General features: G+C 65.0%; 51 protein-coding genes. 28 read left to right on the forward strand and 23 right to left on the reverse strand.

Translation table 11 applies throughout. The annotated features are described in order from the left end of the window. The first annotated feature begins 78 nt into the window (after nt 1-78). Nucleotides 79-2,856 carry a hybrid sensor histidine kinase/response regulator gene (locus ACODSK_RS20180; RefSeq protein WP_489018581.1) on the forward strand — a complete coding sequence of 926 codons (2,778 nt, stop codon included), beginning with the start codon at nt 79-81 and terminating at the stop codon, nt 2,854-2,856. 39 nt (nt 2,857-2,895) lie between these two features. Further along, nucleotides 2,896-3,492, forward strand: coding sequence for a MarC family protein (locus ACODSK_RS20185; RefSeq protein ID WP_489018583.1), 597 nt, complete (start codon nt 2,896-2,898; stop codon nt 3,490-3,492). On the opposite strand, the gene ACODSK_RS20190 is transcribed toward ACODSK_RS20185, so the two are convergent. From ACODSK_RS20190 to cobG, 7 genes are all read right to left on the reverse strand, one after another. Continuing rightward, complete coding sequence (locus ACODSK_RS20190) at nt 3,493-4,113, reverse strand: hypothetical protein (protein WP_489018585.1); 621 nt, start codon at nt 4,111-4,113, stop codon at nt 3,493-3,495. Between the two features lie 14 nt (nt 4,114-4,127). Continuing rightward, the gene (locus ACODSK_RS20195) at nt 4,128-4,781 is read right to left on the reverse strand and encodes a hypothetical protein (protein WP_489018586.1); all 654 of its coding nucleotides are present in this window, start codon (nt 4,779-4,781) and stop codon (nt 4,128-4,130) included. 42 nt (nt 4,782-4,823) lie between these two features. Further along, entirely contained in the window at nt 4,824-5,519 is a 696-nt protein-coding gene (locus ACODSK_RS20200) for a hypothetical protein (protein ID WP_489018588.1), read from the reverse strand. 90 nt (nt 5,520-5,609) lie between these two features. Beyond that, nucleotides 5,610-7,307, reverse strand: coding sequence for a precorrin-3B C(17)-methyltransferase (cobJ, locus tag ACODSK_RS20205; protein WP_489018590.1), 1,698 nt, complete (start codon nt 7,305-7,307; stop codon nt 5,610-5,612). Beyond that, nucleotides 7,307-8,041, reverse strand: coding sequence for a precorrin-2 C(20)-methyltransferase (locus ACODSK_RS20210; RefSeq protein WP_489018591.1), 735 nt, complete (start codon nt 8,039-8,041; stop codon nt 7,307-7,309). Before ACODSK_RS20210 ends, cobJ begins: the two co-directional genes overlap by 1 nt. Further along, entirely contained in the window at nt 8,038-8,664 is a 627-nt protein-coding gene (locus ACODSK_RS20215; RefSeq protein ID WP_489018593.1) for a precorrin-8X methylmutase, read from the reverse strand. The genes ACODSK_RS20210 and ACODSK_RS20215 overlap by 4 nt, the downstream gene beginning before the upstream one ends. After that, nucleotides 8,657-9,985, reverse strand: a complete 1,329-nt coding sequence (gene cobG, locus ACODSK_RS20220; RefSeq protein WP_489018595.1) for a precorrin-3B synthase — start codon at nt 9,983-9,985, stop codon at nt 8,657-8,659. Before cobG ends, ACODSK_RS20215 begins: the two co-directional genes overlap by 8 nt. Before the next feature lie 117 nt (nt 9,986-10,102). On the opposite strand from cobG, the gene cbiE reads away from it, so the two are divergent. The 17 genes from cbiE to ACODSK_RS20305 all read left to right on the forward strand — a co-directional run bounded on the left by cbiE (nt 10,103) and on the right by ACODSK_RS20305 (nt 27,913). After that, a complete protein-coding gene (cbiE, locus tag ACODSK_RS20225; RefSeq protein ID WP_489018597.1) occupies nt 10,103-11,308 on the forward strand; it encodes a precorrin-6y C5,15-methyltransferase (decarboxylating) subunit CbiE in 1,206 nt (401 codons plus the stop codon). Further along, nucleotides 11,301-12,395, forward strand: a complete 1,095-nt coding sequence (locus ACODSK_RS20230) for a cobalt-precorrin-5B (C(1))-methyltransferase (RefSeq protein WP_489018598.1) — start codon at nt 11,301-11,303, stop codon at nt 12,393-12,395. The genes cbiE and ACODSK_RS20230 overlap by 8 nt, the downstream gene beginning before the upstream one ends. Beyond that, entirely contained in the window at nt 12,392-13,123 is a 732-nt protein-coding gene (locus tag ACODSK_RS20235; protein ID WP_489018600.1) for a cobalt-precorrin-6A reductase, read from the forward strand. Before ACODSK_RS20230 ends, ACODSK_RS20235 begins: the two co-directional genes overlap by 4 nt. 75 nt (nt 13,124-13,198) lie before the next feature. Beyond that, nucleotides 13,199-13,636: an NfeD family protein gene (locus tag ACODSK_RS20240; protein ID WP_489018601.1), complete on the forward strand. Its 438-nt coding sequence runs from the start codon at nt 13,199-13,201 to the stop codon at nt 13,634-13,636. Nucleotides 13,637-13,675: 39 nt separating this feature from the next. Next, nucleotides 13,676-14,530, forward strand: coding sequence for an SPFH domain-containing protein (locus ACODSK_RS20245; protein WP_489018603.1), 855 nt, complete (start codon nt 13,676-13,678; stop codon nt 14,528-14,530). Nucleotides 14,531-14,730: 200 nt separating this feature from the next. Continuing rightward, complete coding sequence (locus tag ACODSK_RS20250) at nt 14,731-15,117, forward strand: DUF2946 domain-containing protein (protein WP_489018605.1); 387 nt, start codon at nt 14,731-14,733, stop codon at nt 15,115-15,117. A 49-nt stretch (nt 15,118-15,166) separates the two neighbouring features. After that, on the forward strand, nt 15,167-15,640 hold the full coding sequence (locus ACODSK_RS20255) for a copper chaperone PCu(A)C (protein ID WP_489018606.1): 474 nt from the start codon (nt 15,167-15,169) through the stop codon (nt 15,638-15,640). Between the two features lie 19 nt (nt 15,641-15,659). Further along, the gene (locus ACODSK_RS20260; protein WP_489018608.1) at nt 15,660-16,085 is read left to right on the forward strand and encodes a DUF2946 domain-containing protein; all 426 of its coding nucleotides are present in this window, start codon (nt 15,660-15,662) and stop codon (nt 16,083-16,085) included. 80 nt (nt 16,086-16,165) lie between these two features. Next, nucleotides 16,166-18,244 carry a TonB-dependent copper receptor gene (locus ACODSK_RS20265; RefSeq protein WP_489018610.1) on the forward strand — a complete coding sequence of 693 codons (2,079 nt, stop codon included), beginning with the start codon at nt 16,166-16,168 and terminating at the stop codon, nt 18,242-18,244. A gap of 49 nt (nt 18,245-18,293) precedes the next feature. Beyond that, nucleotides 18,294-19,661, forward strand: a complete 1,368-nt coding sequence (locus tag ACODSK_RS20270) for a PepSY-associated TM helix domain-containing protein (protein ID WP_489018611.1) — start codon at nt 18,294-18,296, stop codon at nt 19,659-19,661. Between the two features lie 423 nt (nt 19,662-20,084). Then, entirely contained in the window at nt 20,085-21,488 is a 1,404-nt protein-coding gene (gene cycA / locus ACODSK_RS20275; RefSeq protein WP_489018613.1) for a D-serine/D-alanine/glycine transporter, read from the forward strand. A gap of 213 nt (nt 21,489-21,701) precedes the next feature. Further along, entirely contained in the window at nt 21,702-22,967 is a 1,266-nt protein-coding gene (gene urtA / locus ACODSK_RS20280; RefSeq protein WP_489018615.1) for an urea ABC transporter substrate-binding protein, read from the forward strand. Between the two features lie 137 nt (nt 22,968-23,104). Continuing rightward, complete coding sequence (urtB, locus tag ACODSK_RS20285) at nt 23,105-24,604, forward strand: urea ABC transporter permease subunit UrtB (RefSeq protein ID WP_489018617.1); 1,500 nt, start codon at nt 23,105-23,107, stop codon at nt 24,602-24,604. Beyond that, complete coding sequence (gene urtC, locus ACODSK_RS20290) at nt 24,604-25,683, forward strand: urea ABC transporter permease subunit UrtC (protein WP_489018619.1); 1,080 nt, start codon at nt 24,604-24,606, stop codon at nt 25,681-25,683. The genes urtB and urtC overlap by 1 nt, the downstream gene beginning before the upstream one ends. Then, nucleotides 25,680-26,531 (forward strand): urea ABC transporter ATP-binding protein UrtD, encoded by an 852-nt coding sequence (gene urtD / locus ACODSK_RS20295; protein ID WP_489018620.1) that lies wholly within the window; start codon nt 25,680-25,682, stop codon nt 26,529-26,531. Before urtC ends, urtD begins: the two co-directional genes overlap by 4 nt. Nucleotides 26,532-26,658: 127 nt before the next feature. After that, entirely contained in the window at nt 26,659-27,357 is a 699-nt protein-coding gene (urtE, locus tag ACODSK_RS20300) for an urea ABC transporter ATP-binding subunit UrtE (RefSeq protein ID WP_489018622.1), read from the forward strand. 34 nt (nt 27,358-27,391) lie between these two features. After that, entirely contained in the window at nt 27,392-27,913 is a 522-nt protein-coding gene (locus ACODSK_RS20305; protein ID WP_489018624.1) for a GNAT family N-acetyltransferase, read from the forward strand. A 105-nt stretch (nt 27,914-28,018) separates the two neighbouring features. On the opposite strand, the gene ACODSK_RS20310 is transcribed toward ACODSK_RS20305, so the two are convergent. Beyond that, nucleotides 28,019-28,321 carry a chaperone modulator CbpM gene (locus ACODSK_RS20310; RefSeq protein ID WP_489018625.1) on the reverse strand — a complete coding sequence of 101 codons (303 nt, stop codon included), beginning with the start codon at nt 28,319-28,321 and terminating at the stop codon, nt 28,019-28,021. Nucleotides 28,322-28,323: 2 nt separating this feature from the next. Continuing rightward, nucleotides 28,324-29,289 carry a curved DNA-binding protein gene (gene cbpA, locus ACODSK_RS20315; protein WP_489018626.1) on the reverse strand — a complete coding sequence of 322 codons (966 nt, stop codon included), beginning with the start codon at nt 29,287-29,289 and terminating at the stop codon, nt 28,324-28,326. Nucleotides 29,290-29,449: 160 nt separating this feature from the next. Between cbpA and ACODSK_RS20320 the strand changes: the two genes are divergently transcribed. After that, nucleotides 29,450-30,718, forward strand: a complete 1,269-nt coding sequence (locus tag ACODSK_RS20320) for an Hsp70 family protein (RefSeq protein ID WP_489018628.1) — start codon at nt 29,450-29,452, stop codon at nt 30,716-30,718. Between the two features lie 111 nt (nt 30,719-30,829). Here the strand turns inward: ACODSK_RS20320 and ACODSK_RS20325 are convergent, their stop codons facing one another. From ACODSK_RS20325 to ACODSK_RS20335, 3 genes are all read right to left on the reverse strand, one after another. After that, nucleotides 30,830-31,837, reverse strand: a complete 1,008-nt coding sequence (locus tag ACODSK_RS20325; protein ID WP_489018630.1) for an AI-2E family transporter — start codon at nt 31,835-31,837, stop codon at nt 30,830-30,832. Between the two features lie 125 nt (nt 31,838-31,962). Next, nucleotides 31,963-32,247 carry a PsiF family protein gene (locus tag ACODSK_RS20330; protein WP_489018632.1) on the reverse strand — a complete coding sequence of 95 codons (285 nt, stop codon included), beginning with the start codon at nt 32,245-32,247 and terminating at the stop codon, nt 31,963-31,965. Nucleotides 32,248-32,326: 79 nt separating this feature from the next. Continuing rightward, a complete protein-coding gene (locus ACODSK_RS20335; protein WP_489018633.1) occupies nt 32,327-33,217 on the reverse strand; it encodes a lipase family alpha/beta hydrolase in 891 nt (296 codons plus the stop codon). 134 nt (nt 33,218-33,351) lie between these two features. On the opposite strand from ACODSK_RS20335, the gene osmE reads away from it, so the two are divergent. Continuing rightward, complete coding sequence (osmE, locus tag ACODSK_RS20340; protein ID WP_489018635.1) at nt 33,352-33,690, forward strand: osmotically-inducible lipoprotein OsmE; 339 nt, start codon at nt 33,352-33,354, stop codon at nt 33,688-33,690. Nucleotides 33,691-33,784: 94 nt separating this feature from the next. Next, the gene (locus tag ACODSK_RS20345; protein WP_489018637.1) at nt 33,785-34,315 is read left to right on the forward strand and encodes a ferritin-like domain-containing protein; all 531 of its coding nucleotides are present in this window, start codon (nt 33,785-33,787) and stop codon (nt 34,313-34,315) included. Nucleotides 34,316-34,422: 107 nt separating this feature from the next. On the opposite strand, the gene ACODSK_RS20350 is transcribed toward ACODSK_RS20345, so the two are convergent. After that, a complete protein-coding gene (locus ACODSK_RS20350) occupies nt 34,423-36,492 on the reverse strand; it encodes an AsmA family protein (RefSeq protein WP_489018638.1) in 2,070 nt (689 codons plus the stop codon). Nucleotides 36,493-36,831: 339 nt separating this feature from the next. Between ACODSK_RS20350 and ACODSK_RS20355 the strand changes: the two genes are divergently transcribed. The 3 genes from ACODSK_RS20355 (at nt 36,832) to ACODSK_RS20365 (ending at nt 39,269) form a co-directional block, all read left to right on the forward strand. Continuing rightward, the gene (locus tag ACODSK_RS20355) at nt 36,832-37,335 is read left to right on the forward strand and encodes a phage infection protein (protein WP_489018640.1); all 504 of its coding nucleotides are present in this window, start codon (nt 36,832-36,834) and stop codon (nt 37,333-37,335) included. 132 nt (nt 37,336-37,467) lie between these two features. Next, nucleotides 37,468-38,100, forward strand: coding sequence for a TetR family transcriptional regulator (locus ACODSK_RS20360; protein ID WP_489018642.1), 633 nt, complete (start codon nt 37,468-37,470; stop codon nt 38,098-38,100). A 68-nt stretch (nt 38,101-38,168) separates the two neighbouring features. Beyond that, nucleotides 38,169-39,269 (forward strand): AGE family epimerase/isomerase, encoded by a 1,101-nt coding sequence (locus ACODSK_RS20365; RefSeq protein ID WP_489018644.1) that lies wholly within the window; start codon nt 38,169-38,171, stop codon nt 39,267-39,269. 104 nt (nt 39,270-39,373) lie between these two features. Here the strand turns inward: ACODSK_RS20365 and ACODSK_RS20370 are convergent, their stop codons facing one another. The 7 genes from ACODSK_RS20370 to ACODSK_RS20400 all read right to left on the reverse strand — a co-directional run bounded on the left by ACODSK_RS20370 (nt 39,374) and on the right by ACODSK_RS20400 (nt 46,442). Continuing rightward, entirely contained in the window at nt 39,374-40,135 is a 762-nt protein-coding gene (locus ACODSK_RS20370) for an SDR family oxidoreductase (protein ID WP_489018646.1), read from the reverse strand. Nucleotides 40,136-40,842: 707 nt separating this feature from the next. Further along, nucleotides 40,843-41,172, reverse strand: coding sequence for a hypothetical protein (locus ACODSK_RS20375; protein ID WP_489018648.1), 330 nt, complete (start codon nt 41,170-41,172; stop codon nt 40,843-40,845). A gap of 178 nt (nt 41,173-41,350) precedes the next feature. After that, nucleotides 41,351-42,067: an ABC transporter ATP-binding protein gene (locus ACODSK_RS20380; protein WP_489018649.1), complete on the reverse strand. Its 717-nt coding sequence runs from the start codon at nt 42,065-42,067 to the stop codon at nt 41,351-41,353. Beyond that, on the reverse strand, nt 42,064-42,939 hold the full coding sequence (locus ACODSK_RS20385; RefSeq protein WP_489018651.1) for an ABC transporter ATP-binding protein: 876 nt from the start codon (nt 42,937-42,939) through the stop codon (nt 42,064-42,066). Before ACODSK_RS20385 ends, ACODSK_RS20380 begins: the two co-directional genes overlap by 4 nt. Then, nucleotides 42,936-44,225 carry a high-affinity branched-chain amino acid ABC transporter permease LivM gene (gene livM / locus ACODSK_RS20390; protein WP_489018653.1) on the reverse strand — a complete coding sequence of 430 codons (1,290 nt, stop codon included), beginning with the start codon at nt 44,223-44,225 and terminating at the stop codon, nt 42,936-42,938. Before livM ends, ACODSK_RS20385 begins: the two co-directional genes overlap by 4 nt. A 2-nt stretch (nt 44,226-44,227) precedes the next feature. Beyond that, nucleotides 44,228-45,142 carry an ABC transporter permease subunit gene (locus ACODSK_RS20395; RefSeq protein ID WP_009398626.1) on the reverse strand — a complete coding sequence of 305 codons (915 nt, stop codon included), beginning with the start codon at nt 45,140-45,142 and terminating at the stop codon, nt 44,228-44,230. A 163-nt stretch (nt 45,143-45,305) separates the two neighbouring features. After that, nucleotides 45,306-46,442: a branched-chain amino acid ABC transporter substrate-binding protein gene (locus ACODSK_RS20400; RefSeq protein WP_489018655.1), complete on the reverse strand. Its 1,137-nt coding sequence runs from the start codon at nt 46,440-46,442 to the stop codon at nt 45,306-45,308. Nucleotides 46,443-46,917: 475 nt separating this feature from the next. Here ACODSK_RS20400 and pncB point away from each other — a divergent pair, with 475 nt between their 5' ends. Then, nucleotides 46,918-48,123 (forward strand): nicotinate phosphoribosyltransferase, encoded by a 1,206-nt coding sequence (pncB, locus tag ACODSK_RS20405; RefSeq protein WP_489018657.1) that lies wholly within the window; start codon nt 46,918-46,920, stop codon nt 48,121-48,123. Between the two features lie 3 nt (nt 48,124-48,126). Next, on the forward strand, nt 48,127-48,954 hold the full coding sequence (gene nadE / locus ACODSK_RS20410; RefSeq protein ID WP_489018659.1) for an NAD(+) synthase: 828 nt from the start codon (nt 48,127-48,129) through the stop codon (nt 48,952-48,954). Nucleotides 48,955-49,056: 102 nt separating this feature from the next. On the opposite strand, the gene azu is transcribed toward nadE, so the two are convergent. Beyond that, nucleotides 49,057-49,503: an azurin gene (azu, locus tag ACODSK_RS20415; RefSeq protein ID WP_489018661.1), complete on the reverse strand. Its 447-nt coding sequence runs from the start codon at nt 49,501-49,503 to the stop codon at nt 49,057-49,059. Nucleotides 49,504-49,854: 351 nt separating this feature from the next. Here azu and ACODSK_RS20420 point away from each other — a divergent pair, with 351 nt between their 5' ends. Then, nucleotides 49,855-50,442, forward strand: coding sequence for a cytokinin riboside 5'-monophosphate phosphoribohydrolase (locus ACODSK_RS20420; protein ID WP_489018663.1), 588 nt, complete (start codon nt 49,855-49,857; stop codon nt 50,440-50,442). Here ACODSK_RS20420 and ACODSK_RS20425 read toward each other — a convergent pair. Both ACODSK_RS20425 and ACODSK_RS20430 read right to left on the reverse strand, forming a co-directional pair. Beyond that, nucleotides 50,427-51,341 carry a transglutaminase family protein gene (locus tag ACODSK_RS20425; RefSeq protein ID WP_489018665.1) on the reverse strand — a complete coding sequence of 305 codons (915 nt, stop codon included), beginning with the start codon at nt 51,339-51,341 and terminating at the stop codon, nt 50,427-50,429. The two genes, ACODSK_RS20420 and ACODSK_RS20425, sit on opposite strands and share 16 nt — an antisense overlap. Beyond that, on the reverse strand, nt 51,341-53,806 hold the full coding sequence (locus tag ACODSK_RS20430) for a circularly permuted type 2 ATP-grasp protein (protein WP_489018667.1): 2,466 nt from the start codon (nt 53,804-53,806) through the stop codon (nt 51,341-51,343). Before ACODSK_RS20430 ends, ACODSK_RS20425 begins: the two co-directional genes overlap by 1 nt. Between the last annotated feature and the right edge of the window lie 256 nt (nt 53,807-54,062).

Below are 54,062 nucleotides of genomic sequence, written 5' to 3' on the forward strand. Positions count from 1 at the left end.
CCCCGAGAGGGGCCTTGTCGACTGGCCGCAAGCCGCGCATAGTTGGGCACCGGCATCACGCTAGGGAAGGGATATTTCGTGCGTTGGCTCAGGACCGCCATTGGAATCATCGTCAGCTTGCTGACCCTGCTCTGCCTGCCACCGGCCTCGGCCGATTCCGGCAGCGGCTGGGCCGTTCTTCTCGATACCCAGGGCAACCTGCAACTCGGCGATATCCGCTCCGAACGCTACCGCAATCAATTCAGCCCCATCGAACTCAACCAGCTCAACGCGGCCGCGCCCGACCAGGCCCTGTGGCTGCACCTGCGCCTGCCCCCAGACCAGCAGGAACAGGTGATCCGCGTCTTCGCACCGGATCTTTCACGCCTGGATCTCTACGTCCTCAATGGCAACAACCTGCTGCAACAGAGCCATAACGGCCGACGCAGCGACAACGGCCTGCTGACCCTGAACAGCAGCGACCGTCTGCTCTCACTCCCTGCCAGCCCCGTCGCGCTGGACGTCTACCTGCGACTGGTCTCCGAACACCAACTGCGCCCCGGCATCAGCCTGCTCCCCGCCGTCGAAGCCGCCGCCGACCAGCGCCGTCCGCTGCTGTTCGGCCTGTTGATCGGCTGCCTGGCCATGCTGGTCCTGCACAACCTGACCCGCTTCGCCTATTCCCGCTCGGCCACCAGCCTGTGGCTGGCCGGCTACCACGTGCTGATGCTGCTCAGCGCCCTGATCCTGCTCAACCTCAGCGGCCCGTGGAACCTCTGGCACAGCGCCCAGACCCCGGCGGCCTACCTCACGGTGATGCTCGCCACCCTCTGCGGCCTGGCCTTCACCCAGCGCTTCTTCGCGCCGCTGGGGCCGTCGCCGGTCAACCGCCTGCTCCACGGCCAGATGCTCCTGGTGGTGTTCTGCGGCCTGTTGCTGCTGTTCGTCGACACCCTGCCGCTGAACCTGATGACCTACGCCCTGGTCGCCCTCGGCTGCGTGACCATGCTGGTGATTGCCTCCTGGCATTGGTACAAGGGCTTCGCTCCGGCGCGGCTGTTCGCCCTGGCCATGCTGATCTTCAACCTCGGCTGCCTGGTGGTGCTGCCGGCCCTGCTCGGCCTGACCCGCACCCCGACCCAATGGCTGCTGTTCATCCTGCTCGGGCTCAACGTGATCAGCGGCCTGCTGCTCAACCTCTCGGTCAGCGAGCGCCTGCGCAGCATCAACGAAGAACGGGTCAGCGCCAGCCGCGAACAGGCGGCGAGCAACGCCGAGATCAACGCCAAGGCCGAGTTCCTGGCGAAGATCAGCCACGAGATCCGCACTCCGATGAACGGCGTGCTGGGCATGACCGAACTGCTCCTCGGCACGCCGCTGTCGGTCAAGCAGCGCGACTACGTGCAGACCATCCACAGCGCCGGCAACGAGCTGCTGACCCTGATCAACGAGATCCTCGACATCTCCAAGCTGGAGTCCGGGCAGATCGAGCTGGACGACGTGCAGTTCGACCTCAACGCGCTGATCGAGGACTGCCTGGGGATCTTCCGGGCCAAGGCCGAGCAGCAGAACATCGAGCTGATCAGCTTTACCCAGCCCCAGGTGCCGCGGGTGATCAGCGGCGACCCGACCCGCCTGCGCCAGGCCATGCTCAGCCTGCTCGACAATGCCCTGAAAAAGACCGACCACGGCGAGATCCTCCTGGTGGTGGCCCTCGACCAGCGCGGCGACAGCCCGCGCCTGCGCATCGCCGTGCAGGACAGCGGCGAAGCCATGCAGGCCGCCGAGCGCGATGCCCTGTTGCAGGCCGAATTGCACAGCAAGCACTTCCTCTCCAGCAACAAGCTGGGCGGGCATCTCGGCCTGGTCATCGCCAAGCAGTTGATCAACCTGATGCAGGGCGAGTTCGGCATCAAGACCAGCCACAACCAGGGCAACACCCTGTGGCTGACCCTGCCCCTCGATGCCCAGCGCCTGGAGCAGCCGGCCACCGACCTCGACGCTTCGCTGCGCGGCGCACGGGTGCTGGTGGTGGACGACAACGACACCTGCCGCAAGGTGCTGGTCCAGCAATGCGGTGCCTGGGGCATGAACGTCAGCGCCGTGCCTTCGGGCAAGGAAGCCCTGGCCCTGCTGCGCACCAAGGCGCACCTGCGCGACTACTTCGATGCGGTCCTGCTGGACCAGAACATGCCGGGCATGACCGGTATGCAGCTGGCGGCGAAGATCAAGGAAGACCCGAGCCTCAACCACGACATCCTGCTGGTGATGCTCACCGGCATCAGCAACGCGCCGAGCAAGATCATCGCGCGCAATGCCGGGGTCAAGCGCATCCTCGCCAAGCCGGTGGCCGGCTACACGCTGAAGACCACCCTGGCCGAGGAACTGGCCCAGCGCAGCAAGGCCCCGCCGCCAAGCCTGGCACCACCGCCAAGGGCGGTGCCGATCGAACTGCCGGCCGACTTCCGCATCCTCGTCGCCGAAGACAACAGCATCTCGACCAAGGTCATCCGCGGCATGCTCGGCAAGCTGAGCATCGAACCGGATACCGCCAGCAACGGCGAAGAAGCACTCAAGGCGATGAAAGCCCAGCAATACGACCTGGTGCTGATGGACTGCGAGATGCCGATCCTCGACGGCTTCTCGGCAACCCAGCAACTGCGAGCCTGGGAGGCCGCGACCGGGCGCCCGCATACCCCGGTGGTGGCCTTGACCGCGCATATCCTCGCCGAACACAAGGAACGTGCGCGCCAGGCCGGCATGGACGGGCACATGTCCAAACCGGTGGAACTGTCGCAACTGCGCGAGCAGGTCGAGTATTGGGTAGCGCGTCGCGAACAGTCGCGGCCTTCCGCCGATGCACCGCTGCCACACTGATACACTTGCCCGGCCCCTGCCCTTTCGCGAGCCCAGACCATGCTCCATGAGTTGTTCAGCGTTTACCTGAAGATGCTCGTGCTCTACAGCCCGTTCTTCGTATTGTCCTGCTTCATCAGCCTGACCCGCGGCTACTCCAGCAAGGAACGCAAGCACCTGGCCTGGAAGGTGGCGATGGGCGTACTGGTGGCCAGCGTCCTGCTGTATCTGTTCGGGCGGGTGATTTTCGGGGTCTTCGGCATCACCCCGGACGCCTTCCGCATCGGCGCCGGCAGCGTGCTGTTCATCTCGGCACTGGGCATGGCCCAGGGCAAGTCGGCGGTGCAGACCGACAACGTGCAGCAGGACGTGACCATCGTCCCGCTGACCATCCCCCTCACCGTCGGCCCCGGGACCATCGGTGCCCTGCTGGTGATGGGGGTCAGCCAGCCGCACTGGGACGACAAGCTGCTGGCGATCGTCAGCATCGCCCTGGCCAGCGTCACCGTCGGCCTGGTGCTCTACCTCTCCAACCGTATCGAGCGGATCCTCGGCGATCAGGGGCTGCAGATCGTCAGCCGCCTGATGGGCCTGTTCGTCTGCGCCCTTGCAGCGCAGATCATCTTTACCGGGATCAAGGGCTACCTGGTGCCCTGATCACAGCTCGTAGAGTTCCTCCTCCAATGTCTTGAGCAAGCGCTGGCGGACCTTGTCGCCGAACTGCTGCTCGAACAGCCGGGCGTTGAAACGCACCAGCTCGGCGCGCACCCGGAGGCTGGTGCGCTCGCGATACAGGAAGCCGTTGGAGCGTTCCTCGCGCTCGAGGGTCTCGTGATACAGCACCATGTCCAGGTATCCGGGGCGTGTCACCCGGCACGGCAGCAGCTGGAACGAAGTGGAGGCCAACGAGCGTTGCTCGAAATGAAGTAGCGCCGGCTGCATCACACCAAGGGTATCGAGGGACCAGCGCGTGACCTCGGCATACTCGTCGCCGGCGGCAGCGCCGATCCGCGCAAGCATGGTCTCGTGTGCCGAACGCCGCTCCAGGTCGGGATCGAAATGCTCCCGGGGAGACGTCGCGTCCCAGCCGAGAAATTTGAGTTGCTGGCGGTAGTAGTCGTAGCCATCGCTGACCTGGCCACTTTCGACCACGTCCCGGGTAGCGCGCTGGGCGAACAGCATGGCGGTCTGCGCCCGCTCGCGCATGTCCTTGTCGACCCCCGGGAAGAAGGACATCAGGGCATTGCCGACCACGGTTGCCCGAAGTTGTTCTGTCATAGGATTGGGTTTCCTCAATGAAGGGTTCGGCTGAGGCCATTGCCACCCAGCAGGCGGGTGAAGCCGTCGCGGGCGCTGTCCTGCAGCTCCGGCGCCGGCTCGGCCATCAGGCTCTGGAAATACAGGTCGCCACGCAGGGTCGGACCGGCCAGGGGCGCCTTCAGCCAGTCCGGGCCAAGCCTGGCGCTGGTCTCCAGGGCGATGCTGCACAGACTGAGCTGCAAGCCGGGACGCAATACCCCCAGTTCCAGCGAAATCCGCGTGCTGTCGTCGCCCACCTGCAGGGCATTGCCCGACAACTGGGCGAGCCCCGGCTGGTCGAGCGCCAGCGAGTCGACGCATGACGCCAGCACCTCGGCCAAGTCGCCGTGCTGGCTACCCAGCCACAACAACAGCGGCTGGGTTGGCGACAGCAAGGTCCGGCCCGCTGCGGTTTCCACCCCCTGGCAACTGTGCGTCACGCGCCAGCCGCGCCGCCCCAAGGCATTGCGGTAGGCACGGTACCAGCGCCGATGCTGGTCGAAGCGCGAAGCCATCACGCCATCGGCAAAGCGCTGCGCGTCACGCAGCGAACCCAGCGCATGACACCGCTCCAGCTCGCTGACATGGGGGGTAATCAGTACCAGGCTGCCCCCGGTGATCCATATCGTGTAGCCATCGACATCCATGTCCATTCACTCCGAAAAACGCCAGGGGCAAGCCGGCCAGCATCAGATCTGGTAATCCATGATCCGCGATACCGCCCGATCCCCCAGGCGCTGTTCGACCAGATCCCGCGCTTTCGCATAGATCTGGGTGTTGAACGACAAGGCCGCCGTGCTGCGGAAAGTCGCCGAGGTATTGCTGTCCCAATCGAACAGCACGGTGTCGAGGTCCTCCTTGCGCACGGTGCGCTGCAGTGCGCCCAGTGCCATGACCACCTCGCCGTCCTTGGTCTCGATGCACGAGGCCACGCCGACCAGGACATTGGATTGGCGATACAGGCTGCGCTTGAACAGGGTCAGGGCTTCGCCGTTGTTGTTCAGGCCCTCGATGGCCTTTTCCGCGAACAGTCCCAGGGCCTGGACCACCGGTGCGCCGTTGAGCAGGCTGGAGGCCGCCACTTCCACGGCCTTGACCGCGAGATTGGAGAGCTTGAGGGATTGCGCGGTATCGCTGGCTTTCTCGTGGGTTCGCTGGGCCACGGCCCAACCGCAGTCGGTCATGGCTTCAAGGAAGTAGTCGAACCAGGCTTCACTCAGGGTGAGCTGGCCATGCCGTTTGTTGGCGACGAGGCTGGCGAACAGGTAGCTGTTCTTCACGTCCTGGCGGTTCTGCGCGGTCATGCCGGCACCGAAGGCCAGCAGCGAGCTTTCCACCACGGCGGCAGAACTGAGGGTAAGGGGGTCGTTGTTGTCGTTGGTCATTGCGGAGTCCTTCTTGGCTGTTCCCTCCAGATGGAGGGAAGGCCAAGGTACGCCGCAACGATCAGGGGGTCAGGAACGAAGCCTTTCCCCTCAGGACTGGGGATACCAGCGCGGGGTGTAGACCCATTCACCGCCCTCGGCACGAGGGAAGGTGCGGGTGGTGGAAGAACCAACCAGGACCATGGTGCGCATATCGACCATCTCCGGCAGCAGCTCGCCCAGGCTCACCACCTTCAGCGATTGTCCGGGGCGGGCGATATCGCGCCCCAGCACCACCGGCGTGGCTGGATCACGATGGCGGCGAACGATATCCAGCGCCTGCCCCAGTTGCCATGGGCGCGAGCGCGAGATCGGGTTGTAGAAGGCCAGGGCCAGGTCGGCCTGGGCGGCCAGGTCGAGGCGCTTCTCGATGATCGACCAGGGCTTGAGGTTGTCCGACAGCGAGATCACGCAGAAGTCGTGACCCAGCGGCGCACCGGCCTGGGCCGCAGTGGCCAGGGACGCGGAAATGCCCGGCAGCATCTCCAGCTCGACCCGGTGCCAGGCCGGATCATCCGAGGCCTCCAGCGCTTCCAGCACCGCCGCCGCCATGGCGAACACCCCCGGATCGCCGGACGACACCACGATCACCGAGCGCCCCTGGGCCGCCAGTTCGAAGGCATGGCGGGCGCGCTGCAGCTCTTCGCGGTTGTCGGTGCAATGCAGCACCTGGTCGGCGCGGAACGGCCCGGCCATGCGCACGTAGGTTTCGTAGCCCAGCACATCGTTGGCCCGGGCCAGCTCGGCCTTGACCGCTGGCGCCATCAGTTCGGCGGCGCCCGGACCGAGGCCGATCACCGCGACCCGGCCACGGGCACGGCCAATGCGTTGCGGATCGATGGGCTCGGCAGCCACGGCGATCGCCAGGCCCTCGCCCACGGCCTGCGGTGCGAGCAACTGCGGCAGCGCCCGGGCGGCCAGCTCGCTGACCGACGCCTGCGCCGCAGCAAAACGCAGCGGCACACCCAGCTCAGCCGCCGCCGCATGCAACGACGGGGCGGCCATCTCCTCTTCGCTGGCGAGCAGGCAGGCCAGGGAGGCTTCGGCGATCTTCGCCTGATGCAACGCAGCACGCACCGACGCCGCCAGTTCCGGCACGCCCGCCGACACCGCCACCAGCACGCAGCGCGGATGAATCAGCAACTCATTGGCCGCCGCCTCGCGCTCGCTGCATCCGACACGGATGGTCAGTTGCGCGGCATCGCTCTGCGGCAGGCGGGCCTCGTCCAGCCACGGCGCGGCACCTTCGATACGCACGCTTTCACCGGCCAGCAGGTCGGAGACGAAGCGCTTGCCCAGCTCCAGGTCGGCCAGCGCGTAACCACTGGGCGGATTGAGCAGGCAGGTGCCGAAACGCAACTCGCCGCTGGTGGTGATCGCTGCGGCGACACCCAGCCCGGCGGCGATTTCCCGGGCCATCACGTTCACCCCGCCCAAGCCGCCAAGCAGCGGCACTACCGCGCTGCCATCCTCGGCCACCGCCAGTACCGGCGGCTCGGCGCCCTTTTCCAGCAACACGCTGGCCAGGCTGCGGATGACGATGCCGGCGGCGCACAGGGCGATGATCGGCGTGTCCTGCTGATAGAGCTGGCGCAGGGTGGCGCCGAACTCCTGGTAACTGCGGTCGACCTCCTCGACCCGGCCGGCCAGGCCGTGGATCAGGGCGTCAGGATAGAAACGCTGGATCTTCCTGGCGGTCTCCAGGCTGCCCTTGCCGAGCACGACAATGGCGGGTGCGCGTCGGGTCATCAGCCTTGCCACCTTTCGCCGGGAACGATGATCAGCGAGAAGTACGGCGACGACTGCGGATCGACTTCATCCAGCGCGACGATCTTCTGGTTGGCCATGGTCGCCCGCTCGACATACAGCGCGCGGCCGTCCAGGCCCAGTTCGGCGAGGACCTCGCGGACCTTGGGGAAATTGCGCCCGAGCTTCATGATCACCGCCGCGTCGGCATCGGCCAGGCGGCGCTTGAGTTCGTCATGGGGCAGCACGCCGGAAAGCACCGACAGGCTCTGGTTGCGGTACACCAGCGGCGCGCCGAGCACCGAGGCGCCACCGAGCATCGAGCACACCCCCGGAATCACCTGGGCCTCGTAGCGCTCGGCCAGGCGGTCGTGCAGGTACATGTAGGAGCCGTAGAAGAACGGATCGCCTTCGCAGATCACCGCCACATCGCGCCCGGCGTCCAGGTGCTCGGCCACGGTGACGCTGGCTTCGTCGTAGAAATCGCTGATCACCTGCTCGTAGGACAGCGGCGCCGGCAGGGCCTCGGTGGTCACCGGGTAGACCAGCGGCAGCAGGGTCTGCTCGCTTTGCAGGTACTGCTCGATGATGCCGAAGGCGTTGCCGCGCTTGCCCTTGGCGACGAAGTACGCCACCACCGGCGCTTCGCGCAGCAGGCGCAGGGCCTTGAGGGTGATCAGTTCGGGGTCGCCGGGGCCGACGCCCAGGCCAAGCAAACGTCCACGAGCCTGCATCATTCGACCTCCGTGGCCAAGGCGTTCACCGCAGCGGCGGCCATCGCGCTACCGCCCAGGCGGCCCTCGACGATCACGAATGGCACGCCACGGCTGTCTGCCGCGAGCATCGCCTTGGATTCGGCGGCGCCAACGAAGCCCACCGGGAAACCGAGGATCAGCGCCGGCTTCGGCGCGCCGGCATCGATCATTTCCAGCAGGTAGAACAGCGCGGTCGGGGCGTTGCCAATCACCACCACGCTGCCCTCCAGATGCGGTCGCCACAGCTCAAGGGCCACGGCGGAACGGGTGTTGCCCAGCTCCTTGGCCAGCTCCGGCACGCTGTCGTCGCGCAGGGTGCAGATCACCGGGTTGTTGGCCGGCAGGCGAGCGCGGGTGATGCCTTCGGCGACCATCCGCGCATCGCAGAGAATCGGCGCGCCGGCGGCCAGGGCCTCGCGCCCGGCCTTGCCGGCGCCTTCGGAAAAGCGCAGCGAGTCCACCACCTCGACCATGCCGCAGGCATGGATCACCCGCACCGCGAGCTTTTCCAGGTCGGCCGGAATCCGCTCCAGGCGGGCCTCCCGGCGAATGATGGCGAAGGAGTTGCGATAGATCTCCTGGCCGTCGCGGATGTAATCAATCATCGAGGGTTGCTCCGTGGCGGGCGTCCAGGGTGGCGCCCGCTTCTTCCAATGTCAGGTTGCGCCCGGCGAGAGCGCCGGGGCCCGGCTGGGCCGGGTCGTGAAAATACAGGTCATAGCGTCCGGGGCCGACCGCCAGCAGGGTGCTCGGCGCGGTATGGGCCATGGCGCAGGAGCGCGTGCAGCCGCTCAGGTGGATGCCGGCCACCGCTACCGGACGACGCAGACCCCGGGCCAGTTGCACGGCATCGGCCTTGGTGTCGGCCTGGGCCTTGGCACAGCCGGCAGAACCGGTGCAGGCAACGACTCCGGCCAACGGCGCGGCAGGGTCGGTGATCAGCCCGAGACAGGCCAGCCCGGCCAGCACCCGCTCGCCCTGGGCGGTCGCCACATTGGGCAGCAGCACGCTTTGCCAGGGGGTCATGCGCAGGCTGCCGTCGCCCAGCTCACGGGCCAGGGCGGCGATGCCACGCAGTTGCCGGGCATCCAGGCGGCCCAGCGGGGCCATGGCACCGATGGCAACGCGGCCAGCCTGTTGCTGGGGATAGACACCCAGGTGCCGGGCGAGGTCACGTCCGTGGCGGCGCCAACCAGTGACGGCGGCATCGCGACGCAGGGACAGCGGCAGCCCGGCGAGGAACTCTTGCGTGCCAACCGCCGCCAGCAACTGGCGCATGCGTGATTGCCCGGCATCGGCCAGGTCGAGGAAGCGCTCCAGCACCGCCCGCACCAGGGTCAGGCCATCCGCCAGCGGCACGGCGGCCAGCGGCGCATCCTGGCCGGGGCAGCCGGCCAGACCGAAGGCCAGCCACAGTTGCTCGTCCAGCTTCAGGGGGGACAGCCACAGGTCATGGGGATGCCAGAGCATGGCCAGGTCTTCGCCGCCGTCGAGCTGTATGGCGAACTTGGCCGACAGCTCATGGAAACGCGGGGTGGTTTGCAGCAGTTCGAGGATCCGTGCGCCCAGCGCCCGGGTGTCGAACAGCATGGCCGGATCGAAACCGGCAGCGGGGCTCAGCATCAGGTTGCGCACATCGTCACCCGCCGCCTCCCGTGGGCCGAGACCGGCGCCGAGCAGGCGGGCGACCAGGCCCTGGTGGTCCTCGCCCACTCCGCGGATCTGCAGGTTGCTGCGGTTGGTCACCTCGATCACGCCGCTGGCGAAGGTCTCGGCGGCAGCGGCCACGGCTTCGGCCTGGTCGGCTTCCAGATGCCCGGCATCGAGCTTGATCCGCGAGATGCCGCCGTCCAGCGCCTGGACGATGCGCCACAACCCCGGGCAGGCCGAGGGACGGAGGGCAGGAGCTGGCTGGGAGTGGTTCAAGACTGACCCCGTCAATCGTCAAAGGAGGCTGGTATCCGGAAGGCGCGGTATTATGCCTGCTTTGCCCGGCGGCGAGCCAAGCCTGCCGGTCGGATTGCCCCGGAAAAGAGGAACGGCATGGCGCCCTGGTTGACCATAGTAGGAATCGGCGAAGACGGCTTCAGCGGCCTCGGCAAGCAGGCCCGGCGGGCCTTGCTCGGGGCGGCGAAGGTGTTCGGCAGCCCGCGCCAGCTGGAACTGCTGCCGCACTGCCTGAAAGCCGAGCGCCTGGCCTGGCCCAGCCCGTTCTCCCTCGACCCGGTATTGAGCCTGCGCGGCGAGCCGGTGTGCGTCCTGGCCAGCGGCGATCCGATGTTCTACGGCGTCGGCGCCAGCCTGGCGCGGCAGTTGCCGGCCGATGAGCTTGAAGTGATTTCCGCCCCCTCGTCCTGCGCCCTTGCCGCCGCCCGCCTGGGCTGGCCGTTGCAGGACGTGGTGATCGTCTCGGTGGTGGCCCGTCCCCTCGCCCGCCTGAACGCCCACCTGTACAGCGGCCAGCGCCTGCTGGTGCTGTGCAATGACGGCAGCAGCCCCGCCGCCATCGCCGCGCAACTGTGCGAGCGCGGTTTCGGCCCGAGCCGACTGACCGTGCTGGAACACCTCGGTGGCCCCGCCGAACGCCAGGTGCAGGGCAGCGCCGATGACTGGCCGCATGCCGCAGTCGCCGACCTCAACCTGCTCGCCATCGAATGCCTGGCCGACGCCAGCGCGCCGCACCTGTCGCCACTGGCCGGGCTGCCGGACGATGCCTTCCGCCATGACGGCCAGATCACCAAGCGCGATGTCCGCGCCATCACCCTCGCCCGCCTCGCCCCGCGACCGGGCGAGCTGCTTTGGGATGTCGGTGCCGGCAGCGGCTCGATCGGTATCGAGTGGATGCGCGCCCACCCGGCCTGCCGCACCCTGGCGATCGAGGCCGACGAAGGTCGCCAGCAACTGATCGAACTCAATCGCGATGCCTTGGGCGTGCCCGGCCTGCAACTGATCCGCGGCCGTGCACCGGAAGCGCTGGCAGGGCTGGAGCGCCCGGATGCGATCTTCATCGGCGGCGGCGTCACCATCCCCGGCGTACTCGAGCATTGCTGGGAGCAACTGCGCCCCGGCGGACGCCTGGTGGCCAATGCCGTGACCCTGCAAAGCGAAGTGCGCCTGATGGACTGGCGCCAGCAGCATGGCGGCGAGCTGACCCGTATCCATGTCGCCCAGGCCCAGCCCCTGGGCACCTTCGACACCTGGCGCCAGGCCCTGCCGATCACCCTGCTCGAAGCCATCAAGCATGCGTGAGGAAAGCGCCGAGCAACCGGCCCCGCTGCGCAGCGGCCTGACCACCGGCAGTTGCGCCACCGCCACCAGCCTCGCCGCCGCGCGCCTGCTGCTGACCGGTCAGGCCGACGACGCGGTGCAGATCACCCTGCCCAAGGGCAAGCAGGTGCAGATGCGCCTGGAGTTCTGCCGCCTGCACGAGCAAGGCGCCGAAGCCGGCACTTTGAAGGACGCCGGCGACGATCCCGACGTGACCCACGGCGCCCTGCTCTACAGCCGCGTGCGCCTGCTGGAGCAACCCGGCGTGCGCTTCGTCGCCGGGCAAGGCGTCGGTACCGTGACCCGCCCCGGCCTGGTGCTGGCGGTGGGCGAACCGGCGATCAATCCGGTGCCGCGCAAGATGATGACCGAGCACCTGCAGCAGCTCGCCAGCGACTGCGGCTACGCCGGCGGATTCGAAGTCACGGTGAACGTGCAGGACGGCGAAAGCCTGGCGCTGAAGACCATGAATCCGCGCCTGGGCATTCTCGGCGGGCTGTCGATCCTCGGCACCAGCGGCATCGTCCGGCCGTTCTCCTGTTCGGCCTACATCGCCTCGATCCACCAGGGCATCGACGTGGCCAAGACCAACGGCTACGAACACATCGCCGCCTGTACCGGCAATGCCAGCGAAGACACCATGCGCCGGGTCTACAACTTGCCGGAAATCGCCCTGATCGAGATGGGCGACTTCGTCGGCGCGGTGCTCAAGCACCTGCGCAAGGTGCCGGTGGCGCGGCTGAGCCTGTGCGGCGGCTTCGGCAAGATCAGCAAGCTGGCCGCCGGGCATATGGACCTGCACAGCCGCCACTCCAGCATCGACCTGCCGCAACTGGCTGAATGGGCGGCGGCGGTTGGCGCCGATACGGACCTGCAAGCCGCCATCGTCCAGGCCAACACCAGCCAGCAGGCCCTGGCGCTGGCCCATGCCGCCGGGGTGCCGCTGGGCGATGCGGTATGCGCCCATGCCCTGGCCTTCGCCCGTAGCGTGGTGCCGGCCCAGGTGCAGGTGGAGGTGTTCGCCATCGACCGCCAGGGCGGCATCGTCGGCAAGGCAGGCGTGCAATGAGCCGGCGCATCCTGTTGCTCGGCGGGGTTGCCGAGGCGCTGCGCATTGCCCGGCGCCTCGGGCCGCAACATGTCTACAGCCTCGCCGGGATCGGCCGGGTAACCGACGACCTGGCCTGTCAGGTGCGGGTCGGTGGTTTTGGTGGTGCCGAAGGGCTGGCCGACTACCTGCGCAGCGAAGGCATCGACCTGCTGGTCGACGCCACCCATCCCTATGCCGCACAAATCAGCAGCAATGCCGCCAGGGCCAGCGCCTTGGCCGGGATTCCCTGTTGGGCCCTGCGCCGCCCGGCCTGGACCGCACAACCCGGCGACGACTGGCGTGAAGTCGCTGGCTGGAGCCAGCTGATCCAGGCCTTGGCCCCCTTCCGCCGCCCACTGTTCACCCTTGGCCGCGAGCCGCTGCAACACCTCGACGAGATTCCAGCGGAGCAGTTCTGGACCCTGCGCGCCCTCGACGCCTGTCCGGGCAACCAGCGCTGCGAGGTGATCGGCGCACGCGGGCCCTTCCTGCTGGAGGACGAACGAACGCTGTTCGAACGCCGCAAGATCGACGTGCTGATCAGCAAGAACAGCGGCAGCGGCGCCACCGAGCCGAAACTCCAGGTAGCCCGCGAACGCGGCATTCCCGTGCTGATCCTGGCCCGCCCGCCCCTGCCCGAGGTCGACCGGCACTTCGCCGACCCGGCCAGCCTGCTCGACGCCCTGGCCGCCGAACACTTGCTGTAACGGCCCCGGGTATTGCCAATACCCGGGCAAGCGTTTCCAATGCGGCATCCCCCTCACAACGCAAGGCTGCGGACTATGGAACTGCAATGGTGGATCTGGCTGGTGCTGGGCTTCGGCCTGATCCTGCTGGAACTGGTGCTGCCGACTTTCTTCATCATCTGGTTCGGTATCGGCGCGGTGGCCGTCGGGGTGATCGCCGGGCTGGTGCCAGGGCTGTCCCTGGCCAGCGAGCTGGTGATCTGGGTGGTGCTCTCGTCGCTGACCGTGGCCCTGTGGTTCAAGGTATTCAAACCGCGCCAGGCGGACCGCCGCTGGACCGCCGACGAAGTGATCGGCGAAGTCGGCCTGCTGACCACTGCGGTGTCCGAGTTCAACAAAGGCCGTGTGCGCTTCCAGAAACCGATCCTCGGCAACGAGGAATGGGTATGCATCGCCAGCACCGACATCGCCGCCGGCGAGCGGGTGCGCATCATTGCCATCGAAGGCAACACCGTGCGGGTCGCCAAGGCCTGACCCCGGGCCTGGCACATCATCAAAGGAGAGAACAGCGACATGACCAGTCTGATCATTACCGCAACCATCGCCCTGTTCGTGCTTGTCACGGTATTCAAGGGCGTGCGCATCGTGCCCCAGGGCGAGGAATGGATCGTCGAGCGCCTCGGGCGCTACCACACCACCCTCAAGCCGGGCCTGAACATCCTGATCCCGTACATGGACGTGGTGGCCTACCGCTTGCCGACCAAGGACATCATCCTCGATGTGCAGCAGCAGGAAATCATCACCCGCGACAACGCGGTGATCGTCGCCAACGCCCTGTGCTTCGCCAAGGTAGTGGACCCGCAGAAAGCCTCCTACGGCGTCGAGAACTACACCTACGCGGTAACCAGCCTGACCATGACCGCACTGCGTGCCATCGTCGGCGCCATGGACCTCGACGAAGCGCTGTCCAGCCGCGAGCAGATCAAGGCCCGGCTGCGTGAAGCCATGTCGGAGCAGACCGAGGACTGGGGCATCACCGTGCGTTCGGTGGAGATCCAGGACATCAAGCCTTCGCCGAACATGCAGGCGGCGATGGAGCGCCAGGCCGCTGCCGAGCGTGAGCGCAAGGCCGACGTGACCCGCGCCGAAGGTGCCAAGCAGGCGGCGATCCTCGAAGCCCAGGCCCGCCAGGAATCGGCCAAGCTCGACGCCGCCGCCCAGGTCAACCTGGCGGAAGCCTCGGCCCAGGCCATCACCCTGGTCAAGAATGCCGTGGGCAACGACGTCACCCCGGCCATGTACCTGCTGGGCGAGCGCTATATCGGCGCCATGGAAAACCTCGCCGCCAGCGACAACGCCAAGATGGTGGTGCTGCCAGCGGATCTGCAGGAGGCTGTGCGCGGGATGCTCGGCCGGGCCAAGTCTTAAAGGCTGAGGGCCCTATCGCCGGCAACGCCGGCTCCCACAGGACTCTGCGGTGCACGCGTAACCTGTGGGAGCCGGCGTTGCCGGCGATGAGGCCCTAAAGATCACCCACCAGACTGCGACACTCCATCGCACCCCCGTTTTTTACTTCCCCGGGATCTTCTGGCTAAATAGCCACCATCCAAATCCCATCGGATCACCCCATGTCCGCTCACCGGCTCGCCTACGCCTGGATCGCCTGCTGCGCAGTGCTGTTCAACCTGCTGGCGATGCCGTTGTCCGCGTCCGCTGCCAGAGCCCCGGCCGAGCAACTGCTGTGGGGCGCCTTCTGCTCCACCGGCGGCACCAAGCTGATTGCCGTTTCCATCGGTCAGCTCGACCCCAGCCAGAGCAACGACGACCACGCCGCCATGCAGCACTGCTGGTGCTGCTCCGGTGCCGCACCGGCCCTGGCCCTGCCCGCCACGCCGCCACGCCTGGTCCTGCCGCAACAGGCCCTGGCCAGCACCCTCGACTCACCCCACCCGGTCCAGCCCACACCCCGCGAACGCTGGCCTTCGCTCAATCCCCGGGCTTCCCCTTCGGTCTGATTCACCTACGCTCCTATTGCGCACAATCTGAATCGACCGGAGATCCTTCATGTTCAAGAACGCCCTGTTGCTGGCCGCCCTGCTGCTGCCCGCCGGTTTTGCCAGCGCCCACGAATACAACGTCGGCAACCTGCATATCGCCCATCCCTGGTCGCTGGAGCTGCCACCGAACGCGCCGAATGTCGCGGCCTACTTCATCATCGACAACAAGGGCGCCGAGGCCGACCGCCTGCTCAGCGTCGAAACCCCGATCAGCGACCGCTCCGAGCTGCACGAACATGTGATGAACGGCGACGTCATGCGCATGCAGCAGGTAGCGAACGTGGCCGTGCCCGCCCATGGCCAGGTGACCTTCAGCCCCAGCGCCTACCACGTGATGATCATGCAGCCCAAGGACCGCAGCCTGCTGACCGACGGCAAGCGCTTCCCGCTGACCCTGCACTTCGAGAAAGCCGGCAACGTCACCGTGGAAGTCGCGGTGCAGAAGCAGCCACCGGAAGGAACCTCCGCCCACCAGCACTGATCGCTGAACGCTGCTCGCCATGAGCTTCGCCCGCACCGGACAGCACCGGCCACCGCGCCCTGACACCAGGAGCAAACGCGCTGGCTGGCTGAGCCTGTTCGCCATGCTGATGATCTTCATCGGACCGCTGGTTTCCCAGTCGATGCCGATGGAGCACGGCGCCTCCATGCCGATGGACATGGAAGCGGGCATGCACATGGACGGCGGCCATCACGGCGACAGCCACCACGGCGGCGATGCCTCGCTGCATGTGATGTGGGAGAAATGCGGCTATTGCAGCCTGTTCTTCCATTGCCCGGCCCTGCCCCAGCAGCTCAGCCTGCTCAACAGCGAAACCCTGGCCACCGCCACCCGCCTGGTCGTCCAGCCCCGCCATGGCCATCCGCGCCCGGCCTTCTTCCCCGGTGCCCGCAGCCGCGCCCCCCCTTCTCCATCGATCGCCTGACCACCTGACCAACGTGCTTCGCGGACGGCCCTGTGCCGTGCCCGCACGCACCTTCATGACCGATCGATGTTGGAAAACCTATGTCCAGCTCCACCCCTGTCTATCGTCTGTCCCTGCGCGGGACCATCGCACTGCTCTGCGGCAGCCTGCTGGCCCCGGCCGCCCTGGCCGCGGAAACCGGCCACGAAGGCCACGAGCACGAGCCGGCCGAGCTCAGCCCGACGGTGATCACCGCCGTGGCCCCCAGCTCGCCGCTGACCATCGTCACCAACCCCAAGGACCCGCGCCAGCCGGTGCCGGCCAGCGACGGTGCCGACTACCTGAAGACCATCCCCGGCTTCTCGGCGATCCGCTCCGGCGGCACCAACGGCGACCCGGTGCTGCGCGGCATGTTCGGCTCGCGCCTGAACATCCTCACCAACGGCGGCGTGATGCTCGGTGCCTGCCCGAACCGCATGGATGCACCGACCTCCTATATCTCCCCGGAAACCTACGACCGCCTCACCGTGATCAAGGGCCCGCAAACCGTGCAGTGGGGCCCGGGCGCGTCGGCCGGGACCATCCTCTTCGAACGCGAACCGGAGAAATTCGGCGAGCTGGGCACCCGGGTCAACGCCAGCCTGCTGGCCGGCTCCAACGGGCGCTTCGACAAGCTGCTCGATGCGGCGGCGGGCGGTGAGCAGGGCTACGTGCGCTTCGTCGGCAACCAGTCGCGCTCCGACGACTACAAGGACGGCCACGGCGATACCGTGCCGTCGAAGTGGGACAAGTGGAACGGCGATGTCGCCATCGGCTGGACCCCGGACAGCGACACCCTGCTGGAGCTCACTGCCGGCCGCGGCGACGGCGAGGCCCGCTACGCCGGGCGCGGCATGGACGGCTCGCAGTTCAAGCGCGAAAGCCTCGGCCTGCGCTTCGAGAAGTCCAATATCGGCGAGGTCTTCGACAAGCTCGAAGCCCAGGTCTACTACAACTACGCCGACCATGTGATGGACAACTACAGCCTGCGCACGCCGTCCGGCACCGGGATGATGGCCGGCCCCATGGCCAGCAACGTCGACCGCCGCACCCTGGGCGCACGGATCAAAGGCACCTGGCGCTGGGAAGACGTGACCCTGGTCAGCGGTATCGACGCGCAGAGCAACGAACACCGCCAGCGCACCGGCATGGGCGTCAACACCTACGGCAACCAGCCATGGAACAAGGACGCCGATTTCCACAACTACGGCGTGTTCGGCGAACTGACCTGGGAGCTGGCCAGCCAGGATCGGCTGATCGGCGGCGCCCGCCTGGACCGCGCCTCGGCCAGGGATTTCCGCCAGAACACCGGCTCCGGCATGATGGCGCGACCCAATCCCACCAGCGGCGACACCCGCGCGGACACCCTGCCCAGCGGCTTCCTGCGCTACGAGCACGACCTGGCCGACATCCCGGCCACCACCTACGTCGGCCTCGGCCATGCCCAGCGCTTCCCCGATTACTGGGAGCTGTTCTCGCCGACCTACGGCCCGGTGGGCTCGGTCAACGCCTTCGACGCGATCAAGCCGGAAAAGACCACCCAGCTCGACTTCGGCATCCAGTACAAGACCGCAACCCTGGAAGCCTGGGCCTCCGGCTATATCGGCCAGGTTCGCGACTACATCCTCTACGACTACACCGGAGGCACCAACGTCTCCCGCGCCGACAATATCGACGCGCGGATCATGGGCGGCGAGATGGGCGTGGCCTACCAGCTGACCTCCAACTGGAAGGCCGATGCCACCCTCGCCTACGCCTGGGGCAAGAACAGCAGCGACGGCTCGGCGCTACCGCAGATGCCGCCGCTGGAAAGCCGCCTGGGCCTGACCTACAGCGAGAGCGACTGGAGCGCCGGCGCCCTGTGGCGGCTGGTCTCGGCGCAGAACCGGGTGTCCGAGAACTACGGCAACATCGTCGGCAAGGACTTCGACAAGTCCGGCGGTTTCGGCGTGTTCTCGCTCAATGGCGCCTACCGCGTGAGCAAGAACCTCAAGCTCAGCGCCGGCGTCGACAACCTGTTCGACAAGGCCTACGCCGAACACCTGAACCTGGCGGGCAACGCCGGCTTCGGCTATTCCGGTACGGAAACGGTGAACGAGCCGGGGCGCACCTTCTGGACCAAGGTCGACCTGAGTTTCTGATCCAGCCCGGGCGCGGCCGCGTGCCGCGCCCTTCATTCGGGAGCGCTCCATGAGCAAGCCATCGTTTTCCTTCTACAACCTGGCGTGGCGCTGGCACTTCTATGCCGGACTGTTCGTCGCGCCGATCATGATCCTGCTGGCGATCACCGGGATCATCTACCTGTTCAAGCCGCAGCTGGATCCGCTGATGTACCGCTCGCTGATGGTGGTCGAGGCCGGGCATCACAAGCACCCGGCCGATCACCTGATGCACCTGGTGCAGGAAGCCTATCCGCAAGGCAAGGTCACCCAGTACCTGCCCGCCCCCGCCGCCGAGCGCAGCGCGCAGTTCGTGGTCAAGGACGCAGGGCAGGAACTCAACGTGTTCGTCGATCCCTACAGCGGCAAGGTGCTGGGTGCGCAGGACGCCAAGAGCAACCTGCAGGCCGTGGCCAGGGCGCTGCACGGCGAGCTGATGGTCGGCACGGTCGGCGACCGCATCGTCGAACTGGCTGCGGGCTGGGGCATTGTCCTGGTGGTGTCCGGCCTTTACCTATGGTGGCCGCGAGGCGGGCGTTTCGCCGGGGTGTTCTGGCCGCGCATGAATGCCCGCGGGCGCCTGCTGTGGCGCGACCTGCATGCCGTCAGCGGCTTCTGGGGTTCGCTGGTCCTGCTGCTGATGCTGCTCAGCGGCATGACCTGGACCGGTTTCTGGGGCAAGCAATACGCCGACCTGTGGAATCGCTTTCCGGCGGCCATGTGGAACGAAGTGCCGACCTCCGACCAGGAGGCCAGGACGCTGAATACCGCCGCACGGCAAACCGTGCCATGGGCGGTGGAAAACACACCGATGCCGGAGTCCAGTGGTGCCCATGCCGAGCACCAGGGCCATATGCACATGGACAGCGGCCCGGCGGCACCGGAAGTCAGCCTGCAACGGATCGAGGACATCGCCGGCGAACGTGGCGTCGAGCCCGGCTACAGCATCACCCTGCCGACCACCGGCAGCGGCGTGTTCACCATCGCCGTGTTCGCCGACGACCCGCGCAACGACGCCACCCTGCACATCGATCAATACACCGGCAAGGTGCTGGTGGACGTGCGCTGGCAGGACTACAGCACGGTAGCCCGGGCCACCGAGCTGGGGGTGATGCTGCATGAAGGCAAGATGTTCGGCTGGGTCAACCAGATGCTCATCCTGCTGATCTGCCTGATGGTGTTGCTCGGCTCGGTCAGCGGCCTGGTCATGTGGTGGAAACGCCGCCCCGAAGGCGGCCTCGGCGTCCCGCCACTGCGCCACGACCTGCCGCGCTGGAAGACCGCCACGGTGGTGATGCTGGTGCTGGGCGTGGCGTTCCCGCTGGTGGGGGTGTCGATGCTGGTGGTGTGGGGGCTGGATCGGGTGTTCGGCAAGCGCTTGCTGGTGGCTCGCGCCTGAAAAGGATTGATCATCGTCGGCAAGCCGACTCACACAGGGTTATGGGCCAGCCACAGTTCTGCGCTCTACGCGGCCCCTGTGGGAGCTGGCTTGCCAGCGATGACGCCGGTGAATTCAGCATCGTCATCGCTGGCAAGCCAGCTCCCACAAGGGCCGCGCTAGACCTTAACAGGCCGCCCGGTCCATGCTTCGTTACCGATGGGTGTATACCTGTTTTTAACGTTGTTAACCACCCAGGGTTAAAGTGCAAAAAACAGGTTTACTGGCGGTCCTTCGCAAGCAAGCTCGCTCCCACATCAAGCGCTTCAAAACAGGGCATTCCCCTAAAGTCGAGTCATCTTGTCGCGTCTACCTCGCGGCTTCGCGTGTTAGCCTAGCCGCCGCTTTACGTACAAGAAGACTGCAATTTATGGAATGCATGCAATGAATCAAGACATTACTAAGGACGGGCAGGAACACCACCTGCAACGCAACCTGACCAATCGACACATCCAGTTGATCGCCATCGGCGGAGCCATCGGCACAGGTCTGTTCATGGGCTCGGGCAAGACCATCAGTCTGGCCGGACCCTCGATCATCTTCGTCTACATGATCATCGGCTTCATGCTGTTCTTCGTCATGCGGGCGATGGGCGAACTGCTGCTGTCGAACCTCAACTACAAGTCCTTCATCGACTTCTCTGCCGACCTGCTCGGGCCCTGGGCCGGGTATTTCACCGGCTGGACCTACTGGTTCTGCTGGGTCATCACCGGCGTCGCCGATGTGATCGCCATTGCCGGCTACTCGCAGTTCTGGTTCCCCGAGCTGCCGCAGTGGGTTCCGGCGATCCTGTGCGTCGGCGTGCTGCTGTCGCTGAACCTGATCACCGTGAAGCTGTTTGGCGAGATCGAGTTCTGGTTCGCCATGATCAAGATCGTCGCCATCGTCGGTCTGATCGGCACCGGCCTGTACATGATCATCAGCGGCTTCCAGTCGCCATCCGGCAGCACCGCCAGCCTGGGCAACCTGTGGAATGACGACGGCATGTTCCCCCATGGCCTGATGGGCTTCTTCGCCGGTTTCCAGATCGCCGTGTTCGCCTTCGTCGGCATCGAGCTGGTCGGTACCACCGCCGCCGAAGCCAAGGACCCGGAACGCACCCTGCCACGGGCGATCAACTCGATCCCGCTGCGTATCATCATGTTCTACGTGTTCGCCCTGATCGCGATCATGGCCGTGACCCCATGGCGCGACGTGGTGCCGAACAAGAGCCCGTTCGTCGAGCTGTTCATCCTCGCCGGCCTGCCGGCTGCGGCCGCAGTGATCAACTTCGTGGTGCTGACCTCGGCCGCGTCGTCGGCCAACAGCGGCGTGTTCTCCACCAGCCGCATGCTGTTCGGCCTGGCCCAGGAAGGCGATGCGCCGAAAGCCTTCGAGAAGCTGTCGAACCGCGACGTGCCGGCCAACGGCCTGTACTTCTCCTGCACCTGCCTGCTGCTCGGCGCCGCCCTGATGTACGTGATTCCGGACCTGATGGAGGCCTTCACCCTGGTGACCACCGTCTCGGCGATCCTGTTCATGTTCGTCTGGTCGCTGATCCTGCTGTCCTGGCTGACCTACCACAAGCAACGCCCGGCACTGCACGCGGCGTCGAAGTACAAGATGCCCGGCGGGCGCTTCATGTGCTGGGCCTGCCTGGCGTTCTTCGCCTTCATCCTGGTGCTGCTGAGCTTCGAGACCGACACCCGCCAGGCGCTGATGGTCACCCCGATCTGGTTCCTGATCCTGGCCGTGACCTACCAGCTGGTCCGCCGTCGTCGCCAGCCGCGCCGCCAGGTCGAAGCCTGATCCCGTCCCTCCAGGCCGTCGCGCACCATCAGGGCGCAACGGCCTGCACCGTGCCACCGTCCTGGGCTCCAGGGCGGTGCATCGAAAGCGCACAATCCGCTAAAACCCTTGTTCCAGAGCCTGTACACAATCCGGCATAGCCCTTGCTATCGCTCTATCCGCGCAGTCGCCATTTGCCTTACCGCCAATACGAACTCAACGGAGAGAGCACCCATGAAGCGTCGCAGTCTGATCAAGGCCTTTACCCTCAGTGCATCCATCGCCGCGATGGGCCTGAGCTGGACCATCCAGGCCGCCGAGACCATCAAGGTCGGCATCCTGCATTCCCTGTCCGGGACCATGGCGATTTCCGAGACCTCGCTGAAAGACATGGCGCTGATGACCATCGAGCAGATCAACGCCAAGGGCGGGGTCAACGGCAAGATGCTGGAACCGGTGGTGGTGGACCCGGCGTCCAACTGGCCGCTGTTCGCCGAGAAGAGCCGCCAGCTGCTGACCCAGGACAAGGTCGCGGTGGTGTTCGGCTGCTGGACCTCGGTGTCGCGCAAGTCGGTGCTGCCGGTGTTCGAGGAACTCAACGGCCTGCTGTTCTACCCGGTGCAGTACGAGGGTGAAGAGATGTCGCCGAACGTGTTCTACACCGGTGCCGCGCCGAACCAGCAGGCGATTCCGGCAGTGGAATACCTGATGAGCGAAGAAGGCGGCGCGGCCAAGCGTTACTTCCTGCTCGGCACCGACTACGTCTACCCGCGCACCACCAACAAGATCCTGCGCGCCTTCCTGCACTCCAAGGGCGTCGCCGACAAGGACATCGAAGAGGTCTACACCCCGTTCGGCCACGCCGACTACCAGACCATCGTCGCCAACATCAAGAAGTTCTCCGCTGGCGGCAAGACCGCGGTCATCTCCACGGTCAACGGCGACTCCAACGTGCCGTTCTACAAGGAACTGGCCAACCAGGGCCTGAAGGCCACCGACGTGCCGGTCGTAGCCTTCTCCGTGGGTGAAGAAGAGCTGCGCGGCATCGACACCAAGCCGCTGGTGGGCCACCTGGCCGCATGGAACTACTTCGAGTCGGTGGAGAACCCGGTCAACACCCAGTTCGTTTCCGACTGGAAAGCCTACGCCAAGGCCAAGAACCTGCCGGGCGCCGACAAGGCGGTAACCAACGACCCGATGGAGGCCACCTACGTCGGCATCCATATGTGGGCCCAGGCGGTGGAGAAGGCTGGCAGCACCGATGTCGACAAGGTCCGCGAAGCCCTCGCCGGGCAGACCTTCAAGGCGCCGTCCGGCTTCACCCTGACCATGGACAAGACCAACCACCACCTGCACAAGCCGGTGATGATCGGCGAAATCCAGGATGACGGGCAGTTCAACGTGGTCTGGGAAACCGAGCAGCCGCTGCGGGCGCAGCCTTGGAGTCCGTTCATTCCGGGCAATGACAAGCGTCCGGATTATGCGGTGAAGGGCAACTGATCCCCTGAGGCCCCTATCGCTGGCAAGCCAGCTCCCACAGGTCCGGTGCATGCAGGACCTTGTGGGAGCTGGCTTGCCAGCGATGAGGCCCTCTCAAGCGCCTCATCTCTCACCATCAGAAAAGGGACCCCCGCACCATGCCCAAGGCCCTCTACCACCTCCTGCTTTGCCTGTGCCTGCTGCTGCCCTTCGCCGCGCACGCCAGCGAAGCCGAATACTTCGCCAGCGCCAAGCCCAACGACCAGGCACGCCTGCTCCAGGACTGGGCGGCGCAGCCCGACCCTGCCCGGCTGGCCCTGCTCACTTCGTTGCAGCAAGGCCGCATCAGCCCCGACGACAGCCGCAAGCTGCGTCTGAACAACCGCCTGCGCGGCCTGGTGGACAACGCCCTGGCCAGCCATCAACTGCTCAGCGATGATGCGAACATCCGCCTGCAGGCCGCGCAACAACTGCAAAAGAGCGCACAACCGGCCCAGGTCGCCTTCCTCGACCGCCAATACGCCCAGGAAAAAGACGACAGCGTCCACGCCGCCCTCGGCCTGGCCCTGGCCAACCTGCAACTGGCCGCCGCCGAACCTTCGGTACGTCTCGCCGCCGTGCGCCTGCTCGGCGAAACCGGCGATCCCATGGCCCGCACCCGCCTCGAAGCTCTGCTCGACCCGGCCGTGGAAAGCGACGCCACAGTGCGCACCGCCGCCGAAACCAGCCTGGCCCAGGTCAAGCGCAAGCTGCTGGTCGGCGAACTGCTCGGCCAGGCCTTCAGCGGCCTGTCCCTGGGCTCGATCCTGCTCCTGGCCGCCCTCGGCCTGGCGATCACCTTCGGCCTGCTCGGGGTGATCAACATGGCCCACGGCGAGATGCTCATGCTCGGCGCCTACACCACCTACGTGGTGCAGATCATGGTCCAGCGCTACGCCCCGGGTGCCCTGGAGTTCTACCCGCTGCTGGCGCTGCCGGTGGCCTTCGCCGTGAGTGCCGGGGTCGGTATGGCCCTGGAGCGCACGGTGATCCGCCATCTGTATGGCCGCCCGCTGGAAACCCTGCTGGCGACCTGGGGCATCAGCCTGATCCTGATCCAGGCCATCCGCCTGATCTTCGGTGCGCAGAACGTCGAGGTGGCCAACCCGGCCTGGCTGTCCGGCGGCATCCAGGTGCTGCCGAACCTGGTGCTGCCGTGGAGCCGCATCGTGATCATCGGCTTCGCCCTGTTCGTCGTGCTGCTGACCTGGCTGCTGCTGAACAAGACCCGCCTCGGCCTCAACGTCCGAGCCGTCACCCAGAACCGCAACATGGCCGCCTGCTGCGGCGTGCCGACCGGGCGCGTCGATATGCTCGCCTTCGGCCTCGGCTCCGGCATCGCCGGGCTCGGTGGCGTGGCCCTGAGCCAGATCGGCAACGTCGGCCCGGACCTCGGCCAGAGCTACATCATCGACTCGTTCCTGGTGGTAGTGCTCGGCGGCGTCGGGCAACTGGCCGGCAGCCTGTGGGCCGCCTTCGGTCTGGGCATCGCCAACAAGTTGCTGGAGCCGCAGATCGGTGCGGTGCTCGGCAAGATCCTCATCCTTGCGCTGATCATTCTGTTCATCCAGAAGCGTCCGCAAGGCCTGTTCGCCCTCAAGGGACGGGTAATCGACTGATGAACCAGCCACTGCTTGTTACTGCCGCGCAAAAAGCCGGACCACGGCTGTCCCTTGGCATCGGCGCCGTCGTGCTGCTGGTGCTGATCGCCCTGCCGCTGCTGTCGCTGCTGCCCGACGGGCACAGCCTGCAGGTCTCGGCCTACACCCTGACCCTGGTCGGCAAGATCCTCTGCTACGCCATCGTCGCCCTGGCCCTCGACCTGGTCTGGGGCTACGCCGGCCTGCTGTCCCTCGGCCACGGCCTGTTCTTCGCCCTCGGCGGCTATGCCATGGGCATGTACCTGATGCGCGAAGCCGCCGGCGATGGCCTGCCGGCGTTCATGAGCTTCCTGTCGTGGACCGAACTGCCCTGGTACTGGGCCGGCACCCAGCATTTCGCCTGGGCCATGTGCCTGGTGGTGCTGGCGCCGGGGTTGCTGGCGCTGGTGTTCGGCTACTTCGCCTTCCGTTCGCGGATCAAGGGCGTGTACTTCTCGATCATGACCCAGGCCCTGACCTTCGCCGGCATGCTCCTGTTCTTCCGCAACGAGACCGGTTTCGGCGGCAACAACGGCTTCACCAACTTCCGCACCCTGCTCGGCTTCGACATCACCTCGCAAGGCACCCGGGCGGTGCTGTTCCTGCTCACCGTGGCCTTGCTGGCGGGCAGCCTGTTCCTCGGTTGGCGCCTGGCGCAAAGCAAGTTCGGCCGGGTCCTCACCGCCCTGCGTGACGCCGAGAACCGCCTGATGTTCTGCGGCTACGACCCGCGCGGCTTCAAGCTGTTCATCTGGGTGCTGAGCGCCGTGCTCTGTGGCCTGGCCGGGGCGCTGTACGTACCGCAGGTGGGCATCATCAACCCCAGCGAGATGTCGCCGACCAACTCCATCGAAGCCGCCGTGTGGGTCGCCCTGGGCGGACGCGGCACGCTGATCGGGCCGCTGCTCGGCGCCGGCCTGGTCAACGGCATGAAGAGCTGGTTCACCGTGGCCTTCCCGGAGTTCTGGCTGTTCTTCCTCGGCGCGCTGTTCATCCTGGTCACCCTGTACCTGCCCAAGGGCGTGGTCGGCCTGCTGAAGAAAAGGGGCGAACAATGAGATTCCCGTCGATCCATCCCGAATTCATGCTGGAACCGATCATCGACGAAGGCAGCGGCCGCGATGCCATCGGCCTTGGCCAGGCGGTGACGCCGGGCCTGAATGCCCGCCACGGCACGGTGCTGACCCTGGAAGACATCAACGTCAGCTTCGACGGTTTCAAGGCCATCAATGGCCTCAACCTGTACATCGGCGTCGGCGAACTGCGCTGCATCATCGGCCCCAACGGTGCCGGCAAGACCACCATGATGGACGTGATCACCGGCAAGACCCGCCCCACCAGCGGCAAGGCCTGGTTCGGCGACACCCTCGACCTGACCCGCATGAGCGAAGTGCAGATCGCCCAGGCCGGGATCGGCCGCAAGTTCCAGAAACCCACGGTGTTCGAAGCGCTGAGCGTGTTCGAGAACCTGGAACTGGCGCAGAAGACCGACAAGTCGGTATGGGCCTGCCTCGCCGCGCGGCTGAATGGCGAACAGCGTGACCGCATCGACGAAGTGCTGGCCACCATTCGCCTGGACGCTTCGCGCAATCGCCCGGCGGGGCTGCTGTCCCACGGCCAGAAGCAGTTTCTCGAAATCGGCATGCTGTTGATGCAGGACCCGCAGTTGCTGCTGCTCGACGAGCCGGTGGCGGGCATGACCGACGCCGAAACCGAGTTCACCGCCGAGCTGTTCAAGAGCCTCGCCGGCAAGCATTCGCTGATGGTGGTGGAGCACGATATGGGCTTCGTCGGCAGCATCGCCGACCATGTCACCGTGCTGCACCAGGGCAGTGTGCTGGCGGAAGGGTCGCTGGAGCAGGTGCAGGCGGATGATCGGGTGATCGAGGTTTATCTGGGGCGGTGACCGGCGCTGGATCGCGGCGCTCCCATCGCTGGCAACGCCAGCTCCCACAGAGTTCGGTGTCGCTGCTGATCTTGTGGGAGCTGGCGTTGCCAGCGATGGGGACAACACGGACTCATAGGACAACAACATGCTGAAAATCGATTCCCTGCACCAGTACTACGGCGGTAGCCATATTCTCCGCGGCCTGTCCTTCGAAGCGAAGGTCGGCGAGGTCACCTGCCTGCTCGGCCGCAACGGCGTGGGCAAGACCACCCTGCTGCGCTGCCTGATGGGCCTGCTCCCGGCGCGCGAAGGCAGCGTGACCTGGGAAGGCCAGGCGATCACCCAGCTCAAGCCGCACCAACGGGTCCAGGCCGGTATCGCCTACGTGCCCCAGGGCCGCGAGATCTTCCCGCGCCTGACCGTCGAGGAAAACCTGCTGATGGGCCTGTCACGCTTCGGCGCCAGCGAGGCGAAGAAGGTGCCGGAATTCATCTACGAGCTGTTCCCGGTATTGCTGCAGATGAAGCACCGCCGTGGCGGCGATCTGTCCGGCGGCCAGCAGCAGCAACTGGCCATCGGCCGCGCCCTGGCCAGCCGCCCGCGCCTGCTGATCCTCGACGAACCCACCGAAGGCATCCAGCCCTCGGTGATCAAGGAAATCGGTGCGGTGATCGGCAAGCTGGCGGCCCGCGGCGACATGGCGATCCTGCTGGTGGAGCAGTTCTACGACTTCGCCGCCGAGCTGGCCGACCAGTACCTGGTGATGTCCCGCGGCGAAATCGTCCAGCAGGGCCGTGGTGAAAACATGGAAGCCGAAGGTGTGCGCGGGCTGGTAACCATTTAATCTGGCGGCCTGCCCCCGCCTGTGGATAACCGCCATGCCTCACACCCTTCGCGACGCCGTGCCCGCCGACCTGCCGGGCATCCGCGCCATCTACAACGACGCCGTGCTCAACACCACGGCGATCTGGAACGAACAACCGGTGGACCTGGCCAACCGCCAGGCCTGGTTCGACGCACGGCAGGCTCAGGGTTATCCGATCATCGTGGCCGTGGATGAGGCAGGAGCAGTGGCCGGCTACGCCTCGTTCGGCGACTGGCGGCCGTTCGAGGGTTTTCGCCATACCGTGGAGCATTCGGTGTACATCCATGCCGACCAGCGGGGCCATGGGTTGGGGCCGAAGTTGATGGAGGCGCTGATCGAGCGGGCTCGCCAGTGTGGCAAGCATGTGATGGTGGCGGCGATCGAGAGCGGCAATGCTGCGTCGATCCGCCTGCATGAAAAGCTCGGGTTCAAGGTGGCCGGGGAGATGCCGCAGGTGGGGGTGAAGTTCGGGCGGTGGCTGGATCTGACATTCATGCAGTTGGTGCTGAATCCGGGGGCTTTGCCGCCCAGTTGATGTCGCATCCAAGGGCCTCATCGCCGGCAACGCCGGCTCCCACAGGTTCAGCGGTGCACGCGGTCCCTGTGGGAGCCGGCGTTGCCGGCGATGAGGCCCTGAAGGTCACTGCACAAACCGCCCCAGCCGCTGGCGCAACATATCGTTCTCACTACGCAACTGCTGCACCTCCTCCAGCAACTCCAGGGCCAGCGCCACCCCTTCCCATTCCAGTTCCAGCTCCGCGTGCAGCCTGGCTGCACGCTTGGCCAGCACCGGCGAGCGGTCGTCGAACAACCAGTCCTCCGGTGTTCGCCCTGAAGGTTCAACGATGCCGTGTTCGACGATTTCCATCACGCAGTCGGCCGTGAGATCGGCTTCCTGGCAGAAGGTACGCATATCCAGCTGAACGATCAGGGTACTACTCATGGTCATTTACTCCATTGAGCTCGCGGGTTGAACCCGGCCTTCTCCGACAGTTTGTTCCACAGTTCACGAGTGGCGGCGTCCGACTGCGCCGGCATCACCACCTTCAGTTGCGCGTACAGGTCGCCGCGCTGGCCCTGCTTGTTGGCCAGGCCCATGCCCTTGATCCGCAGGCGCTGGCCGCTCTGGCTGTCCGGGCGGATGGTCAGGTTGACCTTGCCGGTCAGGGTCGGCATTTCCACCTTGGTGCCCAGCGCCGCTTCCCACGGCGCCAGCGGCACGGTGATGATCAGGTCATGACCTTCGACATCGAACAGCGGGTGCGGTGCGAAACGGACGATCAGGTACAGGTCGCCATTGGCACCACCGCCGACACCCGGCGCGCCCTGGCCCTTGAGGCGGATGCGCTCGCCGTCGGTCACCCCGGCGGGGATCTTGACGTTGAGGGTCTTGCTGGTGTCGCCGGTGCGCTGGCCCATGGCGTTGTGCTGGGGCACCTGGAAACTGATCTTCTTCGACTCGTTGGCCAGGGTTTCCTCAAGGAATACCGCCAGTTCCATTTCCACGTCCTGCCCCCGCCGACCGGCACTGCGCTGCTGTTGACCACGGCCGAACGGACTGCCGCTGCCACGACCGTTCGATCCGAAGATCGAACTGAAGAAATCGGAAAAATCGCCACCGCCGAAGCCACCACCGCCAGCGCCACCGCGGCTTTCCCAGCCGGGCGGGGCCTGGAACGGCCGGCCGTGCTGGCCGCCGTACTTGCGGATCTCGTCGTATTCGGCGCGCTTGGCCGCATCGGAGAGCACTTCGTAGGCCTCGTTGGCCTCCTTGAACTTGTCTTCGGCGTCACGCTCTTTGCTGACGTCCGGGTGATACTTGCGGGCCAGCTTGCGGTAGGCGGTCTTGATCGCCTTGTCGTCCGCCGTCGGCTCAACGCCCAGTATCTTGTAATAGTCTTTGAAATCCATCGAAGGAATCACCGTCGGTTAAATGCACTGCCTGTGAAGATTGGGGTCAAGCATAGCCTTTCAAGGTGCCTGGGGGTTTGTCGCGTGGCAGATAATCGGTCTTGATTCTGCGCGCAACTGGCATAAACTGCGCGGCCGTTTTTCCCCCGGAACCGCCTCCATGACTCACGCATCCCCGGCCCGTGCCTGTGGTATCGACTTCGGCACGTCAAACTCCACCGTTGGCTGGCATCGCCCCGGTGAAGAGACGCTGATCGTCCTCGAAGACGGCAAGATCACCCTGCCTTCGGTGGTGTTCTTCAATATCGAGGAACGCCGCCCGGTCTACGGTCGCCTGGCCCTGCACGAATACCTGGAAGGCTACGAAGGGCGTCTGATGCGATCGCTGAAGAGCCTGCTCGGTTCCAAGCTGATCAAGCACGACACCAGCGTGCTGGGCACCGCCCTGCCGTTCAAGGACCTGCTGGGGATGTTCATCGGCGAACTGAAAAAGCGCGCCGAAGCCAATGCCGGTCGTGAGTTCGAGCAAGTGGTGCTGGGCCGTCCGGTGCATTTCGTCGATGACGACCAGGCCGCCGACCAGGAGGCCGAGGACACCCTGGCCGAGGTAGCACGCAAGATCGGCTTCAAGGACGTGTCCTTCCAGTACGAACCGATCGCCGCGGCCTACGACTACGAGTCGGGGATCGAGCGTGAAGAGCTGGTGCTGATCGTCGACATCGGCGGTGGTACCTCGGACTTCACCCTGATCCGCCTGGCCCCGGAGCGCCACATGCTCGACGACCGCCAGGACGATATCCTCGCCACCGGTGGCGTGCATATCGGCGGTACCGACTTCGACAAGCAGCTCAGCCTGCAAGGCGTGATGCCGCTGTTCGGCTACGGCAGCCGGATGAAAAGCCAGGCGCTGATGCCCACCAGCTATCACCTCAACCTGGCCACCTGGCACACCATCAACTCGGTGTACTCGCAGAAATCCCAGCTGGCCCTGGGCAGCATGCGCTACGACATCGAAGACACCCTGGGCATCGACCGTCTGTTCAAGTTGATCGAAGAGCGCGCCGGGCACTGGCTGGCGATGGAAGTGGAAACGACCAAGATCGAACTGACCCACGCGCAGAACCGCCTGGTCGACCTCGGGCGGATCGAGAAGGATCTGCAGGTTGACCTGACCCGGGCGCTGTTCGAGGCCTCGATCGACAACCTGCTGGAGCGGGTACGCGGCAGCGTCGATGAACTGCTGCTCAAGGCGGGCGTAGGCGTGGAGCAGGTGGATACGGTGTTCTTCACCGGCGGTTCCAGCGGCATCCCGGCACTGCGCCAGAGCGTGGCGGCGATGCTGCCGAATGCGCGGCATGTGGAAGGCAATATCTTCGGCAGTATCGGTAGCGGGCTGGCGATCGAGGCACGCAAGCGCTACGGCGCTTGACTTGAGGACCTCATCGCCGGCAACGCCGGCTCCCACAAGGTTCGCTGGTGTTCGCGGGACCTGTGGGAGCCGGCGTTGCCGGCGATGAGGCCAGATCAATCACAACAAGCCTCAGACCAGCTCCACCCGCTTCAACTCACTCTTCAGGTAGGCATAGTAGATCGGCCCCGCCACCACCCCCGGCAAGCCGAACGCCGCCTCGAACACCAGCATCGCCAGCAGCAATTCCCACGACTTGGCACTGATCTGCCCACCGACGATCCGCGCGTTGAGGAAGTACTCGACCTTGTGGATAACGATCAGGTAGCCCAGGGCCGCCACCGCCACCCAGATCGACAGCGACAACCCGACGATGGTGATCAGGGTGTTGGACATCAGGTTGCCGATCACCGGCAGCAGGCCGAGCAGGAAGGTCAGCACGATCAGGGTCTTGGTCAGCGGCAGGTGTACGCCGAACAGCGGTAGCACCACCGCCAGGAACACCCCGGTGAATACCGTGTTGAGCAGGGAGATCTTGATCTGCGCGAAGACGATGTTGCGGAACGCCTGGACCAGCAGCGACAAACGCTCGAACAGCGCCGCCGCCAGCGGTTTGCGCCGGGAGATGTCGGGGATGCGCTGCAAGGCGACGATGGCGCCGAGGATCATGCCGATCAGCAGGGTGACGAACATGTGCGCCGCACCCTTGCCCACCAGTTGCAGCTCGCCCAGGTGGCTCTTCAGCCATTCACCGATGGCCACCTTGAACTCGGCGGCGCTGGCCGGCAGGTAGGCGTCGACGAACGGCGGCAACTGGCCGCGGGCCTGATCCACCAGGAGCATGAAGCGATCCAGCGAGGCGCCGGGGTTTTCCGCTTCATGCAGGAGGAAGCTGATGGCACCGGCGAAGATCAGGGTCAGGGTGCTGACCACCAGGGTGCCCAGCAAGGCCACCGCCAGCCAGCGTGCCCGGGGCCCGGCGATCACATGCTGGAGTTTCGGCGTGAGCATGTTGACCAGCTCGAACACCAGCAGCCCGGCCAGCAGGCTCGGCAGCAGCTTGAGCGGCAGGACCAGCAACAATCCGGTGAATATGATGATCCAACTGGCCAGCACGACCTGACGCTGGGTAAAAGTCATACAACCTCAGACAGCCAATGACGACAAAGGCGGCAGTCTGCCAGCCTTCGCGGAACAGGCATAGGGGCGGGTGACAACAGACGACGGGCCATTGCCCTGGAGCAATGGCCTGTTGTCATGGCGGATCATTTTTTCTTCAGGCAGTCGCTCATGAAGGCCTTGCGCTCGTCGCCCTTGAGGGTCTTGGCGGTGGCGTCGGCGTTGCAGGTCTTCATCTTTTCCTGCTGGGTGGGGGCGGCGTTGGCCTTCAGGCAGGTGCTCATGAACGCCTTGCGCTCATCGCCCTTGAGGGCCTTGGCGGTGGCGTCGGCGTTGCAGGTCTTCATCTTTTCCTGCTGGGCGGTGGCGGCGAACCCCTGGGACGCCATCAGCAAGCCCAGCAACAGCAACGGCACACGCAGCATCTTCATGGTGACTCTCCTGATCGCCGCGATGGAGGCGCGGCCGTCAGTGGAGTTTAGACAAGATTTTTTACATGCCTGGCCGGACCTAGCACCCTGCGGCCTTGAGCCGTTCGGCGTGCTCGACGAACAGCCTCACCGGCTGCGCGCCCTTGCCCACTGCGCCGAGGGACTGGTTGACGATATCCAGGTGATCGAGGGGGTAGTCGTCGCCGATGACCTGGCCCAGGTGCGAACTGAAGCGCCCGACCATGCCGTCGCAATGGCCCTTCTCGCGCACGAAGGTGCGGGCGAACAGGCGGCAGAAGCGGTTGCTGCCATCCAGGCGGTTCAGCCCGCGGTCGGTGATACCCGGCTTGAGCACGCCGGACCAGGAGTAATAGCGCACGCCGTTGACCTGCGCCGGCCCCTCGCCGCCCCAGGTGTCGGGCAGGCCCTGTGGATAAAGCTGGTTGAAGCGGGCGACGCCGACCGAGGTCAGGGAAAGATGCGAGGCATGCACATCGATGGGCAATTTAGCGCCCTTCCAGCCGGTCTCCAGCACCTCGATCAGCCACGCCACGCCGTGCAACAGGGCCTTGAGCAAGCGGCCACGCGCAGAATCGCCGGGGTACTCGCGCTCGAAGTAGTCGGCCAGCTCCGAGCCATGGTTGGGGCCGGCGATGGAGGTGACCGACGCCACCCACTCCGGGCGCTTCGCCGCCACGTAGCGGGCGGCCAGCGCGCCCTGGCTGTGACCGAGCAGGTTGACCTTGTCGACGCCGGTGCGCTGGCGCAGCTCCTCGACGATGCGCAGCAGCTGCTCGCCACGCACCTCGCTGCTGTGCAGTGGCGACACCTGCACCGGATACACCTGCGCCCCGCCCCGGCGCAGGGCCGTGACGATGCCGAACCAGTAGGGATAGAGCAGCAGGCGGACAAAGCCGAGCATGCCCGGCACCAGCACCAGTGGATAACGCGTGGCAAGGGCTTGCGACATGGCGGCTCCCGGTCCATGGACTTGTCGGCCAACCCTACAGGCGAAACGATGGCAATCGCAATCGAACTCCCGTCGCCGCTTGCGGTTCCAAATTCGTATCGGGCCAAGACGGCCTACTACGAGGAAGTTCGACCATGTACAAGCACGCCCTGGCAGCACTTCTGGCAAGCGCCACCCTGATCGGTTGCAGCAGCCATCCGGAAAACCCGGTTGACCACGTGACCTACCGCGACCAGCCGCTGGTCAAGCAGGTGGAGAACGGCATGACCATGCAGAAGGTCATCGCCATTGGCGGTAGCCCGTCCACGGTCATCGACCTGCCCCACGGCGGTACCTGCAACAACTACATCCTCAACCGCGAAGGTCATCAACAGCCGTACTTCGTGCGCTTCGACGCCACCGGCCATGTCGACGACAAGGGCTTCAAAACCTGCGAACAACGCGAGCAAGACCGCCGTGAAGGTCGCGGCTGATAAAACTTTTGCCGCCTCGTCGCACTCGTACCTGATGTAGCGACCGCGCCCACAGAGCGCGGCGCGCCCGTTTTCTTCCAGCCTGGAGAATGAAATGAGCACCGTAGAACTGACCGATGTGAAAACCCTGCGCGACCGCGCCCGCCAGCATGTCGAGCAAGGCGCCGTGACCGAAGGCTACAGCGCCGACCGCCAGACCATCCTGCGTCTGCTCAACGAGTCGCTGGCCACCGAATGGGTCTGCACCCTGCGCTACAAGCGCCACTACTACATGGCCAGCGGGATCAAGGCCAGCGTCGCCGCGGCGGAGTTCCTTGAACACGCCAACCAGGAGCAGGAGCATGCCGACAAGCTGGCCGAGCGCATCGTGCAGTTGGGCGGCGAGCCGGACCTGAACCCGGACAACCTGAGCAAGAACTCCCATGCCCAGTACGTCGCGGGCAAGAACCTGAAGGAAATGGTCCTGGAGGACCTGGTGGCCGAGCGCATCGCCATCGACAGCTATCGGGAGATCGTGCGCTTCATCGGCGATAGTGATCCGACCACGCGGCGTATCTTCGAGGACATCCTGGCTCAGGAAGAAGAGCATGCCGACGATATGGCGGACCTGCTGCAAGGCCTCTGATTCTTCTGTTGTTCTTACCGGCCTCATCGCTGGCAAGCCAGCTCCCACAAGGATTGCATGCACCGCTAAACCTGTGGGAGCTGGCTTGCCAGCGATGAGGCCCTCACTTATTTCACTGTCTTGGGCGCCTTGCCCGCCCGCATCTGCTCCAGCAACGGCGTACAACGGTTCGGCTCATCCCCGCTGCTCGGCGCAACCAGCGCCAGCAACCCCGCCGCCGGCCCGGCCACCACACCCAGCGCCACCATCCCCGCCCCGCGCAATGCCAGCGGTACCGCCTGCACCCCGGCCGACGGCTTGGCGAAGGAGCCCCGCACATACAGCGGCGAACGCAGCGAGAACAGGCGCAGCCCCTTGGACTCCGGGTTGATCTTCAGGTCCAGTTGCTCGGCGGCGAAGTTGGCCGTGCCGGTCACGTAGATCACCGCGTTCTCGGTGTCGAAGACGAACAGCCGGATGGTCGCCAGGCCATCCTTGATGCCCACGTCGGAGGCCGCGCAGTTGATCTTCACCTCATTGTCGCCGAACAGCTTGCCAACCACGTAGTTGCCCACGTTGAGCCCGGCGATTTCCATCAGCCCGCGGCTGACCGCGCCATCGTTGATCAGCAGCTTGAGGTCGCCATTGGAGGTGCCCAGCAGGGCCGCCACCGAGTTGCCGCGGCCGCTGAGGTCGGCATCGCCGTTGAGCGCGCCAAAGCTGGTCTTCATCGGTTCGAAGGTAGGGAACAGCTGCTTGAGCTTGAGATCCCGCGCGGTCAGCTTGGCTCGCCCTTGCATCGGCGTGCTGCGCCCGTCGAGGCGTACCTGCATGGCCAGCTTGCCGCCGGCCACGCCGAAGGACAGTGGTTCAAGACGCAGCAAGCCGTCGTCCAGGACCAGATGGGTGTCGAGATCGGTAAAGGGCAGCTCCGCCGTCTGCACGATGCGCTTGCCGGTGAAGGTCACGTCGGCATCCATGGCCCGCCAGCGCTCGGTGCGGAATTCTTCCACCGGCAGGACCTTGTCCCCCGGCTGCTTGGCCGCACCGCCACGGTTTTTCTGCTGGGCATTGGAGTCGGCACCGATCAGCGGGGCGAGGTCCTTGAACAGCAACTGGTTGGACACCAGCTTGCCGGTCAGCTTGGGCCGCGGCTGGCTGGCGACGAAGGCCAGGTCGCCATGGATATCGCTGTCGCCGATCTTGCCGTTGAAGCCCTCGTAGCGGAACAGCGCCCCGCCCGGCTCGTGCAGCTTGGCAATGAGGCGGCCGTCGGTCTGGTATGGCGGGGTGTCCGGCAAGGTGACGCCGGTCAGCGGGTAGAGATTGCCGAGGCTGGCACCGGACAGCTTCAGGCGCAGGTCGAGAGCACCGAGATTGCGCGGGTCGGTCAGGGTGCCGGCGACGATGGCGCGGGTCTTGGCGATGCGCACATCCACCTGGACCGGGAACGGCTGGGTCGCATCCTGCAGCGCCAGCAGGCCGCCGATCTTGCCCTCGCCGTTCAACGCCTCGCCTTTGTAGGTGCCTTTGGCCTTGAAGGCGAAGGCGTAGTCCTGGGCGTTACCGTGCTCCTTGGCGGTCTTCTCGGCGGCGCTCTTGCCGACGATGTCGCTGAACGGAATCGGCTTGCCCAGCGGATCGACCTGTACCTGGACGTTGGTCTTCAGGGTGGCGTCATCGAAGCTGACCTGGCCCTTGTCGAAGCCGATGGCGCCGATATCCAGCACCCAGTTCGACGGCTCGGCATTTTCATCCTTGGGTGCGAAATCGAAGGTCCAGTTGGCCCGGCCATCGGCCAGGCGCTTGAGGCTGGCGGTGGGCAGCTTGAGGTCGATACGCGGGATAACGATGCGCTGGGCCAGCAAGGGCAGCGGCGACAGGCGGAAGTCGACCTGCTGCAGGCCGACCATCTGCGGCTCCTTGAGCCAGTCGGGGTTGCCCAGGGTCAGGTCCTGGGCGGTGAACGCCGGCCAAGGCACCCAGGCCCGCCAGCCACCTTCCTCGGGTTCGCGACGCCAATGCACCGACAGGTCGCCGTTGATGGCGAAGGGCCGATGCAGCGCTTCGGAGACCTTGTCGTTGAGCAGTGGCTTGATCCGGTTCCAATCGAAGGTGGCGATGAAGATCACCAGCAGCGCCACGATCAGCGCAAGGCTGGCGAGGGTCCAGGTGATGATTTTGGCGGGGCGCGTCATTGCACGGTTCTCCAGTAAAGCAAGGCAGGCAGCGTGCGTGAGCCACGCACTTGTACTTGGGACTGATGAAACGCCGAGGGGTTTTACCCGAAATGATCGATCACAAGGATTTTTCCTGACCGTACTGACAGTTTCAGCTGACAGAGCGATGAAATTTCTGTCAGTCCCGCCAGGCAATTCCTACTAACTCACTCGGAAAAGGCCCGGACTAGAGCGGTCGGCGGAATATATCAATCCCGTTGATTGTTACCATTATCTTTATGAACTTTTCTATCCAATTTCCAAGAGTAGCATTGGCTTCGTACCCACTTTGTTGCCCTCCCCAAGGAGAACCAAATCATGAAACGCCAATTGCTGCTTAGCCTTGCCCTCTCTGTCCTGGCCGCCAACGCCCTTGCCGTACCGGCTGCCGACCAACACCTGTCCGCCGAAGCCCGTTCCAGCTCGGCAACCGTTTCCCAGTCGCTGAACACCCTGGCTGAAGGTGGTTCCGACCGTGTGATCGAACGCGCCAACCGTGTTGCCGAAGGTGGTTCCGACCGTGTGATCGATCGTGCCAACCGCGTTGCCGAAGGCGGTTCTGACCGTGTGATCGACCGTGCCAACCGTGTCGCCGAAGGTGGTTCCGACCGTGCAATCGAACGCGCCAACCGTGTTGCCGAAGGTGGCTCCGACCGTGCCATCGAACGCGCCAACCGTGTTGCCGAAGGTGGCTCCGACCGTGTGATCGAACGTGCCAACCGTGTTGCCGAAGGTGGTTCGGATCGCGCCATCGAACGTGCCAACCGCGTTGCCGAAGGTGGTTCGGATCGCCTGGTCGAACGCAACAGCCGGTTGAGCTGATGCCTATGCGCGAAAATAACAGCTCACCCTGCGCAACCCCCTCCCCTCCGAGGCCCGGTCCACTGACCGGGCTTTGTTTTTCCGGCCCCGGCCTTTAGAGTGCTGAACCTGTTTCACACGAACGAACCCGCCATGCTGCCGCGCGCCGAACAGAAGCAACAGACTCGCCATGCCCTGCTGGACGCCGCCCGCCAACTGATGGAAAGCGGTCGCGGTTTCGGCAGCATCAGCCTGCGCGAAGTAGCTCGCACTGCCGGCATCGTGCCCACCGGTTTCTACCGCCACTTCGATGATATGGACCAGTTGGGCCTGGCCCTGGTCCGTGAAGTCAACGAAACCTTCCGCCAGACCATCCGCATGGTTCGCCACAACGAAATCGAACTGGGCGGCATCACCGACGCTTCGGTGCGCATCTTTCTCGATGTGGTCGCGGCCAACCGTGCGCAGTTCCTGTTCCTCGCCCGCGAGCAATACGGCGGTTCACAGCCCGTGCGCCAGGCGATCGCCCGCTTGCGCGAAGGCATCAGCTCCGACCTCGCCGCCGACCTCGGCAGCATGCGCCGCTGGCAGCATCTCGACACAGCGGCCCTTGAGGTGATAGCTGACCTGGTGGTGAAGACCGTATTCGCCACCCTGCCGGAGCTGATCGACCCGCCCGCCGTGCTGGTCGAAGGCCAGCTCAGCGCCGAAGCCAAGATCGTCCAGCAACTGCGCTTCATCTTCGTCGGTGCGCGGCATTGGCAGGGCCTGGGCAACCCGACCTGAGCCCGGTGCCATGGGGACATTTCCTGCTACCATGCGCGCCAACGCAATGACGGCGATGACCCTTTTCCATGTCCGAACTTTCCCCTGCCCAGTCCTCCCTGCTCGCTGAAGTCCAGCAACACTTCGACCGACGCATCGTGCCGCTCTGGGAAGGCCCGGGGTGGAACCCGGACATGGCCCTGCCCTTCGAGGCCCTCGACCCGGCGCACCAGCCGCTGCCGGTGCAGCGCTACCGGGCCATGGCCTGCGCCCGCCAGCTCTACCTGTTCAGCAGCCGCATCGACCAGCCGGGCGCCGCCGAGCGCGCCGCTGCATTGTTCCGCTCGCTGCAACGGCATTTCCACGATGCCGAGCATGGCGGCTGGTTCTACAGCATCGATGCCCAGGGCAAGCCGCTGGACCGGCGCAAGGATCTCTACACCCACGCGTTCATCGTCTTCGCCTGCGCGCACTACTGGGACAAGTCCCGCGACAGCCTGGCGGAATCGACCCTGAATGCCGCGCTGAGCGTGGTGACCGAACGCTTCGCCAATGACGATGGCCTGTACGAGGCCAGCCTCGGCGAAGACTGGTCGGACCTGGGCAGCGGCCCTCTGCAGAACCCGTTGATGCACCTGGCCGAAGCCTTCCTCGCCACCCTGGCCGTGCGGGAGGATGCCGCGGTACAGGCGGCATTGCTGGCACTGGTCGAGGGCATGCAGCAACAGTTCGTCGATCCGCAGCACGGCGTGATGCTGGAGAAGCCGCGAGGGGCTGTGGATAACTGGTTCGAGCCGGGGCATCAGTTCGAGTGGTTCTTCCTGCTGGACACCTCGCCGCTGCTCAAGGGCACGGCGCTGCATGGCTCGCTGGAACGGGCCTTTGCCTTCGCTGAAGAACGTGGCGTCAAGGACGGGGCGGTGCTGGCGATGCTCGACGAGAACGGCAACGTGCGCGATGCAACGCAGCGGATCTGGGCCCAGGCGGAGTATCTGCGGGCGCTGGCCTTGCGGGCGGATGGTGGGGAGAAGCTGGATGGTCAGCTACAGGCCTTGAGGCAGCGGTTCCTGCATGAGGGGGGCTGGTTCGAGTGTCGGGATGGTGAGGGCAAGGTCAGCCGGGAGGATATGCCGTCGACCACGCCCTATCACCTTGCGACCTGCCTGGAAGGCTTGCAGCGTCTGGACTGACGCTATCGCCGGCAAGCCGGCTCCCACAGGGTCTGCGCCGCTCGCGAGAACACTGCTGTACCTGTGGGAGCTGGCTTGCCAGCGATTAGGCCCTCAAAGGCAACTCAATCCTTGCGGGTAATCGAGAACCCCGCCCAGTCCTGGCTCACCGGCATCAGTTCCAGGTTGTTGATATTGATATGCGCCGGCTGGTTGAGAATCCAGAAGATGGTCTCGGCGATATCCTGCGGCTGGATCGGCTCGGCACCCGCGTAGGTGGCGTCGTAGCGGCTCTGGTCACCGCCGAAGCGCACCAGCGAGAACTCGCTTTCACACAGTCCCGGCTCGATATTGGTCACCCGAACCCCGGTGCCGCGCAGGTCGCAGCGCAGGCTGAGAGAGAACTGGCCGACGAACGCCTTGGTGCCGCCATACACATGGCTGCCCGGGTACGGGTAGTTACCCGCCACCGAACCGACGTTGAGGATGGTCGCGCCACGGCCGTGGGCGATCAGGCGTGGCAGCAGCAGGCGGGTGCTGTACATCAGGCCCTTGATGTTGGTATCGACCATGGTTTCCCAGTCATCCAGGTCGCACTTCGGCGCCGGGTCCGCGCCCAGGGCCAGGCCGGCGTTGTTGATCAGGCCGCGCAGCTTGGCGAAGGCCGGTGGCAGGCTGGCGATCGCCTCCTCCATGGCCTTGCGGTCACGGACATCCACGACCAGCCCGTGTACCTCGGTCTGTTTCGAGAGTTCTGCACAGAGTGCGTCGAGACGCTCCTGGCGGCGACCGGTCAGCACCAGCGACCAGCCTGCCTCGGCGAAACGGCGGGCGCAGGCTTCGCCGAAGCCGGAAGTGGCACCGGTGATGAATACGGTGGAAGTCATGGGGGTATCTCCTTGGATCACGGCAAGAGGACGGCAGGCCCTGAAGCATGCCCGGCCAATGGCCATGGGGCAAGCCGTTCCTGGCCCTGGACAAAAAACGATCAACCGGCGCAAAGCCTTGCGGCAGAAGGCTCCGGCGCAGGTGTGCGCACCTTATCCACAGGCCCTTCCACACAGATTGGGGGCAACTGTATAACCCGGCGGCGGCCTCGCGGAGCAAGTCATCCACAGGCTGAACGTCGCGCGCATGTGGATTGCACAGCAATGACGAGAGCCTGCCCCCTTGCCGTGCATTGGGGAAAACTTCGCTGATGGCGCAACGCCTCTAACTGTGCGGCCTGGCAGCGTCTTTCCAAGGCTTGCTCACAGAGTTATCCACAGCCTTTAATCAATCATTCGGCCCTGTTCGATAGTGCAATTTCGAACTTGACAAATAACCTCTCAGCATCTTCGAAAGTTAGTGTTCAAAAAATGAGCACACTCCTGAAAGCCACGTAATTCAAGGCCTTCAGCCAATCATCACCAAGTTACCCACAATCACTTCCACATGAATCGTGGACAACTTGAATAACATGGAAAACAACCGCTTACAGTTGAAACATGGCATATAGCCATCAATCGATCGGAGTACTTTTCCACATTCTTGTGGAAAACCCCATGATGAACAACGGCGCTTGCCGACAGCGACGGACTTTCATCCACAGGGCTTACTGGACCTTGCGATTGGTGTCTTCGAGGCGGCGTTGCAACTCGCCAATCTGCCGGGTCTGCTCGTCCACGGTGCGACGCAGATCCTGGATATCGCTGGCGTTCTGGTTGAGGGTGTCGCGCATCTTCTTCAGGTCGGCCACGCTGACACCGGAGTCGTGCAGGGTGTGGCTCATGCCGGATTCGCGGTGGATCGCGGCGAGGTTATCGGAAGACGAGGCGGAAGAATCGATCTGGACCTTGGCCGCTTCCTCGGCCTGCGCGGCCAGGCTGCCGAACAGCAGGCCGCAGGCGAGGATCGCGGGGGTGATCAGGGAGCGGATGGACATCGCATGGGTTCCTTGTGCAGCGTCGAAACGGTACACGGGGTACGACTGTCCGGTTTTATCTTGAGTTCCTTGTAAACCTCGATGGCCTCATCGCCGGCAACGCCGGCTCCCACAGGTTCAGCGGCGCACGCGATATCTGGGGGAGCCGGCGTTGCCGGCGATGAACTGCAACCTGCCCTCAGTGCCCGCCAAGATAGGCGTTGCGCACCTCCTCGTTGACCAGCAGCTCCTGCCCCGTGCCGCTCAGGCGGATCTGCCCGTTGACCATCACATAGGCGCGGTCCGACAGCTTCAGCGCGTGGTTGGCGTTCTGCTCGACGAGGAAGATGGTCATGCCGCTCTTCGCCAGCTCGCGCAGTGTGGAGAAGATCTGCTTGACCACGATGGGCGCCAGGCCCAGCGACGGTTCGTCGAGCAGCAACAGCTTCGGCCGGCTCATCAGCGCCCGGGCGATGGCGAGCATCTGCTGCTCGCCGCCGGACATGGTCATGGCCCGCTGGTTACGCCGCTCCTTGAGCCGCGGAAACAGCTCGTACATGCGCTGCATGTCCTCGTCGGCGTGTTTGTCGCCGATGGGGATGGTGCCCATCATCAGGTTTTCCTCGACGGTCATGTCGGGGAAGACCCGCCGCCCTTCCGGCGACTGGGCGATACCGTTGGAGGCGATGTAGTGGGACGACTTGTGGGTGATGTCGGTGCCGCGATAGATGATCTTGCCGCCAGCCGCCCGCGGCTGGCCGAAGATCGACATCAGCAGGGTCGACTTGCCGGCGCCGTTGGAGCCGATCAGGCTGACCGTCTCGCCCTCGTTGATGTGCATCGAGACCTTTTTCAGGGCCTGGATCGGTCCGTAGAACACGTCCAGGTCCTGCAGTTCGAGAATGGGTGCGCTCATACCAGCTCCTCTTCGTCAGCACCCAGGTAGGCGGCGATCACGGTCGGGTTGTTGCGGATGTCCTGCGGCTTGCCTTCGGCGATCACGTTGCCGTGGTCGAGGACGACGATATGGTCGGAAATGCTCATGACCATGCCCATGTCGTGCTCGATCAGCACCACGGTGATGTCGTGCTGGTCGCGCAGCACCCGGATCATGCCGCTCAGGGCTTCGGTTTCCTGCGGGTTGAGGCCGGCAGCCGGTTCGTCCAGGCAGATGATCTTCGGCCGCGTGCACATGGCCCGGGCGATCTCCAGGCGGCGCTGCTGACCATAGGACAGCTCGCCGGCCAGGCGGTTGGCGCAGTCCACCAGGTCCACCACTTCCAGCCAGTAGAAGGCATGGTCGAGGGCGTCGCTTTCGGCCTTGCGGTAGGCCCTGGTATTCAGCACGCCGGCCAGCAGGTTGCGGTTGACCCACATGTGCTGGGCCACCAGCAGGTTCTCCACCACCGACATTTCCCGGAACAGGCGAATGTTCTGGAAGGTCCGCGCCAGGCCGGCACGGTTGACCAGGTGGGTACCGCCGAACATCTTGTAGCGCAGGCGGGTCAGGAAGCGGCTTGGCGAGACGAAATCGCCCAGCTGGAAGCGCTCGCCGAGCAACTGGATGACGTTGGTGTGCGAGCCGCGCACGTTGAGTTCGATCTTGCCACCGCTGGCCTTGTAGAAACCGGTCAGGCAGTTGAACACGGTGGTCTTGCCCGCGCCGTTGGGGCCGATCAGGGCGAAGATCTCGTTGCGCTTGACCTTCAGGCTGACATCGCTCAGCGCCTTGATCCCGCCGAACTGCATCATCAGGTTATCGACCGAGAGGATTACGTCGTCGCTCATGGCGCCACTCCTTTACGCGGGACCACACCGGCGCGGCTGATACGGATCAGTCCACGCGGTCGCCAGATCATCATCAGCACCATCAGCACGCCAAACAGCAGCACGCGGTATTCGGAGAAGCTGCGCAGCAGTTCCGGGGCCACGGTCAGGACGAACGCGGCGATCACCACGCCGACCGTCGAGCCCATGCCGCCCAGCACCACGATGGCGAGGATCAGCGCCGACTCGAAGAAGGTGAACGACGACGGGTTGACGAAGCCCTGGTAGCTGGCGAAGAACACCCCGGCAAGGCCCGCGGTGGAGGCGCCCAGGGTGAAGGCCGAGAGCTTGACCAGCACATGGTTGAGGCCCATGGAACGGCAGGCGATCTCGTCTTCGCGCAGGGCTTCCCAGGCGCGGCCCACCGGCATGCGGGTCAGGCGGTGCTTGATATAGAGCACGGCCAGCACGACCAGGAACAGCACGGTGTAGATGAAGATGAACTTGAGGTTGGCGTTGTATTCGAAGCCGAAGAACTCGTGGATCGGCACCCCGCCATCCTTGGCCCGACGGCCGAACTCCAGGCCGAGGAAGGTCGGCGACGGTACCGGCATGCCGTTCGGGCCACCGGTGAAGGACAGCCAGTTGTTCAGCACCAGACGAATGATCTCGCCGAAGCCCAGGGTCACGATCGCCAGGTAGTCACCGTGCATGCGCAACACCGGGAAGCCCAATATGCACCCCGCCAGCGCCGCAGCGATGGCCGCCAGCGGCAGCACGCTCCAGAAGCCCAGGCCGAGGTACTGGTAACCCAGGGCCAGGCCATAGGCACCGATGGCGTAGAAGGCCACGTAACCCAGGTCGAGCAGGCCGGCCAGGCCGACCACGATGTTCAGCCCGAGGCCGAGCAGCACGTAGATCAGGCCGAGGATGACCACGGTGAGCAGGTACTTGTTGGCGAAGATCGGGAAGACGATGGCGATGACGATCAGCGCCGGGATGATGTAGCGCAGGCGCGATTTATAGTCCGGCGCCAGTACGTGCACCCCCGAACCACCACTTTCGAAGCCATGGGCCATGCGCTGGCCGGCGGCGGTCTGCAGGAACAGGCTGATGGCCAGGCGCCCTACCATCACCCCGCCCACCAGCCAGGCCACGCGGCTCGGTTCGGCGTTGAAGCTGTAGCCATCGAGGACCACACCTACCACCGGACCGAAAACGATCAGGGCAAGAAAGCCGGCGACGATGGTGTCCAGCAGGGTACGTTTGATATCGAAACCGGAAGAAGCTGTTTTGGCAGTGGACATGTTCACACCTTAGCCACGAGCGGGCGACCCAGCAGGCCTTGGGGACGGAAGATCAGGATCAGCACCAGCAGCGAGAAGCTGAACACGTCCTTGTAGTCGGAGTTGACCAGGCCGGCGAACAGCGATTCGGAGATACCCAGGACGATCCCGCCGAGCATGGCGCCAGGCAGCGAGCCGATCCCGCCGAGCACTGCGGCGGTGAATGCCTTGATGCCGATGATGAAGCCGGCATAGAAGTCGAAGGTGCCGTAGTTCATGGTGATCAGCACCCCGGCCAGGGCAGCCATCACCGCACCGATGACGAACACGTAGGAGATCACCCGGTCGGTGTTGATCCCCAGGATCGAAGCCATCTTGCGGTCCTGCTGGGTGGCGCGGCACATGCGGCCGAGCTTGGTGTACTTGATCACGTAGGTGAGCAGGGCCATGCCGGCGAAGGCGGCGATGAGGATGAAGATCTTGGTGTAGGTCAGTTGTACGAAGCCGGTACCGACATCGAAGCGCCAGGCGCCTTCGAGCAGGGTCGGCACGCCTTGCTGGCGGGCGCCCTGGCTGATCTGCGCGTAGTTCTGCAGGATCAGCGAGATACCGATGGCGCTGATCAGCGGCGCCAGGCGAGTGGAGTTGCGCAGGGGCTTGTAGGCGATGCGTTCGATGGTGAAGCCGTAGACCCCGGTAACGACGATGGTGAACAACAGGGTTCCCAGCATCAGCAGCGGAAAGGACTCGATACCGAAATATGCCAGCAATGCCAGGCTGATCGCCGCCAGGTAAGCGGAGATCATATACACCTCGCCGTGCGCGAAGTTGATCATGCCGATGATGCCATAGACCATTGTGTAGCCGATGGCGATCAGACCATAGACGGACCCGAGGGTCAGTCCATTGATCAGTTGCTGCAGGAAAATTCCATCCATAACGCAATCTCACGTATTTGAGATTGCACAAGCGCCGACTACGGTGAGCCCCGGATGAAGCGGCCCTCGCAGCGCAGGTTTGTGCAGATCTACGAGAAAAGACAGGTACGGCGCGAAACCGGGCAACGGCCCGGACACTGAAGGCCCGGGCCCGCTGCGGTTGTTATTTTTGTTTTTCCAGTTGGTGGTACTTGCCGTTGGCGTCCCACTGGTAGACCACGTAGTCGGAGACGGTCAGGTCGCCCTTGCTGTCCCACTTCTTCTCGCCCATCACGGTTTTCACCGGGTTGGCCTTGAGCCACTTGGCAGCGTCTTCGCCCTTGTTCGACTTGGCGCCCTCGAAGCCGGCAGCCAGGGCCTGGATCGAGGCGTAGGCGTACAGGGTGTAGCCTTCCGGCTCGGTGCCGCCTTTGCGGAACTGCTCGACCACGTCCTTGCTGTCCGGCAGCAGGCGCGGGTCGGCGCCGAAGGTCATGTACACGCCGTTGGTGTATTGCGCACCGCCGGCAGTGGCGACCAGTTCGTCGGTGACGATGCCGTCGTCGGACATGAAGGCCACGTCCTTCAGACCCTGCTCACGCAGCTGACGGACCAGCGGACCGGCTTCCGGGTGCAGGCCGCCGAAGTAGACGACGTCGGCACCGGCGGCGCGGATCTTGGTGACCACGGCGCTGAAGTCTTTCTCGCCGCGGGTCAGGCCTTCGTACAGCACCGGCTTGACGCCGCGCTTCTCCAGTTGCGCCTTGGTCGCGTCGGCGAGGCCCTGGCCGTAGGTGTCCTTGTCGTGCAGGACCACGACTTTCTTGCCCTTGAGCACGTCGACGATGTAGTCGCCGGCGACGATGCCCTGCTGGTCGTCACGACCGCACATGCGGAACATGGCGCCGAGGCCGCGCTCGGTGACCTGCGGGTTGGTCGAGCCCGGGGTGATGGCGATCACGCCGGCTTCGTCGTACACCTCGGAGGCCGGGATGGTCGAGGACGAGCAGAAGTGGCCGACCACGCCGGCTACCTTGTCCTGGTCCACCAGGCGGTTGGCCACGGCCACGGCCTGCTTCGGTTCGCAGGCGTCATCGCCCTTGACCAGGACGATCTTCTCGCCGTTCACGCCGCCCTTGGCATTGATGGCATCGGCCGCAGCCTGGGCACCTTTCATGTACTGCTCGCCGAATGCTGCGTTGGCGCCGGTCATGGGACCTGCGACACCAATCTTCAGATCGGCCTGGACATACGAAGAAACGCCCAGCGCCGTGGCCACGGCGAGAGCGAGAAAGCCTTTCTTGTAAAACGTCTGCGACATGTGGTGGTGCTCCTGATGTTTTTTGAATTGGCACGACTCTTCGGCAAATCAGACTTCAGCAACTTGTTTCAGCCACTTGCCTAGAGCAAGGGCCGTGCCATCGGTTTTTCATTCGGAAAAAACTCGCACCGAGGTTTTCAGGCACACCGTTTCGGGCTTTCTTTACGGGTCGTGCAACCCCTGCCCAGACACAAAGAGCCACCTTCCGGAAGGGGAAGGCGCAACCCATGGATGCCATCATTGCAACCTCGCCGCGCGTTTACGTGCAACCGCCCTGTAACAGGATGCGTAACGGAACTGCACATCCGTGGTGCGCGACTGCTACAGCAAGCACCATAAGAGGCTAGACCGGGCTGGGAAAAACGCCGCTATAGGTAGTTCGCTACCGAACGAAGCAAGAATTCTGGCCACTGTCGGCGAGATACACTGGCAGAATGGGCAGCCTTGATGGCACATGTCCGAACTGGAGCCTTTTATGAGCGATAGCGCTTTCGCCGACCGCATCGTGCAAAGCCTGCTGGATACCGATTTCTACAAGCTGACGATGATGCAGGCGGTGTTGCACAACTACCCCAACGTCGACGTCGAGTGGGAGTTCCGCTGCCGTAATGGCGAAGACCTGCGCCCTTATCTGGGGCAGATCCGCGAGCAGGTCGAGCGTCTCAGCGACCTGAGCATCAGCGACGAGCAACTGGGCTTCCTCGAACAGATCAGCTTCATGAAGCCGGACTTCCTGCGCTTCCTCGGCCTGTTCCGCTTCAATCTGCGCTACGTGAAGATGGGCGTCGAAAACGACCAGTTCTTCCTCCGCCTCAAGGGCCCCTGGCTGCACGTGATCCTCTTCGAAGTGCCGTTGCTGGCGATCATCAGCGAGGTGCGCAACCGCAACCGTTATCCACAGGTACAGCTGGGGCAGGCCCGCGAACAGTTGCTGCGCAAGTTCGACTGGCTGCGCGCCAATGCCAGCGACGACGAACTGGCCGCGTTGCAGGTCGCCGACTTCGGCACCCGCCGGCGCTTTTCCTATGGCGTCCAGGAAGAAGTGGTCAAGGTGCTCAAGGCCGAGTTCCCGGCGCGCTTCGTCGGTACCAGCAACGTGCACCTGGCATGGAAACTGGATATCAAGCCGCTGGGCACCATGGCCCACGAATGGATCATGGCCCACCAGCAACTCGGACCGCGCCTGATCGACAGCCAGATCGCCGCCCTCGACTGCTGGGTCCGCGAATACCGCGGCCTGCTCGGCATCGCCCTGACCGACTGCATCACCATGGATGCCTTCGTGCGCGATTTCGACCTGTACTTCGCCAAGCTGTTCGACGGCCTGCGCCACGACTCCGGGGATCCGGTGGCCTGGGCGGAAAAGGCCATCGCCCACTACCGCAAGCTCGGGATCGACCCGATGACCAAGACCCTGGTGTTTTCCGATGGACTGGACCTGCCGCGCTCGCTGGAAATCTTCCGGGCCTTGCGCGGGCGTATCAATGTCAGCTTCGGCATCGGCACCAACCTGACCTGCGACATCCCTGGCGTGGCGCCGATGAGCATCGTGCTTAAAATGACCGACTGCAACGGCCAGCCGGTGGCGAAGATTTCCGACGAAGCCGCCAAGACCCAGTGCCGCGACCCGAATTTCGTCTCTTACCTGCGTCACGTTTTCCAAGTTCCCAGCGAGGAGTAACCCATGCAAGCCGTCCAGCGAGAGATCGCGCAGCAGCTCAAGGTCCAGCCGCCGTTCGCCGACCGCGCCGCCCTCGACGCCGAAGTCACCCGGCGCGTCGCCTTTATCCAGCAGTGCCTGAAGAATGCCGGGCTGAAAGTCCTGGTACTGGGCATCAGTGGCGGCGTCGATTCGCTGACCGCCGCCCTGCTCGCCCAGCGCGCGGTCAACGAGCTGCGCGAGCAGACCGGCGACCCGGCCTACCGTTTCATCGCCGTGCGCCTGCCGTACCACGTGCAGCACGACGAGCACGACGCCCAGGCCTGCATCGATTTCATCAAGCCGGACGAACTGCACACGGTGAACATCGCCCCGGCAGTTCGCGCCCTGGCGGCCGAGGTCAAGGCGCTGGAAGGCGGCAAGCCGAGCCTGGTGGACTTCGTCGTCGGCAACACCAAGGCGCGGATGCGCATGCTGGCCCAATACACCATCGCCGGTGCCCGGGCGGGCCTGGTGATTGGTACCGACCATGCCGCCGAGGCGGTGATGGGCTTCTTTACCAAGTTCGGTGACGGCGCCTGCGACCTGGCGCCACTGAGTGGCCTGGTGAAAAACCAGGTGCGTTCGATCGCCCGCAGCTTCGGGGCGCCGGAGTCACTGGTGGAGAAGGTGCCGACCGCCGACCTCGAAGACCTGGAGCCGGGCAAGCCGGACGAGGCTTCGCACGGCGTGACCTACGCGCAGATCGACGCCTTCCTGCACGGCGAGCCGGTCAGCGAGGAAGCGTTCGAGATCATCAAGCGGACGTATGAGAAGACGCAGCACAAGCGGGAACTGCCGTTCGCGCCATAAAAGCATCGCCGGCAACGCCGGCTCCCACAGAGACCGCATGCACCGCTGGACTTGTGGGAGCCGGCGTTGCCGGCGATGAGGCCCGGAAGGCCCCTGAAGCAATTACTTCAGAACGACAGCGCCTTTCATCATGGCGATGTGGCCCGGGAAGGTGCAGAAGAACTGGTAGCTTTCACCAGCAGCCAGCTTGGACACGTCGAAGGTGACCGAGTCTTTTTCGCCAGCGCCGATCAGCTTGGTGTGGGCGATGATGCGGGCATCGCTTTCATCCAGGTAACCACCTTCGATCTTCTTGGCCATGCCGCCAGTGGCGATGGCTTGTGCGTCGGCGGTCTTGCTGATCACCAGGTTATGGCCCATGACGTTCTTCGGCAGGTTGCCGGAGTGGGTCAGTTCGACGGTGAACTGCTTGCAGCTCTTGTCGATGGCGATTTCCTTGGTGTTGTAGGACATCTGGTCGGTGGAGTCGACGGTAACCTTGCAGTCAGCGGCCATTACCTGGGCACTGGCGATGGACAGCAGGGATACGGCAACGAACTTGGCAAACATTGTGAATCTCCATGGCAGGTTTTTTATTGAAATCAGACTGCCCCATCCAGCGCAGCGGACTGGTGACATGGGTCAAGGGTTAAGACCCTGAAACAGCAGTGAAATTCTCTATGGTGTCCATCAAGACAATCAACGTGCGCCATCATGCTCCTATGACAGACGATGAGACAACCTCTCATTTAGGAGTAGTCCGACATGTTCCTCAGCAACTTCATGCAAAGCCTGCTGGCCGCCTATGCCTGCGGTGCCGCCGGCGCCACCTGCGAATTCAGCCGTCCGGAGTAATACGCAAGTCTTGGAAGTGAGGCCTCATGACCGTACCCTGTGGCGATTTTCGACCCGGAGAAAGTCATGTCTCTACGTTCCGTTTGTGTTTTCTGTGGCGCCAGCACCGGGGCCAGCCCGGTGTATCGCGAAGCCGCCGTCGCCCTCGGCCAGGCCATTGCCCGGCGCGGCCTGACCCTGGTCTACGGCGGTGGTGCCGTGGGCCTGATGGGCATCGTTGCCGATGCCGCCATGGCCGCCGGCGGTGAAGTGATCGGGATCATTCCGGTCAGCCTGCAACGCGCGGAAATCGCCCACCCCGGCCTGACCCGCCTGGAAGTGGTCGACGGCATGCACGCGCGCAAGGCGCGCATGGCCGAACTGAGCGACGCCTTCATCGCCCTCCCCGGCGGTCTCGGCACCTTCGAGGAGCTGTTCGAAGTCTGGACCTGGGGCCAGCTCGGCTACCACGGCAAGCCACTGGGCCTGCTGGAGGTCAACGGCTTCTACGAAAAACTCAGCGGCTTCCTCGATCATGTGGTCGCGGAAGGCTTCGTCCGCCCGCAACACCGCTCGATGCTGCAAATGAACGGCAACCCCGATGCCCTGCTCGATGCCCTCGACGCCTGGGAGCCGGTGGTGCAGCCGAAGTGGGTCGATCAGCCGCCGACCTGATCGCCCTGCCCTTCCAGCGGCAGCACGGTGACCCGGACCTCGGGATCGTGGCTGCCGCCGCCGAGAATCACCCCGCGCAGGGGCGAGACATCGGTGAAATCACGACCCCAGCCGAGGGTGATGTGCTCCAGCGCCGGCAGCAGGTTGTTGGTGGGATCGAAGTCCACCCAGCCGTGAAGCGGGCAGAACACCGAAACCCAGGCATGCGAGGCATCCGCGCCAATCAGCCGGGCCTGCCCGGGCGGCGGCCGGGTCAGCAGGTAGCCGCTGACGTAACGCGCCGCCAGCCCGCGCGAACGCAGACAGGCGAGCATCAGGTGGGCGAAGTCCTGGCACACCCCACGCCGCCGTTCCAGCACCTCTACCAGCGGCGTGGCGACCTGGGTCGCGCTGGCATCGAAGGTGAATTCGCGGAAGATCTTTTCCATCAGTGCACGCACCGCTTCAAGCAGCGGCATGCCGGGCGCGAAACAGGGTTCGGAAAACGCCACGAAGCGCTTCTTCAGGCGCACGAAGGGCGACTCGAAGCGGTACCGGCTAGCTTCGAGAAACGCTGGCGATAGCGCCTGGCGCGAGTAAGCCAGGGCATCCCGGGCCTGCTCCCAGGCTGGCGAGCCGGACAAGGACGGTTGCAGGCGCGGCAGCACCTCGATGCGTACCCGGGTGCTGACCTTCAGTTCGTCATGCTGGTACTCCAGGCCGAGGCGGGTCAGCGGATTGCCGAAGACATCCTGCTCGTCACGGCGCCGCGTTGGCACCGGATCGACCTCGAGGACGCGCTCCGCACAGCGCTGCCAGGCACACTCCCGTGGCCACAGGTGCACCAGTTGCTGGGCCAGCGATACCGGGCTGGCGTAGCGGTAATGGGTATCGTGAAGAATCTGGTAACGCGCACTCATCAGGCGGACACCGTCTGCTGGCTGACATCGACATGGGCGAAATGGCGCAGGGCCAGGCGCTCGGCGGCGGCCTCGGCGCCTTCGGCGATCTGTTCCAGCATTGCCGCCAGGCCTTCCAGCACGGCGCTCACGCTGTCCTCGCCGAACAACGGATCTTCCAGGCTGCGCAGGTCGAAATGCCTGAGGCGGTCGGCCAGCGCCACCAGCCCGTTCTCGGCCGGACTGCGCAGGCGCTCCAGCGAACGCAGCAACGAGCGCAGCTGGAACAGCACGCCGTGGGGGTTCTGCTCGTCGAGCAACAGCAAATCCAGGACCGGCACCAGTTGCGCCACCGCCAGATAACGCGAGCGGTAGGTGATGCTGCTGTTGGCCAGTTCCAGCAGCCACTCCAGACCGGCCTGGTCGGTCGCCTCCGGGCCGCGCAGGAACGCCGCGAGGCTGCTGCTCAGGGCGTGGAGACGCTCGATACGGCGACCGGTGAGAAGGAAGCGCCAGCCTTCGTCGCGGGTCATATCGTCGAGGGCGAAGCCGGACAGCGCCGCCATGGACAGGATCAGGCGATCAAGGAAATCCAGCAGCTCGGTAAAGTTGGCGGACAAGTCGTCGAGGCGCTGTACCTCACGCTGCAGCTCGCTGAGCGCCTGCCAGTTTTCCCGCGACAGCTTGCCGCGCACCTGCCCTGCTGCCCACTGCAGACGCTGCAGGCTGGCACGCAGGCTGAACTCCCAGCCCGGATCGAGCAAGGCGGTGCGCAGGCGCGTATCCAGCGTGCCTTCCGCCGGCAGCAAGGACACCTCCTCGGCCAGTTGCACCGCCGCTTCCAGTGCCTGCGGCGAGTCACCGTCGAGGTAGCGACCCAGCAGGATCCGCAGCAAACGCGCGCTGGCATCGCAACGCTCGCAATAGCGGCCGAACCAGAACAGGTTTTCCACAACCCGCGAGGGCAAGTAAGGATCGGCGCGGACCAGGTCGGCCACGCCAAGGCGCTGGCTGACCTGCCATTGCTCGCCCCGGGCCGGACGTTCGCCCAGCACCCAGGTGTCCTTGCTGGCACCGCCGCGCTGCATCGAAACCACTTCGGCATCGGCCTGGGCGGCCACCCGCGTCAGGCCGCCCGGCAATACCCGCCAGCCGTCGGCGCTGGCCACGGCGTAGACACGCATGCCCACCGGGCGATCTTCCAGGCCATTGCCCTGCCAGACCGGCGCCTGGGAAAGCTGCGCCAGTTCCTGGGCGACATAGGCATAAGGCCGCGCACGCAGGCGGGCGGCCAGGGCCTGGCGTTGCTCGGCATCCAGGTCCCGTCCCAACAGCGGCTGGAAGCTCTGCGACGGAAATGCCGGCTTGAACAACAGGTCCGGCATTTTCTCCAGCGCCTGCTCCAGCGCCGCCGGCTCGCCGCACCACCAACTGGCGATGGACGGCAGGATCAACTCTTCGCCCAGCAGCCGCTGGCTGATCGCCGGCAGGAAACCCGGTAGCCCGGGCGACTCCAGCACGCCGCTGCCGAGGGCATTGGCCACCAGGACGCGGCCCTGGCGTACCGCATCCAGCAGACCGGGCACGCCCAGTGCCGAGTCGGTGCGCAGTTCCAGGGGATCGCAGAAATCGTCATCGAGGCGGCGCAGGATCGCGTGGACCCGGCGCAGCCCACTGAGGGTCTTGAGGTAGACCGTGCCATCGCGCACGGTCAGGTCGCTGCCTTCCACCAGCGGATAGCCCAGTTGGCGGGCAAGGAACAGGTGCTCGAACCAGCTTTCGTTGAAGCGGCCGGGGGTCAGCAGCACCACCAGCGGCGTTTCCCGCTCACTCGGGGCCAGGCGGGCCAGGCTTTGTTGCAAGGTGCGGAAGAAGCCGGCCAGGTGCTGTACGTGCAGGTCGCGGTACAGCTCGGGGAAGGCCCGGGACACCACGGTGCGGTTTTCCAGCGCGTAGCCCGCCCCGGAGGGCGCCTGGGTGCGGTCGGCGGTCACCCACCAGCGCCCGTCCGGGCCGCGCGCCAGATCCGCTGCGTAGATATGCAGCCAGGTCTGTTGCGGCACCTGGATGCCCTGGCAAGGCCAGAGGAAATTGTTGTGGCCGAATACCAGCTCGGCGGGCAGCAGGCCTTCGCCAATCAGTTGCTGCGGTCCGTAGATGTCTGCCAGTACCCCGTTGAGCAGACGAGCACGCTGGGCGATGCCACGAGCCAGTTGGTCCCACTCGGCGGCGGGGATCACCTGCGGCAGCAGATCGAGTTCCCAGGGACGATCGGCGCCATCCGGATCGGCGTAGATGTTGTAGGTAACGCCGTTTTCCCGCAGTTGCCGGTTGAGCAGGGACTGGCGCTGGGCCAGCTGTTGCGGGCCACTGCGTTGCAGGTGGGTGAGCAGTTCCTGCCAATGCGGCCGCACGCTGCCATCGACGCCGAGCATTTCATGCCAGGTCGCGGGGCTTGGGGTCAGGGCATCCAGCAGGTCGTCCATCGAGGTGCTCACAGGGGAAGTCGTGCGCGGAAATGCGGCAAGACTTATGCCAGTGGCTTTGCAGTGGAAAATGATGGTGCTTGGTCTGGCCTCATCGCTGGCAAGCCAGCTCCCACAAGGGCCGGGTGCACCACTAAACCTGTGGGAGTCCGCCCAGCCTTTCAGGCTGCGCTGTCGCGCAGAGAACAGATCCAAGAACGACGCGGACCCTGTGGGAGCGGGTTTACCCGCGATTACGATGGTGGCATCACCGACG

The sequence above is a fragment of the Pseudomonas sp. FG98 genome (assembly GCF_057808595.1).

What these genes read in the sequence shown, in the direction of transcription:
- ACODSK_RS20185 (WP_489018583.1), top strand. Translation starts at nt 2,896, where the DNA reads ATGCTCCATGAGTTGTTCAGCGTTTACCTGAAGATGCTCGTGCTCTAC.
- ACODSK_RS20190 (WP_489018585.1), bottom strand. Translation starts at nt 4,113, where the DNA reads ATGACAGAACAACTTCGGGCAACCGTGGTCGGCAATGCCCTGATGTCC.
- ACODSK_RS20195 (WP_489018586.1), bottom strand. Translation starts at nt 4,781, where the DNA reads ATGGATGTCGATGGCTACACGATATGGATCACCGGGGGCAGCCTGGTA.
- ACODSK_RS20200 (WP_489018588.1), bottom strand. Translation starts at nt 5,519, where the DNA reads ATGACCAACGACAACAACGACCCCCTTACCCTCAGTTCTGCCGCCGTG.
- cobJ (WP_489018590.1), bottom strand. Translation starts at nt 7,307, where the DNA reads ATGACCCGACGCGCACCCGCCATTGTCGTGCTCGGCAAGGGCAGCCTG.
- ACODSK_RS20210 (WP_489018591.1), bottom strand. Translation starts at nt 8,041, where the DNA reads ATGATGCAGGCTCGTGGACGTTTGCTTGGCCTGGGCGTCGGCCCCGGC.
- ACODSK_RS20215 (WP_489018593.1), bottom strand. Translation starts at nt 8,664, where the DNA reads ATGATTGATTACATCCGCGACGGCCAGGAGATCTATCGCAACTCCTTC.
- cbiE (WP_489018597.1), top strand. Translation starts at nt 10,103, where the DNA reads ATGGCGCCCTGGTTGACCATAGTAGGAATCGGCGAAGACGGCTTCAGC.
- ACODSK_RS20230 (WP_489018598.1), top strand. Translation starts at nt 11,301, where the DNA reads ATGCGTGAGGAAAGCGCCGAGCAACCGGCCCCGCTGCGCAGCGGCCTG.
- ACODSK_RS20235 (WP_489018600.1), top strand. Translation starts at nt 12,392, where the DNA reads ATGAGCCGGCGCATCCTGTTGCTCGGCGGGGTTGCCGAGGCGCTGCGC.
- ACODSK_RS20240 (WP_489018601.1), top strand. Translation starts at nt 13,199, where the DNA reads ATGGAACTGCAATGGTGGATCTGGCTGGTGCTGGGCTTCGGCCTGATC.
- ACODSK_RS20245 (WP_489018603.1), top strand. Translation starts at nt 13,676, where the DNA reads ATGACCAGTCTGATCATTACCGCAACCATCGCCCTGTTCGTGCTTGTC.
- ACODSK_RS20250 (WP_489018605.1), top strand. Translation starts at nt 14,731, where the DNA reads ATGTCCGCTCACCGGCTCGCCTACGCCTGGATCGCCTGCTGCGCAGTG.
- ACODSK_RS20255 (WP_489018606.1), top strand. Translation starts at nt 15,167, where the DNA reads ATGTTCAAGAACGCCCTGTTGCTGGCCGCCCTGCTGCTGCCCGCCGGT.
- ACODSK_RS20260 (WP_489018608.1), top strand. Translation starts at nt 15,660, where the DNA reads ATGAGCTTCGCCCGCACCGGACAGCACCGGCCACCGCGCCCTGACACC.
- ACODSK_RS20265 (WP_489018610.1), top strand. Translation starts at nt 16,166, where the DNA reads ATGTCCAGCTCCACCCCTGTCTATCGTCTGTCCCTGCGCGGGACCATC.
- ACODSK_RS20270 (WP_489018611.1), top strand. Translation starts at nt 18,294, where the DNA reads ATGAGCAAGCCATCGTTTTCCTTCTACAACCTGGCGTGGCGCTGGCAC.
- cycA (WP_489018613.1), top strand. Translation starts at nt 20,085, where the DNA reads ATGAATCAAGACATTACTAAGGACGGGCAGGAACACCACCTGCAACGC.
- urtA (WP_489018615.1), top strand. Translation starts at nt 21,702, where the DNA reads ATGAAGCGTCGCAGTCTGATCAAGGCCTTTACCCTCAGTGCATCCATC.
- urtB (WP_489018617.1), top strand. Translation starts at nt 23,105, where the DNA reads ATGCCCAAGGCCCTCTACCACCTCCTGCTTTGCCTGTGCCTGCTGCTG.
- urtC (WP_489018619.1), top strand. Translation starts at nt 24,604, where the DNA reads ATGAACCAGCCACTGCTTGTTACTGCCGCGCAAAAAGCCGGACCACGG.
- urtD (WP_489018620.1), top strand. Translation starts at nt 25,680, where the DNA reads ATGAGATTCCCGTCGATCCATCCCGAATTCATGCTGGAACCGATCATC.
- urtE (WP_489018622.1), top strand. Translation starts at nt 26,659, where the DNA reads ATGCTGAAAATCGATTCCCTGCACCAGTACTACGGCGGTAGCCATATT.
- ACODSK_RS20305 (WP_489018624.1), top strand. Translation starts at nt 27,392, where the DNA reads ATGCCTCACACCCTTCGCGACGCCGTGCCCGCCGACCTGCCGGGCATC.
- ACODSK_RS20310 (WP_489018625.1), bottom strand. Translation starts at nt 28,321, where the DNA reads ATGAGTAGTACCCTGATCGTTCAGCTGGATATGCGTACCTTCTGCCAG.
- cbpA (WP_489018626.1), bottom strand. Translation starts at nt 29,289, where the DNA reads ATGGATTTCAAAGACTATTACAAGATACTGGGCGTTGAGCCGACGGCG.
- ACODSK_RS20320 (WP_489018628.1), top strand. Translation starts at nt 29,450, where the DNA reads ATGACTCACGCATCCCCGGCCCGTGCCTGTGGTATCGACTTCGGCACG.
- ACODSK_RS20325 (WP_489018630.1), bottom strand. Translation starts at nt 31,837, where the DNA reads ATGACTTTTACCCAGCGTCAGGTCGTGCTGGCCAGTTGGATCATCATA.
- ACODSK_RS20330 (WP_489018632.1), bottom strand. Translation starts at nt 32,247, where the DNA reads ATGAAGATGCTGCGTGTGCCGTTGCTGTTGCTGGGCTTGCTGATGGCG.
- ACODSK_RS20335 (WP_489018633.1), bottom strand. Translation starts at nt 33,217, where the DNA reads ATGTCGCAAGCCCTTGCCACGCGTTATCCACTGGTGCTGGTGCCGGGC.
- osmE (WP_489018635.1), top strand. Translation starts at nt 33,352, where the DNA reads ATGTACAAGCACGCCCTGGCAGCACTTCTGGCAAGCGCCACCCTGATC.
- ACODSK_RS20345 (WP_489018637.1), top strand. Translation starts at nt 33,785, where the DNA reads ATGAGCACCGTAGAACTGACCGATGTGAAAACCCTGCGCGACCGCGCC.
- ACODSK_RS20350 (WP_489018638.1), bottom strand. Translation starts at nt 36,492, where the DNA reads ATGACGCGCCCCGCCAAAATCATCACCTGGACCCTCGCCAGCCTTGCG.
- ACODSK_RS20355 (WP_489018640.1), top strand. Translation starts at nt 36,832, where the DNA reads ATGAAACGCCAATTGCTGCTTAGCCTTGCCCTCTCTGTCCTGGCCGCC.
- ACODSK_RS20360 (WP_489018642.1), top strand. Translation starts at nt 37,468, where the DNA reads ATGCTGCCGCGCGCCGAACAGAAGCAACAGACTCGCCATGCCCTGCTG.
- ACODSK_RS20365 (WP_489018644.1), top strand. Translation starts at nt 38,169, where the DNA reads ATGTCCGAACTTTCCCCTGCCCAGTCCTCCCTGCTCGCTGAAGTCCAG.
- ACODSK_RS20370 (WP_489018646.1), bottom strand. Translation starts at nt 40,135, where the DNA reads ATGACTTCCACCGTATTCATCACCGGTGCCACTTCCGGCTTCGGCGAA.
- ACODSK_RS20375 (WP_489018648.1), bottom strand. Translation starts at nt 41,172, where the DNA reads ATGTCCATCCGCTCCCTGATCACCCCCGCGATCCTCGCCTGCGGCCTG.
- ACODSK_RS20380 (WP_489018649.1), bottom strand. Translation starts at nt 42,067, where the DNA reads ATGAGCGCACCCATTCTCGAACTGCAGGACCTGGACGTGTTCTACGGA.
- ACODSK_RS20385 (WP_489018651.1), bottom strand. Translation starts at nt 42,939, where the DNA reads ATGAGCGACGACGTAATCCTCTCGGTCGATAACCTGATGATGCAGTTC.
- livM (WP_489018653.1), bottom strand. Translation starts at nt 44,225, where the DNA reads ATGTCCACTGCCAAAACAGCTTCTTCCGGTTTCGATATCAAACGTACC.
- ACODSK_RS20395 (WP_009398626.1), bottom strand. Translation starts at nt 45,142, where the DNA reads ATGGATGGAATTTTCCTGCAGCAACTGATCAATGGACTGACCCTCGGG.
- ACODSK_RS20400 (WP_489018655.1), bottom strand. Translation starts at nt 46,442, where the DNA reads ATGTCGCAGACGTTTTACAAGAAAGGCTTTCTCGCTCTCGCCGTGGCC.
- pncB (WP_489018657.1), top strand. Translation starts at nt 46,918, where the DNA reads ATGAGCGATAGCGCTTTCGCCGACCGCATCGTGCAAAGCCTGCTGGAT.
- nadE (WP_489018659.1), top strand. Translation starts at nt 48,127, where the DNA reads ATGCAAGCCGTCCAGCGAGAGATCGCGCAGCAGCTCAAGGTCCAGCCG.
- azu (WP_489018661.1), bottom strand. Translation starts at nt 49,503, where the DNA reads ATGTTTGCCAAGTTCGTTGCCGTATCCCTGCTGTCCATCGCCAGTGCC.
- ACODSK_RS20420 (WP_489018663.1), top strand. Translation starts at nt 49,855, where the DNA reads ATGTCTCTACGTTCCGTTTGTGTTTTCTGTGGCGCCAGCACCGGGGCC.
- ACODSK_RS20425 (WP_489018665.1), bottom strand. Translation starts at nt 51,341, where the DNA reads ATGAGTGCGCGTTACCAGATTCTTCACGATACCCATTACCGCTACGCC.
- ACODSK_RS20430 (WP_489018667.1), bottom strand. Translation starts at nt 53,806, where the DNA reads ATGGACGACCTGCTGGATGCCCTGACCCCAAGCCCCGCGACCTGGCAT.